Consider the following 56,322-nt stretch of genomic DNA (forward strand, 5'->3'; position numbering starts at 1 on the left):
TGGGTATCTGCGGCGGTTATCAGATGCTCGGCCGGACGATCGCCGACCCCGACGGGATCGAGGGCAGCGCCGGCAGTGTCGCCGGGCTGGGCCTGTTGCCGATCGATACGGTGATCGGTGCCGCGAAGCAGACGCGGCAGGTCGACGGCGGCTTCGTCGGTGTGGACACCCCTTTCCGCGGCTATGAAATCCATGCCGGCATCACGACGGTGGATGCGGACGCCCCGCCCCTGCTGCGCTTTGCAGACGGCCGTACTGACGGGACCACGGCGGCCGGCGGGCGGATCGCAGGCTGCTACGTCCACGGCCTGTTCGACCGGGCCGAAGCGCGCGGCCATCTGCTGGCCCGACTCGGCACCACATCCGACGGAGTGGAGCGCGGCGATGTCATCGACGCCGCGCTCGATGGCATCGCCAGGATGCTGGAGCAGGTGCTCGATCTCGACGCGATGATACGATTCTCAAGGGAGGCGGGATGATCGACGAAGCCAGTATCTGGGCGCATCTCGACGCGCTCGCCAAGCCGCACCGCAGCCTTGGCCGGCTAGAGGCGATCGCCGTGCGATTGGCGATGACGCAGCAGCGGGTCGACCCGCGCACGCGTCCGCGGCGGATCGTGCTGTTCGCGGGGGACCATGGCTGTGTCGCGGACGGTGTGTCGGCCTGGCCTTCGGCGGTTACCGGCATGATGGTCGGGACGATCCTTGCTGGCCGTGCGACCAGCAACGCACTGGCCGGGGTGCACGACTGCCCGTTGCGGCTGGTCGATGTCGGCGTAGCCGCCGATCGCCCGGTCGACCCGCCACCCTTCTATCGGAATGCGCGGATCGCGGCCGGCACGGCCAGCCTCGCGCATAGCCCTGCGATGGACGCGGAACGGTTCGCCGCCGCCTGGGCGATCGGTACGGACGAGGCCGATCGTGCGGTGGACGAGGGTGCGGCTGTGCTGATCGCCGGCGAGATGGGGATCGGCAATACCACCCCAGCCGCGGCATTGACCATGCTGCTGACCGATGCCTCCGCCGCGGATGCGGTTGGTCGCGGGGCGGGTGCCGACGATGCGATGCTGTCGCACAAGACGCGGATCGTGGCGGACGCCGCGAACCGCGCGCGCGCGCTGCTGGTGGAGGATCCGGCGGCCGCGATCGCTGCGGTCGCCGGGTATGAGATCGCTGCGATGGCGGGATTTTTCGCGCGGGGCGCCGCGCGCGGCGTTACGCTGCTGCTGGACGGCTATGTCGCCACCGCCGCTGCGCTGATCGCGGAACGGCTCGCTCCCGGTACGGCGCGGGCGATGATCGCCGGCCACCGGTCCGCCGAACCCGGTCATGCCGCCGCGCTGCAAAGGCTGGGGCTGGAGCCGCTGCTCGACTGGGGCATGCGGCTGGGCGAGGGGAGCGGTGCGCTGGTGGCGTTGCCGTTGCTCGACTCCGCCGCGGCCTTGCTGCGCGACGTTGCGCGGCTCGACGCGATCGGGGCGGAGCGGGCCGACTGATGCGCGCCCCGGGCTGGGCGCCGCCGCTGCTGGCGGTGCAATTCCTGACGCGCGTGCCGGTGCCGCTATTGTTACGGCTGACGAAGGCGCAAGCCGACGACGGGCTGGCGCGGGCGATGGCGTGGTTGCCGCTGGTGGGCACGCTGATCGGCGCGGGCACCGCGGCGGTGTTCGTGTCGGCGAGTACGATCTGGCCGCCGATCGTCGCCGCATTGCTAGCGCTGGCGGTCGAGGCGCTGCTGACGGGCGCGTTCCACGAGGATGCGGTCGCCGATTTCTGCGACGCGTTCGGCGGCACCGCCCGCGGCGAGATGGCGCTGCGCATCATGCACGACAGCCGGATCGGCAGCTACGGCACCCTCGGCCTCGGGCTGGCCGTGGGATTGCGGCTGGCGGCAATCGTCGCGCTGCCCGCGGACATCGCAGTGGCGGCGATCGTTGGCGCGGCGACGTTCGGGCGGTTATGGGCGGTCCTGCTTGCCACCATCCTGCCGCCACCGTTGGACGCCGGCGGAATTTCGGCGCGGCTGGGCCGCGGCGTACCGTGGTTGAGGACGGCGGCGGCGCTGGCTTTAAGCATACCGGGCGTGTTGCCGCTGCTTCTGTTGCAGCCGGCGGCGCTGGCGATCGGTGTGGGAGCCGGGCTGCTGTTCCTGTGGTGGCTGACGCGATTCCTGCGCGGTCGCATCGGCGGCAGCACCGGCGATTGCCTGGGCTTTGCCGCATATATGGGGCAGCTGGCGGTGTTGCTGGCGGCCGGCACGGCGTGAGCGCGACCGTGCTGCTGATCCGCCATCCGCCGGTGGCGAAGGCGTGGGCGGGGCGATGTTACGGGCGTTCGGATATGGGCTTGAGCCGCGAGGGGATGGCGATCGGCCGCAGTCTCGCTGGCCGCTTTACCGCCGGCACGGTCGACGCGATTGTACATTCCGGCGCCATTCGGACGCGTCGTCTCGCACTGGCGATCGCGGCGCAGGCCGGCGTATCGGCACAAGCCGATCCGGGCTGGCTCGAACGCGATTTCGCCAACTGGGAAGGGCGGCGATGGCAGGCGATCTGGCGCGAAACCGGCGACCTGATGGATCGGATGATGACCGATCCATCAGGCTTCCGACCGGGCAACGGCGAGACGGGGCAGGAACTGGCGCAGCGGGCATGGGCCGCCTGGGATCGCCTGCCGATGGACGGCACGACGCTGGTGGTTGCGCATGGCGGATCGATCGCGGCGATCCGCGCCCGCCACGCGGGTGCATCGCTGGAGCGGATGATCGATTTCGTGCCCCGCTGCGGCGACGTGGTGGTGATCCCGCGCCGGACCGGTTGCGATCCGCTGGGCTAACCGCGACGACGCGGTTAAAAGCGGGATCATGCAAGCTGTAATCCTCAGCGCGGGCATCGGCTCGCGCTTGCTGCCGCTGACGCGCGAAATCCCCAAATGCCTCGTCGAGGTCGGCGGACGCAGCATCCTCGACCACCAGCTCGACGCGCTGCACGCCGCGGGGATCGAGCGGGCGGTAATCGTCGGCGGCTATCGCTATCGCCAGATCGGGGCGCATCTGGCCGTTGCCCGCCCGCCGGTGCCGGTGCGGCTGATCTTCAACCCCTTCTGGTCGGTGGCGAGCAGTATCGGCAGCGTCTGGATGGCGCGCGACCTGCTGGGCGATCCGTTCTGCCTGATGAACGGCGATACCGTGTTCGCGGCCGACCTGATCGCCGCGGCAGTGGCGGTCCCGGGCGATGGCGTCGGGCTGCTGGTCGAGCCGCTGCATGTCGCGGCGGTCGACGACATGCTGGTGACCGTCGCCAACGGCCAGATCTGTTCGGTCGCGAAAGAGTTGCCGCTCGATGTCGCGACGCATCGCTCGCTCGGGGTGATCGTGTCGAACGGCGGCAACTCCTATGTCCGTGCGCTGGAAAGCGTCATTGCGCGACCGGGCGGGCTCAACGCCTTCCATCATGCCGTGATCGCCGAACTCGCGAGCTATGCGCCGGTACGGGCGGTGGTCGCGGGCGAGGGCGCGTGGCAGGAGATCGACCAGCCGGAGGATATCGCTGCCTGGACAGGGCAGGGGCGGGCCGGATGACGGCGGACGTCGCCTTCCTGTTTCTGGGCGAGACCTTGCTGATCCCCCATCTCTACCCGGTGCTGGATGCGCTGACGCAGGCGGCGCCACAGCGGCCCGTCGACGTATGGGTGGCGACGTCGATGCATCGCGATCTGATTGGCGGCTGGCTGGGGGATCGTCCCAACGTGCGGCTGCGCCGGGCACCGGGGTTCCGCGATCTCGGTGCATGGCCTGCCGGTCGCAACCCGCCCTTGCCTGCAAAACTACCGCTGCTGGCACGGCTCGCGCCGCGCTTGATGGGCACGCGACTGGTGGTGTCGGCGGAACAGACCAGCCTGTGGATTCCCACGCTGCTGCCGCTGCGCAGCCGGTTCGTGAACATCCTGCATGGCGCGGGATCGATGATGAACCGTGACGATCGGCGACGCAGGGCGGCGGTGCTGACCATCGTCGCGGCCGAACGTGAACGCGATGCGCTGGCCGCGCATGGCGTCGATCCGGCACGGATCGCGGTCGTCGGTTATGTCAAGTCGGGGTTTCGCCAGCGGACGCATGCTGCGCTCGCCTTTGCCGCGGATCGACCGGTCGTCCTCTACGCACCGCACTGGCAACGGCATCGTTCCTCGTGGTGGGCGTGGGGCGAGGAGGCGGTGCGGCGTGTGACGGCGTCGGGCCGCTACAATCTGATCTTCGCTCCTCACCAGCGGCTGGTCGAAAAGGCGCCGGACGTCCGCGCATTCGCGGCCGGATTGGCAGGTCGGAACGACGTGCACGTCGATCTCGACAGTTTTGCGATGGTCGACGGCAGCTACACCGCGGCGGCGGACCTGTATCTGGGCGATACGTCGAGCCAGGTCGTCGAATTCCTGATGCGGCCGCGACCGTGTGTGTTCCTCGATCCCGCCGCCGTCGCGTGGCAGGGGGATCCGAGCTATGCGATGTGGGCGGCCGGTGAGGTGGTGACCACGATCGACGCCATGATGCCGGCGCTGGATCGCGCGACGGCGCGGCATTCCGGCTTCGTTGCGGCGCAGGAGGCGTTCGCGACGACGTCGCTGGGCGACAGCGACGGCGTGGCACCGGACCGGGCGGCGGCGGCGATCCTGCGGCTGCTCGCGACCAGTTGAACGCTGGCGACTATCCCGATCGCATCGGCGACGCTATCGGGCCGGACATGACCGTGCCCGTTCCCGCCCCGCGCCCGATCGTGATCGCGATCGGAGACAATCCGACGCCGATCTGGGGGATGACCGTAGCGGAACGGCTGCGGCGGCTGGCAGCGGCGCGCAAATTGCCGCTGGCGGGCGATGCCGATGCGGCGGGGGCGCTGCTCGCCAATCTCGCGTTCGCGTTCGACCCTGCGTGGGTGCCGTACCTCGTCGCGCGACCGGGCACGGTAGTGACGCGGGGCGGCGTGCCCGTACTTGCGCACATCCTCGACGCCGCCGATCGCGCACGCGTCGCCGCGGCGATGGAGGCGAACGGGCCGCTGGAGCCGGGCACGCTGACGGTGATCCCGGCAGAGGCGGAGGACGGCATCTTCAACGAGGCGCTGCGAAAGCGGGAGCGTCCGTTTGCGGAGCGGCTGGAACCTGCCAGCGTGCCGGCGATCGAACGCGCCAGCTACACCGGCGCGTATAAGGGCGTCACCGATCTGCTGACCAAATATCTGTGGCCGGAATGGGCGTTGTGGATCACGCGGCTGTGCGCGCGGGCCGGCATCTCACCCAATCAGGTCACGGCGCTGGGTTCGGTGCTGTGCATCGTCGCGACCGTGGCGTTCTGGTACGGCTGGTTCTGGAGCGGGCTGGCGGTCGGGCTGCTGTTCATGGTCCTCGACACCGTCGACGGAAAGCTGGCGCGGTGCACGATCACCTCGTCCGCGCTCGGCAATGCCTGGGATCATGGCGTTGACCTGATCCACCCGCCGTTCTGGTGGTGGGCATGGGCGACGGGATGTGCCGCCTATGGCAGGCCGCTCGATCACGACATCTTCGTCGCGGTGATCGCCGCGATGCTGTTCGGCTATGTCGCGCAGCGCTTGATCGAGGGCGCTTTCATCGCGCGGTTCGCAATGCACATCCACGTGTGGGAGCGGTTCGACAGCCGGTTCCGCCTGATCACCGCGCGCCGCAACCCGAACATGGTGCTGCTGTTCGCCTTGCTGCTGGTCGGTCGCCCCGACTGGGGCATCGTCGCGGTGGCGATGTGGACGATGCTGTCGCTCCTCGTCCACCTGGTTCGCCTGTTCCAAGCGATGGCCGTCGCCAGGCGGGGGCAGAGGATCGTCAGCTGGCTGGCATGAGTCCCGACGCCACGAAGACCGGCCTGTTCCAGGGCGGTCCGATGCGCGCCATCGCGCGGAACCTGGGCTGGATGCTCGCCAGCCGCGGCGTGCTCGCCGTACTGAGCCTCGTCTATCTCGCGATCGTCACGCGAACGCTGGGGGTCAACGGCTTCGGCCGGTTCGCGCTGATCACCGGTGCGTCACAGGCGCTCGCCACCGTGGTCGGGTTCCAGACGTGGCAGATCATCGTCCGCTACGGCACGCAGCATCTGGGCGCTGCCGATCGCGATCCCGGCCAGAAGGACAGCGATGCCTTGCGGCTGGCGCGGCTGTTCAAGGCGTGCGGATTGCTCGATCTGGCGAGCGCGGTGGTCGGCGTGATCCTGGCGGCGATCATCATCCGGACGTGGGGCGAGGCGCTGGGGGTCCGGCCCGTCCACGCGCGTGCGACCATGCTGTTCACCCTGGCACAACTGCTGTCGATCCGGTCGACTCCGCTGGGCATTCTGCGCCTGCGCGACCGGTTCTCGTTCGCGGCGGCGGCGGACAGCGTCACCCCGGTGATGCGGCTGGTGGGCGCGGTCGGGGCGGCGGTGTTCCTGCCCAGCGTCACCGGTTTCCTGATCGCCTGGGGCCTTGCCGAGGTGCTGACCGCCGCCGCATACTGGGCGGCGCTCGCCCGTACCGGTGACCTCAAGCTGCTGTTCGCCCGCGGCATCGGCGTGCGCGACGTGGTGGTCGATCATCCGGGTATCGTCCGCTTCTCGCTCGCCACCAACGCCAGCTCTTCGCTCGGTCTGTCGAGCAAGCAGATCCCGCTGCTGCTGGTCGGCGGCACCGTCGGCACCGCGTCGGCGGGCGCGTTCCGGCTGGCGCTGCAACTGGCGCAGGCGCTGACCAAGGTGTCGCAATTGCTGGCCCGCGCGGCCTTTCCGGAGATCGTTCGTGCCGTCGCCGCCGGCGGGCTGGCACGGGTGCGGCAGATGATCATGCGATCGTTCCTGATGGCTTCGGTCGTCGCGGCATTCGCCTTCCTGATCGTCGTGCTGTTCGGACATCCGGTGCTGACGTTGATGGGGGGCAAGGAATTCGGCCGCGCCTATCCGATCCTGTTGTGGCTGGCCGCCGCCGGATGCGTCGATCTGGTCACCGTCGGGTTCGAGCCCTTGCTGCTCGCCGCCAACCGGATCGGCGCGACGTTCATCGCCCGACTGGTGGGGATCGTCGTACTGTTCGGCGTCAGCTTCTGGCTCAGCCCGTCGCTGGGCGTCATCGGCATCGGTGTCGCCGTGCTGGCCAACGCGTTGATCGTCGCGGTCATGCTCGGGGTCGCCACGCGCGCATTGCTCACGCGGTCTGCCGCGGCCGCCTGACCTTCGACGAAGCGCGCATTTCGGCGAAATCATACTAAAATGCGTCAATTTTCTTGCTGGGGCCGTAATCCTGCCCATATTCTCGCCTGTGACAGTTCGGTGAAGGACTTGTGACGGAGGGCGGTTGTGGCCACACGGATAGATGGGCGGCCCTCCGCCGGACAGACCCTGCTCGGTGCGGCGGGCGAAGTCCTGTTTCGCCAGACCGGCGCACATGCTGACGGTCGCCTGCCGCGGGTCGCATTGCCGGCTGCGCTGGCGCCGGCATCGTCTCTCGTAGGCGTGATTGCCAACGCTCGCAGCCACCGCAATCAGAAGACCGGGGTGCGGCTGGATCACTGGCCGGACGTGCTTTACGCTGCGCCGGAGACGTTCGACGCGCTGGAGGACACGCTGCGCGACTATGCCGCGCGCCAGATCGGCCTGCTGGTCGTCAATGGCGGTGACGGAACGTTGCGCGACGTGATGACCGCGGCGGCACGGGTGTTCGACCGGTTGCCGCCGATGGCGATCATCCCGTCGGGCAAGACCAACGCGCTGGCACTCGACCTCGGTATTCCGGACGTGTGGACGGTACGCGATGCGATCGCCGCGGCACAGGCCGGGCGGTTCGTCCAGCGTTCCCCGGTCGAGGTGCTGCGCAAAGGCAGCGACCTGCCCGATGCACGCGGATTCCTGCTGGGCATGGGCGGCTTCGTGCGTGCGACCGAACTGGCGCAGAGCACGCACCGTGCCGGCGCGTTCAACGGTATCGCGGTGGCGCTGTCGCTCGGCTGGAGCATCGCCCAGACGCTGTTCGGCGGCCCCGGCAATCCCTGGCGCCGGGGGACGACGATGCATATGCAGGTTGACGATCAGGCGCCGGCGACGCGCCGATTGTACCTGATGCTCGCATCGACGCTCGAGCGGATGCCGGTCGGACTGAAACCGTTCGGTCGCCAGCGCGCAGGCCTCAAGATGCTGACTGTCGAGGCCCCGCCGAAGCATCTGCTGCGCATGCTGAAGCCGATCCTGACCGGAACCGACGGCGGTGCCGCAACAGCGGACGATTTCACTCGAAGCGATCCGCGTATCGTCCATGTCCGGTCGGACGAGGGCTTCATTCTCGACGGCGAACATTATGCCGGTGGCGATCTGACGATCCGGGCGGGAGAGCCAATTCGGTTCGCCGCCCCGTGAGTTCAGGTGTGGATCGGGCGGCGGGACACACCTTGTTGTCGTTCGTCGCAGATGAACTGGATGTCGCGGTCGCCCCGCCGGTTTCGGCTGCGGCGCGCGATCTGGTACGGCGACTCAATGGCGTGGCGGTGCTGTTCTACGGATCGGTACTGCGGACCGGCGATCTGGATGGTGTCCTCGATTTCTATGTCCTGACGCCGCCGCCGCGGGGCTTCGGCGTGCGGGCCTTGGCGACGCGGGCGCTCTGGCCCGACGTCAGCTTCCACGAGCTTCCGGTCGGTGGTCGTATGATCCGGGCCAAGGTGGCGACGATGCCGCTCGATACATTCTGCCGCGCCGCCGGGGGGCGAACGATCGACACGACGGTCTGGACGCGGTTTGCGCAGCCGGCCGGGCTGGTGTGGAGCGCCGATCCGGTGACCGGTGCGCGGGTGGTTCGCGCGGTTGCGCATGCCGCGGCGACAGCGGCGCGTTTTGCCGCGGTGCTGGGTCCGCAAAGCGGCCGCCCCGGCGATTTCTGGACCGCGCTGTTCCGCCAGACCTATTCCGCCGAACTGCGCGTCGAGGCGCCGGGGCGAGAGCAGCAGATTCTCGCCTTCGATCCCGACCGATTCGATACCCTGTTGCCGCTGGCGTGGCAGGGCGCAGGGATCGGGTACGAACGCCGCGGCGACGCCTATCGCCCGCTAGTGACCGAGCGGGACAGCCGCCAGACGCTTGCAGCCTGGTGGTTGCGCCAGCGGCTCGGCAAATGGCTCAACGTCGCACGGCTGATCAAGGCGGCCTTCACGTTCGACGGTGCCGCCCGTTACGGCCTGTGGAAGTTGCAGCGTCACACCGGCATCGACCTGCCGCTGACGCCGTGGCGCGAACGCCATCCGATTCTGGCGGCGCCGGGCGTGATGTGGCGCGTATGGCACGTGCGTCAGGCATGACCTTCAACGCACTGATACTGGCGGGATCGCGCGGCGGCGCGGATGCGGTCGCATCATATGCCGGAGTGGCGGACAAGGCCCTGATCGTGATCGAAGGCGAGACGATGCTGGCGCGGGTCGTCGCGGCGCTGCGGGCGGCGGGTGCCGACCGGATCGCCGTGTCGGCGAACGCTCCTGCGGTGCGTGCCGAGGCGATCCGGCTGGGTGCCGAACCGCTCGATGCCGCTGCCGGCCCCAGCGCCAGCACTCGGTCGGGCTTGCGGACGCTGGGCGCGCCGCTGCTGGTCACCACGGCAGATCACGCGCTGTTGCGTGCCGCATGGGTGTGCGAGCTCCTGACCGATGCACCGGCCGACGCGGACGTCGCGGCGCTGCTGGCGCACCGCGATGTCGTCGAACGCGACGCGCCGCCGACCCGGCGTACCTATCTGCGCTTTGCCGACGGCGGCTGGTCGGGCTGCAACCTGTTCCTGTTGCGCACGCCGGCTGCCGACGCTGCGATTGGACTGTGGATGTCGGTCGAGGCGGACCGCAAGCGGCCGTGGCGGATCGTCCGGCGTCTGGGCGTGCGCACGCTGCTACGCTATCTGGGCGGCCGGCTGACGCTGAATGCCGCATTGGCACAGCTTGGAGCGATCGCAGGCGTACGGGCGGCGGCCGTCGCGGCACGGCATGGGCTGGCTGCGGTCGATGTCGATAAGCCCGACGACCTCGACCTCGTCCGCAGGATCGTGGCGGAACCGCCGGGTCAGGCGTCCCAGTCGACCTGAGGCCAGCCACGCTGTGCGGTGACGCGTCTCAGCGGGGCATGCGGATTGACCACCACGGGCTCGTCCGACCAATCGAAGGTCGGCACGTCGGAGACATGGTCGGAATAGAAGCGGACGGTCGTGGTGGCGCGGTCCAGTCCCTGCGCCGCAAACCACGCCTCGATCATCGCCAGCTTGCCCTTGCCATAGCAATTGCCGCCCTCGATCCGTGGCAGCAGGTGCCCGCGCGCGTCGACCGCGGTGCGCGTCGCGATCAGCGCATCGGCGCCGACATCGCGCGCGATCGCCTCGGCGTAGAAACCATAGGCCGCGGTGGCGATCACGATGCGATATCCCGCCGCGCGATCCGCCGCCATCTGTCGGCGGGCCGAGGCGCGAATCTGCGCCGGTCCGAATCGCGCCATCCAGCGCGCCGCGATCGCTGCCGCGCGATCCGGTGACAGCGTGCCGAGGGCGGCGCGGTGCATCACCTGCTTCAGCCGGTCGCGATGCAGCAGCCCGACCCCCCGCAATGCCGCCGCCGCCAGCACGGCGGGCAGCAACGCCAGCCGCCACGGCGCGTGGCGGACGACGGCGTGCAGCAGAAACGGGGTCCAGGTCGGCAACCGGGTGATCGTCCGGTCGAGATCGTAGATCGCCACCCGCATGAGGGCTGACGAGCGTGGCGGGGTGTCATCCATCAGAGCGTCGATGGCGTTCGAAGATGGCGCGGACGTGGCAGGGAGCGGACACTGGTCAGGCATCCACCGTGCGCGATTCGAAGCGGTTGCGGCGGACATCCGGCCACGCTAGGCGCGGCGTTCCATGCGGTCCTATCAGCCATCGTCGGACCGTCGCCGGGCAGTGTCGCTGGCGCTCACCGTCGCCGCGCATGTCCTGATCGCATGGCTGCTGTGGCAACTCGCGCCGGTGTTCGATCCCGACCGGGAGCCGGGTCGGTCGCTGACGGTCAACATGCTGCCCGTCGGCGACAACAATTCCACCGCGACCAGGAGCGCCAAGGCGCCCGCCCGCGCAGCACAGGCGAGCCGCCGCACCGCGCCCGATCCCCCCGCTGCACCGAAGCCGCCGGCAGAGGACAGGCCGGTGCCGCCACCGGTCGACACGCCGTTTCCCGGCTATCTTGTGCTCAGCAAGAACGATTTCGCCGCCTCCGACGTCGGCAAGATCCCGTCGCGCAAGTCGGGCGGCAGCGCGGGCAGGCAGATGGCGGCGGCGGCGGAGGGGCAGGGCGACGGCGACGACGGCGAAACCACGGCGGCGGCGGGCATCGGGCCGGGCGGGCAGCGCCTCTACGCCGCCGAATGGTACGTCCGGCCGGCGGCGTCGCAGCTCAATCCGTATATGCCGCGCAACATCGTGCCTGCGGGGTCATGGGCAGAGATCGCCTGTCGCACCGCGCCCAATTACCGGGTCGAGGATTGCGTTCAGATCGGCGATTCGCGTCCCGGGCTGGGGCTGGCCCGCGCGATCCGCGAGGCGGCGTGGCAGTTCAAGATCCGTCCGCCACGCATCAACGGCAAGCCGCAGATCGGTGCCTGGGTGCGCATCCACTACGACATCGTCGAGGGGCGACTGACGCCCTGACGCGGCGGGGTCAGCCCCGTTCGCGCGCGCGGCGGTACGTGCCCAGTACGCGCACCCATTTCGAATGGAAGCCCAGCTCCTCCAGCGCGCGATCGACCGCGGCGTCGCCGGGCTTGCCCTCGATATCGGCGAAGAACTCCGTCGCGACGAACTGCCCGCCGCGCTGATAGCTTTCCAGCTTCGTCATGTTGACGCCGTTCGTCGCGAAGCCGCCCATCGCCTTGTAGAGCGCGGCGGGAATGTTCTTCACCTCGAAGATCAGCGTCGTCATCCATGGGCCCCCGTCTTGCCCGTCTGCGCCGACCGTCGGCTTGCCGCCGCGCGCCAGCACGACGAACCGCGTGGTGTTGTGATCGGCATCCGCGATGTCGACGCCGAGCAGGTTGAGGCCATAGATCGCCGCCGCACCGGGCGGGGCGAGCGCCGCGATCGCCGGATCGCCGAGCTCCGCCACATAGGCTGCCGCGCCCGCAGTATCGGGATAGGACGCCTGCCGGATACCGTGCGCCTTCAGCCAATGGCGGCATTGGCCGATCGCCTGCGGGTGGCTCATCGCCTCGCGAACGTCGTCGCGCGTGCCGGTACCCATCAGCGCATGGCGAATCGACAGGAAATGTTCGCCGGTGATGACCAGCCCGGATTCCGGCAGCAGGAAATGGATGTCGGCGACGCGGCCGTGCAGCGAATTCTCGATCGGGATGACCGCACAATCCGCCCGGCCGTCGCGCACGGCGTCGATCGCATCCTCGAACGCGAAGCACGGTAGCGGCAGGCCGTCGGGAAAGGCCTCCAGTGCCGCGACATGGCTGTTGGCGCCCGGTGCGCCCTGAAAGGCGACGGCGCGACCGGGGTCGGCGGCGGCGGCGGCAGTCATCGCGGCGACGATCGGACGGGCGGGGGCGGCATAGGTTTCCATGGCGACCGCGGCGGTAGAGTGCCTGTGCGCCACCAGCAAGCGCGCGCTTGCGGATGTATCCGCCGTTTCCTATGGGTTCGCTGCGCAAGAAGAGAACAGGGGCAGCGTCAGGCAGATGGATAACCGCACCAACACGATCGCCGGGTGGACGCTGGCAGCCTGCGGGCTCGCGCTCGGTCTGTCGATCGTCGGCGGCATGGCCTTCCACAGCGAGCGGCCGGAAAAGATGGGCTATGCGATCGAGGGCGTCGAGGCCGAGGGCGGCGAAGGCGGCGCGGCCGAGGTGCCGATCGCCACGCTGCTGCCGGCCGCCGACCCCGGCAAGGGCGCCGAAGTGTTCAAGAAGTGCGCTGCCTGCCACACCGTGACGCAGGGTGGTGCGAACGGCATCGGCCCGAACCTGTACGCGACGATGGGCGAGGGCATCGGCCAGGGCAAGGGCGGCTTCGCCTTCTCCGACGCGCTGAAGGGCGTGGGCGGCAACTGGGACTTCGACAAGATGAACGCGTGGCTGACGAGCCCGCGCAAATTCGCACCCGGCACCAAGATGACCTTCGCCGGTCTCGGCAATGCGCAGGATCGTGCCAACGTCATCGTCTATCTGAACGCGCAGGGATCGAACCTGCCGCTGCCGGCCGCTCCTGCCGCGGGTGCCGCTGCTCCTGCCGATGCGAAGGCGCCGGAGGGCAAGGATTCGGTAACCAACACCGATGCCGCGAACAACCTCGGCAATACCGGCACGCCGGCATCGGGCGCGCCATCCGTCGATCCGAACGCCGCGATCGAAGGGGCGAAGGCGGGCAAGTAACGCCCAGGGCTATCGATCGGGCGAGTGCTGGTCGATAGCCCCGGATCCGCTGTCACCCGGAACGTATTCCGGAGACGATGGGCCGCGACGGCAAAGGCTCAGCCGTCCTTCTTCGCCTGTTCCTCGTAGAAGTTGCGCACCACGTCCCACGCCTCCTCGGCGCTTTCGACATAGGTGAAGATCCCCAGATCGCGCGCGCTCACCACGCCTTCGTCGACGAGGGCCTGGAAATTCACCACCTTTTCCCAGAATTCGCGTCCGAACAGCAGCACCGGGATCGGCTTGATCTTGCCGGTCTGGATCAGCGTCAGCAGCTCGAACAGCTCGTCGAACGTCCCGAACCCGCCGGGGAACGCCGCCAGCGCCCGCGCGCGCAGCAGGAAGTGCATCTTGCGCAGCGCGAAATAGTGGAACTGGAAACTCAGCGACGGTGTCACATAGGGGTTGGGCGCCTGCTCATGCGGCAGCACGATGTTGAGGCCGATCGATTCCGCCCCCACGTCGGTCGCGCCGCGGTTGGCGGCTTCCATGATCGATGGGCCGCCGCCCGAGCAGACGACGAACTGGCGCATCCCGGCCTGATCGCGCGGCACGCGGCTGGCGATCTGCGCCAGCTCGCGCGCGACATCGTAATAGCGGCTCTTGGCGACCAGTCGCTCGGCGATCGCGCGCGAGACGTCGTCGGTGGCGAGTTCGAGCATCGCCTGCGCCTTGGCAGGCTCGGGGATGCGCGCCGACCCGTACATGACGAAGGTGGAGGCGATCTGCGCCTCCTCGAGCAGCAGTTCGGGCTTCAGCAGTTCGAGCTGGAACCGGATCGGCCGCAGGTCTTCGCGCAGCAGGAAATCCATGTCCTGGAAGGCGAGCTTGTAGGCGGGATGCTCGGTCTGCGGCGTCGAGATCGCCTGTTCGGCGCTGGCGGCATCCTGTCGGGCGCGGGGAAAGACCCGCTCGGGTACGCGTGTATCAGTCATCCGAGGGGGTTAGAGCAAAGCGCGTACCCGCTCAACGGAGGAAATCTTCACCGGCAGAAGCGCGCGCCGTCATCTTCCAAATGCAGGTGGTTGCGGTGCGCGGCATTGTACGCCGGCGACAGGACGGTGCCGAAACGGCGGCAGGCCGAATCGTGGATCGTGGTGAGGAATCGCTGCACCTGCGGATCGGGCGAGGTCCAGTCGTTGAGCACCGTCAAGCGCCGCCCGTCCTTCAGCGTCACGCCGCCGATATCGATCGCATTGGCGATGGCATGGCCGGAGCGGCGATCGGTGCGCTTCGACCCGATGACGTTGCGGCAAGCGTAGCTGCCCATGCTCTGCACGCTGACGAGTTCGCTGCCGAGGATCTGGTATGCCGCCGGGGCGACGGCATTGCGAATCCAGCCGGAAAATGCCCGCGCCTCGCCGCAGCGCACCGCACCGAGGCCGGTAACAGGCACGCCGATCTCGACGAGCTGGACCGTGCCCGAGAGGCCGCAGCCGTTGCCGTTGTCGGTTTCGGGCAGCACGCGATAGGCGACGTTCATCGCGCGCAGATCGGCGAGGCATTGCGCCGTCTCGCGGGCCGCAGGTCTGGCGATCGTGTCGCGCGTGGGGGCGGGGCGCTCGCGGCTGCCGCATGCGGCAAGGAAGGCCAGCGCCGACAGGACGCACGGAAAGCGAAGATACCGATACACGCGGCGATCATGCGTCAGACGCGCGGGCACAAACAAGTCCGGGACGGACGAACCTGCCTTGCCAGCGGCACGAACCGCCTCTAGGGCCGTCGACGGGCCACGCCGCCCCAACGCGGCGCGTGCTCTCTGTGAGGAGAGATACATTGACGGATACCGTTACCGCACCCGCGTTGGGTGCGACCAAGCCTGCCACCACACCGGCACGCCCCTTCTTCAGCTCCGGCCCCTGCGCCAAGCCTCCGGGCTGGGATGCGTCGAAGCTCGCCACCGCATCGCTCGGTCGCTCGCACCGGTCCAAGATCGGCAAGACCCGCCTTGCCTATTGCATAGACCTGATGCGCGAGCTGCTGGGCCTGCCCGACACGCATCGTATCGGCATCGTTCCCGGCTCCGACACCGGCGCGTTCGAAATGGCGATGTGGACGATGCTCGGCGCGCGCCCCGTCACGACGCTGGCGTGGGAAAGCTTCGGCGAGGGCTGGGTGACCGATGCGGTCAAGCAACTCAAGATCGATCCCACCGTCATTCGCGCCGATTACGGGCAGCTCCCCGATCTGACGCAGATCGACTGGGCGACCGACGTGCTGTTCACCTGGAACGGCACCACAAGCGGCGTGCGTGTGCCGAATGCGGACTTCATCCCCGCCGACCGCGAGGGGCTGAGTTTCGCCGACGCGACGTCGGGCGTGTTCGCCTATGACATCGACTGGGCAAAAATCGATGTCGCGACCTTTAGCTGGCAGAAGGTGCTGGGCGGCGAGGGCGGGCATGGCGTCCTGATCCTCGGCCCGCGCGCGGTCGAGCGGCTGGAGAGCTATACCCCCGCATGGCCGCTGCCCAAGGTGTTTCGCCTGGTGTCGAAGGGCAAGCTGACCGAGGGCGTGTTCAAGGGCGAGACGATCAACACGCCGTCGATGCTGGCGGTGGAGGATGCGATCGCGTCGCTGGAATGGGCGAAATCGCTCGGCGAGCGTGGTCTGATCGCACGGTCGGATGCGAATGCGGCGGCGCTGGACCGGATCGTCGAGGAGCGGGACTGGCTCGGGCATCTTGCCGCCGATCCGGTATCGCGGTCGAAGACCAGCGTCTGCCTGACCGTCGAGGGCGCCGACGAGGCGTTCATCAAGACGATGGCCGGGCTGCTGGAGAAGGAAGGTGCGGCGTATGACGTCGCGGGCTATCGCGATGCGCCCGCCGGCCTGCGCATCTGGTGCGGTGCGACCGTCGATACCGCCGATATCGAGGCGCTCGGGCCGTGGCTCGACTGGGCTTATGCGACCGCGAAAGCGGCCTGATTTGCCGTGCTCCTGCGCACGCAGGAGCCCAGAGCCACATGCGACATCCCCTGTAATCCTGGGCTCCTGCGTTCGCAGGAGAACAGTCGTTCTTTAGGAAATCCCCATGCCAAAAGTCCTCATCAGCGACAAAATGGACCCCAAGGCCGCGCAGATCTTTCGCGAGCGCGGTGTCGAGGTCGACGAGATCACCGGCAAGACGCCGGAAGAGTTGATCGCGATCATCGGTGACTATGACGGCCTCGCGATCCGCAGCTCGACCAAGGTGACGAAGGCGATTCTCGAACACGCCACCAACCTCAAGGTCGTCGGTCGTGCCGGCATCGGCGTCGATAACGTCGATATCCCCGCCGCATCGGCGAAGGGCGTCGTCGTCATGAACACGCCCTTCGGCAACAGCATCACGACCGCCGAGCACGCCATCGCCTTGATGTTCGCTCTCGCCCGGCAATTGCCCGAGGCAGACGCCTCGACGCAGGCCGGCAAGTGGGAGAAGAACCGCTTCATGGGGGTCGAGTTGACCGCCAAGACGCTGGGGTTGATCGGGGCCGGCAATATCGGCTCAATCGTCGCCGACCGTGCGCGCGGGCTCAAGATGAAGGTTGTCGCGTTCGACCCGTTCCTGACACCGGAGCGCGCGGTGGAGATGGGCGTCGAGAAGGTGACGCTGGACGAACTGCTCGCCCGCGCCGACTTCATCACGCTGCACACGCCGCTGACCGACCAGACGCGTAACATCCTGTCGGCCGAGGCGCTGGCCAAGACCAGGAAGGGCGTGCGGATCATTAATTGCGCGCGCGGCGGCCTGATCGACGAAGCGGCGCTGAAGGCAGGGCTCGACAGCGGTCATATCGGCGGCGCGGCACTGGACGTGTTCGTCGAGGAGCCGGCCAAGGCGTCGCCGCTGTTCGGCACGCCCAATTTCGTCAGCACGCCGCATCTGGGCGCATCGACGACCGAGGCGCAGGTCAACGTCGCGATCCAGGTCGCCGAGCAGATGGCCGATTTCCTCGTCTCGGGCGGCGTCACCAACGCGCTCAACATGCCGAGCCTGTCGGCGGAGGAAGCGCCGAAGCTGAAGCCGTATATGGCGCTGGCGGAGAAGCTGGGGTCGTTGGTCGGCCAGCTTACCACGGGTGCGATCACGCGGATCTCCGTGCATACCGAGGGTGCGGCGGCGGAGCTGAATGCCAAGCCGATCACCAGCGCGGTGCTGGCGGGCTTCCTCGGTACGCAGACCGCGACGGTCAACATGGTCAACGCGCCGCTGCTGGCGCGCGACCGCGGTGTCGAGGTGCGCGAGGTCCGCACCGAGCGCGAGGGCGATTACCACACGCTGCTGCGCGTATCGGTGAAGACCGCGGATGGTGAACGCTCGGTCGCGGGTACGCTGTTCGGCGATCAGGCGCCGCGCCTGGTCGAGCTGTTCGGCATCAAGGTGGAGGCCGATCTGGTCGGGCCGATGCTCTACGTCGTCAACGAGGACGCGCCGGGCTTCATCGGTCGCCTCGGAACGGCGCTGGGGGAGGCCGGGGTCAACATCGGTACCTTCCATCTCGGTCGCCGTCAGGCGGGCGGCGAGGCGGTGCTGTTGCTGTCGGTCGATGAGCCGGTCGACGCCGCGCTGCTGGCCAAGGTGAAGGCTCTCGGCGGCGTGAAGACCGCGATGGGTCTGACCTTCTGATCCGACCCGCAGGGTGCCACGGAACAAGCGATCGTTCCGTGGCACCCTCTCTGGTGCTTTGCCGCATAGATGGTATGCAGCACCCGCCGGTCGGTTCGCGCCGGTGTGGAGATCATCGTAAGTGGCGCTGTCGGTGATCGCGATCCTGCTGTCCCTGTCGGATCAGCCGGTTACGCCCGCGCCTTCTCTCGTCGCTCCGGTTGAGCAGACGGCGAGCACCGGATCGGGAGCGATCGCGGATCGTGCGTCGGGTACGGTCCCGCAGATGGCGGATGCCACACCGGTCGTGTCCGTCCTGCCGCTCGTATCGGTCCCTTTCGACACGTTTCCGGTCTTCGTGGCGGCGGACGGCACATCGGCACCCAGCGATATTATCGTCACCGCACGCGCCGAATGGGAGGCCCCCGATCCGCTCGCCGGGATCAATGCGACCGCGTTTGAGGCGACGCAGACGGTGGATCGTGCGCTGATCGGCCCCCTGTCGATGGCGTATAAAAAGAAGGTGCCTGGGCCGATCCGCGACGGCATCCACAACTTCCTCTACAATCTGCGCGAACCCGTCGTCTTCGTGAACTACGTGCTCCAGCACAAGATCGGCAAGGCGGTGGAGACGGTCGGGCGATTCGTGGTCAACACGACGATCGGCGCGATCGGCCTGTTCGACATCGCCAGGCGCAAACCGTTCAGGCTGCCGCGCCGGAGCAACGGGTTCGCCAATACACTGGGGTTCTACGGCGTGCCCAACGGCGCGTTCCTGTACCTGCCGCTGGTCGGGCCGACGACGGTACGCGACCTGTTCGGCGGCGCGGTCGATCGCCTGATCCTGCCGATCACGCTGGGGCAGGGGGTGACCGATCCCAAATTCGCGATTCCCGCCGGCGTGCTCGGCGCGCTCGATCACCGGGCCGAATTCGACGAGACCTACAAAGCGATCGATACCGCGCCCGGGGACCGTTACGGCAATGCCCGCGACTTCTACCTGCAGCGGCGGCAGGCGGAGATCGACCGTCTTCATGGTCGCGGCAAGGCCGGAGCGGGTGGCATGACCAAGGCGCCGAGCGGGACGATCCGGCTGCGCGGGCGGGGATCGGACCCGACCGTCGAGCTTCCCGTCACCCCGTCCGCGATCCCTGCGGCTACGCCGTCCGCAACGACGACAACGCCGCCCGCCAGATAGGGCTGCTGCATCGCAGCTATGGCGCTCCCCCGCCGCTGTCGCTATCCGCGCGGACATGACCAAGTTCGGCCTGCTGCCCGAGGGCTTCCACGATCGCCTGCCCCCCTTCGCCGACGCCGCCGCCGCGGTCGAAGCGCGCGTGCTGGAGGCGGCGCGGCGCCACGGTTACGAACGGGTCGATCCGCCGCTCGCCGAATTCGCCGAGGGACTGGCTGCGCGGTTGAAGGCGGGTGGCCTGCGCAACGCGGTGCGCTTCGTCGATCCGGTCAGCCAGACGACGATGGCGATCCGCCCTGATCTGACCGCGCAGGTCGCGCGCATCGCCGCGACGCGTATGGGGCATCATCCGCGGCCCGTTCGACTGTCCTATGCGGGATCGGTGCTGGCCTTGCGCGCCTCCGCGCTCGCGCCCGGCCGTGAGCGGCGACAGGTCGGTGCGGAGCTGATCGGCCTCGATTCGATTCCCGCTGCGCGTGAGGTCGTCGGTGTGGCGGTCGAGGGGCTGATCGCGGCCGGTGTCGCCGGCGTGTCGATCGACTTCACGCTGCCCGATCTGGTCGACACGCTCGCCGCTGGACCGCTGCCGGTCGCCGCCGACCGGATCGGGCGATTGCGCGAGCGGCTGGACGCCAAGGATGCCGGCGGCGTCGCCGAGATCGCGCCCGCCTATCTGCCGCTGATCGCCGCGGCGGGACCGTTCGCCAGTGCGATGGCGCAGTTACGCGCGTTCGATAACCAAGGCGTGCTCGCATCGCGACTCGACGGCCTCGCCGACATCGCAGCGGCGATTCCCGCCGGTATCACGCTGACGCTGGATCCCACCGAACGCCATGGCTTCGAATATCAGACCTGGCTCGGCTTCTCGTTGTTCGCTGCCGGCGTCGCGCGCGAGGTCGGGCGTGGCGGGACCTATCTGATCGTCCACGGCGATGGCGCCGAAGAGGTCGCGACGGGTTTCTCGCTCTACGCCGACGCGATCGTCGCAACGACGGGACCGGTCGATCGCCGCCGCCTGTTCCTGCCGCTCGGTACCCCCGCCGACGCGGGTGCGGCGATGCGCGCGGCAGGCTGGGTCGTTGTCGCGGCGCTTGAACCCGGCGATACGCCGGAGGCGCAACTGGCGACGCATCTGTTCGTCGATGGCCGAGCCAGTCCGCTGGACGGTTGACCCGCCGGGCGGAGACCGGTAGGCGCGCCCTCGCAATCAGGACCTGTTCGTGCGCCGAGTCCTGTCGAAGGGCGCACGGATCAACGCCGGCAGGCGGAGACCTGTATCCATGGCCAACGTAGCAGTCATCGGCGCGCAATGGGGCGACGAAGGCAAGGGCAAGATCGTCGACTGGCTCGCCGAGCGGGCCGACATGGTCGTGCGCTTTCAGGGCGGACATAACGCCGGCCATACGCTCGTCGTCGGCGAGAACGTCTACAAGTTATCGCTGCTGCCGTCGGGCATCGTCCGCGGCACGCCCAGCGTCATCGGCAACGGTGTCGTGCTCGATCCGTGGGCGCTAAAGGCCGAAATCGAGCGGCTGGCGGCGCAGGGTGTCGTCGCGACGCCGGATACGCTGCGCATCGCCGACAATTGCGCGCTGATCCTGCCGCTCCACCGCGACCTCGATGCGCTGCGCGAGGATGCGAGCGGCGCGGGCAAGATCGGCACCACCCGACGCGGCATCGGCCCGGCATATGAGGACAAGGTCGGGCGGCGCGCGATTCGCGTATGCGATCTCGCGCACCTCGACGACCTCGGTCCGCAGCTCGATCGCCTGCTGGCGCATCACGACGCGCTGCGTGCCGGCTTCGGCTCGCCAGCGATCGATCGCGAGGGACTGATCGCCGAACTGCGCGAGATCGCGGGTTATGTGCTGGCATTTGCCAAGCCGGTGTGGCGCGACCTCAACGAGGCGCGCGCGGCGGGCAAGCGCATCCTGTTCGAGGGCGCGCAGGGCGTGTTGCTCGACGTCGATCACGGCACCTATCCGTTCGTCACCTCGTCCAACACGATCGCGGGTACGGCGGCCGGCGGGTCCGGCCTTGGGCCGGCGGCGGTCGGCTTCGTTCTGGGCATCGCCAAGGCCTATACGACACGCGTCGGCTCGGGACCGTTCCCCACCGAGCTTGAGGACGAGACCGGCGAGCGGCTGGGCGTGCGCGGTCACGAATTCGGCACGGTCACCGGGCGCAAGCGCCGCTGCGGCTGGATCGACACGGTGCTGCTGCGCCAGTCGGCGGCGGTCGGCGGCATCACCGGCATCGCGCTGACCAAGATCGACGTGCTCGACGGGTTCGAGACGGTGAAGATCTGCACCGGCTATCGCCTGGATGGGCAGGAGCTGGATTATTTCCCCTCACACGCCGCCGATCAGGCTGCGGTCGAGCCGATCTACGAAGAAATGGAGGGTTGGCAGGAATCGACGGCCGGCGCCCGCAGCTGGGCCGCCCTGCCGGCACAGGCGATCAAGTATATCCGCCGCGTCGAGGAACTGATCCGCTGCCCGGTCGCGCTGGTATCGACCAGTCCGGAGCGTGAGGACACGATCCTGGTCCGCGATCCCTTCGCGGACTGATCCGGACGCGAAAAAGCCGGGCGGCTGACGCCACCCGGCTTTTCGTCCATCGGAATGGATGCTTATTGCGGCGGCGTGGTCGTACCGGTGCCTCCGGTCGTTCCGCCCATGGTGCCGGTGGTCGTCGATCCGCCCATCGTGCCCGTCGTGGTCGAACCGCCCATCGTACCGGTCGTCGTGCCGGTTCCGGTGCCGGTGGTGCCGCCCATAGGATCGGCTGTGCCGGACGTGCTGGTGCCCGTCGTGCCACTCATCGGATCTGCGGTCGTCGACCCGGGCGTGGTCGTCGTCGATGATCCGGTGCCGGTCGTGGTGCTGCCGCGGCGGCCGCTACGGCGCGACGAACGATCCTGCGTCGTCGTGGTACCGGTGCTGGCCGTGGGATCGGTCGGCGTGGTCGTCTGGCCACCCATGTTGCCCGAGGTCGCACCATTTGCGGTGCCGGACATCGTGCCGGGGGCGGAGCCGCCATTGCTGGTCTGGGCATACGCTGCGGCTGGGATCAGCATGGCAGCGGCCATGAACGGAATGATCTTACGCATTGTTCTCTCCTGCAAAACTTGCCCGCACCCAACGGGTTAGGCAGAAGAGTGTTCCACTCGTCAGGTGTTTAACGGCCCGTCTGGCCCCGATGCAGCAACGCCTGGTCGGCTAATACCAGTGCCATCATCGCTTCTACTACGGGCACACCGCGGATGCCCACACAGGGATCGTGACGACCCTTGGTGGCAATGTCGGCAGCATTGCCGGAACGGTCGATCGTCTCCACCGGGGTCAGGATCGAGCTGGTCGGCTTGAACGCCACGCGCACGCGGATCGGCTGTCCGGTGGCGATGCCGCCGGTGATGCCGCCGGCATGGTTGGCAAGGAATTCAGGCCCCCCGTCAGCGCCATGTACACCCGGGCGCATCGCATCGGCATTGCCTTCGCCGGTCAACGCCGCCGCCGCGAAGCCGTCGCCGATCTCGACCCCCTTCACCGCGTTGATCCCCATGCAGGCATGCGCCAGTTCGGCGTCGAGCTTGGCATAAAGCGGCGCGCCCCAGCCGGCAGGCACGCCCGTCGCTTCGCAGGCGACCACCGCGCCGAGCGACGATCCCGCCTTGCGTGCGCCATCGATCAGCGTCTCCCAACGTGCCGCTGCCGCACGATCGGGGCAAAAGAATGGATTCTCGTCGATCGCCGCGTCGTCGAAGGCGGCATAGTCGATCCCGTCGCCGCCGATCGCCTCTACCCAGCCGCGAATACGCACCTGCGGGATCACCAGTCTCGCGACGGCGCCGGCGGCGACACGCGATGCCGTCTCTCGGGCGGACGATCGTCCGCCGCCGCGATAATCGCGAAAGCCGTATTTGGCGTCATAGGCGTAATCGGCATGACCGGGACGGTACGCCAGCGCGACCTCTGAATAATCCTTCGACCGCTGGTCGACATTCTCGATCATCAGGCTGATCGGCGTTCCGGTCGTCCGCCCCTCGAACGTGCCCGACAGGATGCGCACCTGATCCGGCTCGCGCCGCTGCGTGGTGAAGCGCGAGGTGCCGGGCCGCCGCTTGTCGAGCCACGGCTGGATGTCGGTTTCGCTCAGCGTCAGACCGGGGGGGCAGCCATCGACGACGGCGCCGATCGCCGGGCCGTGGCTTTCACCCCAGGTGGTGAAACGAAACAGGTGACCGAAGGAATTGACGCTCATGCTCTGCTCTCCGCATGGGGGAGAGTAAGGGCCCCGCCCGGCATCGCCGGGTAAAAAGGTGATGGCGGAAGCGCGGCAAGGATCGTAGCAGCGACGCCGTCCAGATTGCCCATCACGTCCGCATTGCCGAAACGCACGGTTCGATATCCTTCCTGTGCCAGAAACGCCGTCCTTTGTGCATCGGCCGCCACCGCGGCAGCGACGCCATGCGTATCGCCATCGACCTCTACGACAAGCTTTGCGCTCTGGCAGGCAAAATCCGCAATGCGCGTATCAAGACGCTCTTGTCGGCGAAACTAGAAGCCGGCGGGGCGCTGCCGTGCAGAGCAGACCAAAAGAAAGTTTCGGCAGGGGTGGCATCACGGCGCAGGCTTCGCGCGCGCTCTATCGTGCCGTCACCTGGTGGATAGCGTGGCGGCACTGACCCCCACGCTCCCACTGCCTGCGGCAGCGGGCCCCTCCCTTTCCCCCGCGGGGAGAGGGGTCGAGCGGCATTCCTAGGCCAGCGCGATATCCGGCGCGTCCTCTGCCTTCATGCCGATGACGTTGTAACCGGCATCGACGTGGTGGATCTCGCCCGTCACGCCGCTCGCCAGATCACTGAGCATGTACAGGCCCGCGCCGCCGACATCCTCGATCGTCACCGTGCGCCGCAACGGCGCGTTCAGCTCGTTCCACTTCAGGATATAGTTGAAGTCGCCGATGCCGCGCGCCGCCAAGGTCTGGATCGGGCCTGCCGAGATCGCGTTGATGCGGATATTGTCGGGGCCGAGATCGACCGCGAGATATTTGACGCTCGTCTCCAGCGCCGCCTTGGCGACGCCCATGACGTTGTAGTGCGGAATGACCTTTTCAGCGCCGTAATAGGTCAGCGTCAGGATCGATCCACCTTCCGGCATCATCCGACGTGCGCGCTGCGCCACCGCGACCAGGCTGTAGGCCGAGATGTTCATCGTCATCAGAAAATTGTCGAGTGTGGTGTCGTAATACCGTCCGCGCAACTGCGACTTGTCGGAAAAGCCGATCGCATGGACAACGAAATCGATCGTCGGCCATTCCGCCGCCAGTGCCTCGAACGTCGTATCCAGCGCCGCCATGTCCGACACGTCGCAATCAAACAGACGCGCCACGCCGAGCTGCTCGGCAAGTGGACGCACCCGCTTTTCCATCGCCGCGCCCTGATAGGAAAACGCCAGCTCCGCGCCATGTTCGGACAATTGCTTGGCGATGCCCCAGGCTAGCGACTTGTCGTTCGCCAGACCCATGATCAGCCCACGCTTGCCCGCCATCAAACCCGTCACGCCGTCTTCGCCTCCATCTTGGTCGCGCTCCCCTGTAGCGTCGGTTCCGGCGGTTCCGCCAGTGCCGCATTGAGATGGGCGCCGAACACCAGACCCAATCCGATTAGATAGAAGAACAATAGCATCACGACTACACCGGCGAGACTACCATAGGTTAGGTCGTAGCCGCCGAGCTGCGCGAGCACCTTGGGCAACAACGCGGTCATGCTGATCCACCATCCGGCCGTGAACAGCGCACCCGGCCATTTCGCACAGTCGGTGTAACGATATTTGGACGGCGTCACCGAATAGAATAGCAGATACAACGCGCCATACATCACCAGTCCCGGAATGATCCGCGACAGCCCGACCCAGCCCGCGACGCCTTCCGCGAACGGCAACAGGCGATAGATGAACTGTTCCGTGGCGGTCAGGATACCCTGGATCAGAAAGCTCATCAGCGCGATGATCACCGACAGGATGATGACGCCGGATGATGACAGACGCGATCGCCAGAACGGTGCGGTCGCCTTCACGCCATAGGCACGGTGGAAGATATCGCGGATCGTCTCGACGAAACTGCCGACCGTCCATAGTCCCACCAGACCGCCCAGCCACAGCAACGATCCCGTTCGCGCGACCAGCACATCGGCGATCGGCTTGCGCAGGATGTCCGCGACATTGGGCGGCAACACGTGGAGGAACGAGGCGACGGCACGCTGCGTCTCCTCGCTCTGGCCGAGCAGCGACAGCACCGCTGCCGCGGTGATGAAGAACGGGAACACCGTCATCAACGCCAGATAGGCGAGGTTTCCGGCGTGGATGAAACCATCGTTGAACACGCCGAGCGCGGAACGCTTGGTCACCTCCCACGCTGCGGGGCCGGGCTTCAGCTTGGCGAGTTGATGGCGGGCACCATGGCGCTGATGCGCACGGTCTTCGGGGGTCAGGGCAGCGGTATCGGTCACGTGGACGTTCAGACGCCCATCGCCGCGCGAGGGTTCCGTGGGTCGGTCCAGCCCGCTACGAACTGTTGCAGCGCCGCATCGTCTGCAGGCACGTCGATCACCAGCGTCACCAGCTGGTCGCCGCGACTGCCATCCTTCTTGTGGAACCCCTTGCCCTTCAGGCGCAGGGTCTTGCCCGACGTCGTTCCTTTGGGGATGGTGAGCATCACCGCCTTGTCGACCGTCGGCACGCGCACTGCGCCGCCGGCCACCGCCTCGCCGAGCGTGATCGGCAGGTCGAGCCGCACGTCGTCGCCTTCGCGGGTGAAGAAGCGGTGGCCCTGCACCTCGATCGACACGATCGCATCGCCGGCCCCGCCCGGACCCTGTTCGCCCTTGCCGCCCAGCTTCATCTGGGTGCCGGTCTCGACCCCCGCGGGCAGCTTCAGATCGATCGTCTTGCCGTCACCCAGCGTGACGCGCTGTGGGCTGAGCATAGCCGCGTCGACGAAGGGCACCTGCAGGCGATAGGTGACGTTGGCGCCCTTTGGCTGCGGCTGCCGGCCAAAACCGCTGGAAAATCCGCCGCCGCGCGATCGGCCGCCGCCGAACAGGCCTTCGAAGATGTCGCTCATGTCGGGATCGCCGGCACTGCCGCCGCCGCCGAATTCGAATCCTGCACTGCTGAACCCGCCGCCGGGGCCACCGGCGCGACCACCACCTCCCGGCCGCGCGCCGCCGCCATAGCCGAACGGCGAGGCGGGGTTGCCGTCGCCGTCGATCTCGCCGCGGTCGAAGCGGGCGCGCTTGTCCTTGTCGTTCAGCAGGTCATAGGCGTTGGTGACCTGGCTGAATTTCTCCGACGCCTTCGGATTGTCCTTGTTGCGATCGGGGTGCAGCTCTTTTGCAAGCTTGCGATACGCTTTCTTGATGTCCGCCTCGGACGCGCCGCGGGCGACGCCCAAGGTCTGATATGGATCGGCCATTGGTTCCCCGTTGGTGTATTATGCGCCTATGTGGGGGAGGGCGTCGCGCAACGCAATCTCGGGTTGGGTCGTTTGGGTCGCACAAGGAGATGCGATCATGACCGACAAGCAACCGATGCAGGCGATGCCCGAGAACGATGCGAAGCAGGGCGCGGACGATGGCGTGACCAACCCGTCCGGCAAGAGCGACAGCGAGAGCAACGGCGGGGCTTATCCCAATCCGCACACCGGCAAGGGCAAGCAGGACGACGTCGGCGGCGGCTTCATGGGCCACGGCGGACAAAGCCATGTCGAATATTCCGGCACCGGAGATAACGGGACGGATGACGACGTGGGGAACGAGAATGCGGTGACGAAATAGGGACGTCGTCCTCACCCTTCCCACCGCTGGCGCGGTGGGGCCCTTCCCTCTCCCGTCGGGAGAGGGAAAAGACGCCAAAGGCGGCGAAAGGGTGACGGCAGGCGCAGGACGGTCGCTTAAGCCTCGATCAACGGTGCGACGTCCACGCTGACGTCCATGTTCTGTGCCTGCGATCCCAGCACCACGCCATCCACCGGCGCGATCTCGGCATAGTCGCGCCCGACAGCCATGACGATATGGTCGCCCGCCATCCAGATGCCGTTGGTGGGGTCCAACCCGACCCAGCCCTTCACCGGCCCGCACCACAGCAGCACCCACGCATGCGTCGCATCCGCGCCGACCAGCCGCGGCTGCCCCTCCGGCGGGATCGTGCGGATGTAGCCACTCGCATATGCCGCCGGCAGCCCGGCCGCGCGCAGGCCGGTGATCATGATCTGCGCGAAATCCTGGCACACGCCCTTGCGCTTCAGGAATGCCTCGTGCGGCGGCGTGTCGACCAGGGTCGCGGTCGCGTCGAAGGTGAAATCGTCCTGTATACGGCGCGCGAGCGCAATGCCCGCTTCCAGACTGCCGCGATCCGGGTCGAGATCGGCCGCGCAATAATCGGCGATGGCATGGTCGAGCGGGATCAGAGGTGACGGAAACAGATAATTAGCCGGGCTCGCCGCCGACAGGTCGCGGCTCGTCCGCGCCATCGCCGCCACGTCGCGCAGGCTGAAATCGCTCGCGTCCGGCACCGGCACCAGCCGGTCGACCCGCATCCGCGATCGGCTTTCGATCGTCAGGCTGCGCACCGGCGTGTCGATTACCAGCCGGGTGACGTTGGCGAGTCCCGCCTCCGCCCGCGCAGGGCTGACGCGCCCGACCGGCTCGACGGTCAGCGCGTAATCCTCCAGCGTCTGCCCGGGCCAGTCGATCGGCTTCAGCCGCAGGTTGCAGCGGGCGAACTTAACGTTGCCGCCATAGTCGAACCGGGTGATGTGCCGGATATCGTAGAGCATGTCGCCGGTCACGCTAACGTCAGCCCCCCGGCGCGGAGCGGTTCCGCGCCCTGCAGGAAATAGCGGCGTGCCACGCTTTCCGACAATTGCGCCAGCCGCCGCTCCAGATCGCCGAGCGCATCCGGCTCCAGCGCCGCCGCCGTCGTCATCGACAGCGCCGCCGCCAGCGCGCGGCCATGCGCCTGCTGTGGTTCGGGCATACCGTCGTCGCTCAACACGGGCAGGTCACGCAGCCGTTCGCCGATCCGCTCCGCCTGATAGGCGAGGGAGCGTGGGTTGCCCGGATCGAGCGCGACCAGATCGACCACCGGTATGCGCGCAAGCCCCGTCATATAACGCTGGCGATAGCTGATCTGGCTGTCGGCGAGGTCGAGCAGGGTGGACAGGTCGTCCAGCGTCGCCCCCGGCATGCCGAACAACCGCAACGCCCGCGTCATCGCCATCGCCCGCTCGATCCGTCGGCCCAGGTCGTGGAACCGCCACGCCGCCGTCCGCCCCATATGCTCCGCCGACAGACCGGCGATCGCGACATAGCGGCGTTGCAGCGACCCGGCGCGATCGAGCATGCCGCGATGGGTGGGGAAGGGCGCCTCGAGCAGCCGCACCATGTCCGCCGACAGCCGGTCGCGCGACCCCTCGCCGATCCCGCGCGCGAGGCGGTTGATCGTGGCGACCGAATGCCAGCCTTCGTCCTCCATCGCCTGACGCGCGAACGCGGTCAGGTCGCCGCGCTTGAGCGATGGCGGGTGCGCCGCCGCCCCGCCGCCGGCGATCAGCCCGACGAGCTTCCCGACCGTCGCCGACGACAGCGCCGCGCCGCCGTCCGCATCGATCGAATTGCCGAGCATGACGCGGATCGCGGCGAGCAACGCCTCACCCCGTTCCAGATAACGACCGAGCCAGTAGAAATTGTCGGCCACGCGGCTCGGCAGCGTTCCCGGATTGCGACGGACGTGGTGCGAATCGGGCGCCGGTAGCAGCGACACCGGTTCGACCGTATCGACACCGTGGATGCAGACGTCCGCCGACCATGTCCCCTCGCCGAGCACGCTGGCGCGCGGGTCGGTCGCTTCGCCGATCCGCGCAAAGCCGCCGGGCATCACCGTCCAGCCGCCGCTCGCATCGCGTGCCGCGAACACACGCAGCGTGAACGGCCGTGGCACCAGCGCGTCGTCGATGACGACCGGCATCGTCGAAAGGCGCACGATCTCCTGCCCGACGTAATCCTGCGGCCGGCGGGTCATGTCGGCGAGCAGCTGCGCCCGCTGACCCGCATCGAGTTCGCCGCCGTGCACCGTGCGCCCGCCCGGCAGGCCGAGCGGCACCGGCCCGAACGCCGATCCGATCAGCATCCGGTCGAGATCCTCCTCGACGCGCGCCAGCTCCGACGACTGGCCGCACCACCAGGTCGCGATATTGGGCAGGTGCAGGCTTTCGCCCATCAGCCGGGTCGCGAGTTGCGGCAGGAACGCGCCGAACGCCGGCGCCTCCAGCACGCCCGCACCGGGCGCGTTCGACAGCACCACGTTGCCCGCGGCATAGGCGTCGATCAGCCCCGGCACACCGATCTGCGAATGCGAATCGAACGCCAGTGGATCGAGCATGCGTGGATCGACCCGCCGCCACAGCGCATCGATGCGCTTCAGCCCGCCGATGGTGCGGACGTAGACCTGGTTCTCCAGCGCGGCCAAGTCTGCACCTTCGACCAGCAGCAAACCGAGATAGCGCGCCAGATGCGCCTGTTCGGGATAGCTCGGATTGAACCGCCCGGGTGTCAGCAGCCCGATGCGCGGATCGGTACGCCGGCACATCGCCGCGATCCCCGCGCGAAAGGCGGCGAAGAACGGTGCGTGCCGCTGCACGTTGATCCGCCCCTGAAGACCGCCGAGCGTGCGGCTGACCGCCAGCCGGTTCTCCAGCGCATAGCCGGCGCCGGCGGGCGCGCGTAGATGGTCGGCAAGCACGCGCCATTCGCCGGTGGGGCCGCGACCCAGGTCGATCGCGATGAAATGCAGGTGTTTGCCGCCCGGCGGCTCCAGCCCGACCATCGGCCGCAGGAAATAGGGGCTGCCGGTCACCAGCGCGGCAGGGATCAGCCCCCGCTCGACGAGGCGACCGGGGCCATAGAGATCGGCGATCACCGTCTCCATCAATTCGGCACGCTGGACGACGCCGCGGCTGATCTGCGCCCATTCCTCCGCATCGATCAGCAGCGGCACGGGGGAGACGGGCCATGGCCGCTCGTCCGCCTCGCCGATCATCCGGAACCCCATGCCGATGTCGGCGGCATGCCGGCGCACCCGCTCGCGGACATGGTCGAGATCGTCGGAAGCGACGGTCGCCAGTTCTTCGAACATCGCGGTCCAGGCGGGATCGTCGCTGCCGCACAACACGTCGCCAGCGGTGGATCGCGCGCAATAATCGGCGATCCATCGCCGTGCATGCGTCGTCGCATCGAATAAGGGCGCAGCCTGCGTCGCCATCGCTCTAGCGTGTCACCCCATGAAGCCCGCGCTCACCGTGTTCGCTTGCGTGCTGCGAAGCAACACAAAACGGGGAAGCGGGTGGACGTCCGCGCTTTCCACTCCTCCCTCGCGGGGGAGGAACGTGGACCAGCCAACCTTCTTTAATTCCTCCCTCGCTTTAGCGGGGGAGGGGAACCGTTCGCGAAGCGAATGGTGGAGGGGGCGCTTCCGCAAGCGACCGGGCTCGCAGCTTGCCTCCCCTCCGTCACGCTCCCGTGAACGCAGCACCTCCCCATGACAGGGTAGGAATAACGATCACAAATCCGGCAGCACCTGATCCGCCACGCCCCATCCCGCCAGCGCCCGCGACGTGGCGCGATCCAGCAGCTCCGCGGCATCCCGCACGCCCCAGCGCGCCGCGGTGTCGATGTCGCGCAACTCGGTCCACGACACCGGCGCCGCGACCGGAGCGCCGGCCCGTGCGCGCGCCGAATAGGGCATGATCGCGGTGCTGCCGCGCTGGTTGCGCAGGTAGTCGATGAAGATCTTGCCCTTGCGCTTGGCCTTGGTCATCACCGCGACGAACCGGTCCGGCTCCGCCGCCGCCAGCGCCCGTGCGAAGCGATCGGCGAAGTCCTTCACTGCCGGCCATTCCGCCTGCGGGGTCAGCGGCACCACGACATGCACGCCCTTGCCGCCCGACAGCAGGGGAAAGCTCACCAGCCCCAGCTCGGCCAGTTGCGCCGACACATGCTCCGCCGCGCGCCTGGTGTCGGCGAAGTCGAGTCCTTCATCGGGATCCAGGTCGATCACCAGCCGGTCGGGCTGTTCCAGCGCGTCGATCCGCGATCCCCAGCCGTGGAATTCGATCGTCCCCATCTGGACGCAGGCGACCAGGCCATCGGCATCGTCGACGTACAGATAGGGCTGGGTCGACCCGTCCTTCTCCCGCACGTCGATGTGGTGGACGGTGTCGCCGAAGCTGCCGGCGTCGTGCTTCTGGAAGAAGCATGCCTTGCCACGGCCCTGTGGACAGCGGACCAGACTGATCGGTCGCCGCCCCGCCCACGGCAGCATGATCGGCGACAGCTGCGCGTAATAGTCCGCCAGTTCACCCTTGGTGACCTTGCTCTCCGGAAAGATCACCCGGTCTCGGCTGCTCACCTTGATAAGCACCTGCGGCGCGGCGGCGGGGGCGGGTTCGGGCACCTCGGCGACCACCTGATCCGCCGTCTTGTCGCCGCGCAGGCCGACGAAGCTCGAATGGCGTAGCACCTTGTCGGGCGTCACCTCGGCAAAGGCGATTTCGGCGACGAGTTCCGGCCTGATCCACTTCGCCCCGCGCAGGGCGGCCTTGTGCGTCTTCAGGCTGGCCGCATCGACCGACGGCTTCGCGACCGACAGCGTCGTCATCCGGTTCTTCAGGTCGTTCATCAGATCCTGGTCGAACCCCGTGCCGACCTTGCCGGCATAGCGAAACCCGTCCGCTTCGCGCAGCCCGAGCAGCAGCGACCTGAACCCGCGGTTCTTGTCCGACGGCGTCCAGCCGACGATGACGAATTCCTGCCGCTGGATGCACTTGGCCTTCAGCCACGTCCTGTTGCGTGCACCGGCATACGGCGCGTCGGCGCGTTTCGACACGACGCCTTCCAGCCCCTCGCGGCACATCGTCTCGAACAATTCCTCGCCCGAACCAAGCACGTGTTCGGCGAACTGGATGCGTTCGCCATTCTCCACGATTCCACGCAGTCGATCCTTGCGCTCGACGGTGGTGAGGGGGGTCAAATCCTCGCCGTTCAGCTCCAGCAGGTCGAACGCGAACAGGGTCATGTCGCCGGCGTTGGCGATCGCATCCTTCAGCGTCGAAAAATCCGGGTGGCCGTCCTTGTACGCGACGATTTCGCCATCGATCAGCGCGGACTGCACCGGCAGGGCGGCGGCGGCATCGGCGATCGCGGCGAACTTGTCCGTCCAGTCGAGGCCGCTGCGGGTATGGACCTTGGCCTTGCCATCGCCGATCGCGACGAGGGCGCGATAGCCATCGTATTTCACCTCGTGCAGCCATCCGGTGCCGGCAGGGACGCTGTCGACGAGGGTGCAGAGCTGCGGTTCGCGAAACGCGGGCAATGGCTTGCTAGCGCCGGACCTGCCCTTCCGCGGCTTCGCCGCAGGTGCCGGCTTGCGGGCCGGTTTGCCGGCCGGCGCCTTTGCGGTCGCGGTCTTCCCCTCGGCGATGTCCGCCATCGTCCGACCGGTGGCGACGCTGGTCAGCGCCCCTTCGACCAATGTGTCGGTGCCGCCGGCATAAGCGTCGTTGATCTTGCGGAGCAGCCAGTTCTCCCGCTTCTCCTTCGCGCGCGGTTTCAGCCGGATCAGCAGCCATTCTCCCTTCATCCGCTCCCCATCGAGCGTGAAGTGCAGATGTCCCTTGTCCAGATCCCTGGCGGATTTGCCCGCGATCGGGGCCCATGTTCCGCGGTCCCACAGCATCACCGTTCCGCCGCCATATTCCCCGGCGGGAATCGTCCCCTCGAACGTCGCATAGGACAGCGGATGATCCTCGGTCCGCACCGCCAGCCGCTTTTCGTCGGGATCCAGGCTCGGCCCGCGCGTCACCGCCCAGCTTTTCAGGACGCCGTCGATTTCCAGCCGGAAATCCCAGTGCAGCCGGGTCGCGTCATGCTTCTGGACCATGAAGCTGTTGCCGTGGCCCGGCGCCAAAGTACCGGCGGGCTCCGCAGTCTTCGCAAAGTCGCGCTTGGCGTTGTAGCGTTCGAGCGGGTCGGCCTCAGGCACGCTTTTTCGCCGGTGCGCGCTTGGCGGGGGCCTTCTTCGCAGGGGCCTTCTGCGCGGCGGTCCCGCCGGATTTTTCCATCGACTTCTTCAACGCCGCCATCAGATCGACGACGTTGCTGCCGGACTTGGTGCCGCTATCGTCCGCGGCCTCGATCAACTTGCCGCCCTTCGCCTTCCGCTTGCGCTCGACGAGGTCCTTCAGCGCATCGACGTAGCGGTCGTGGAACTCCTGCGGGTCGAAGGTCGCGGTTTTCTTGTCGATCAGTGCCTCGGCCAGATCGAGCAGCTCGGCATCCGGCTTCTGGTCCGGTATCTCGCGAAAATAACTCTGCGCCTTGTTGACCTCGTCGGCATAACGAAGCGTTTCCAGCACCATCCCGCGTCCGCATGGTTTCAGGCTGACGACATATTCCCGCCCGCGCATGGCGAGTTGCCCCAGGCCGACCTTCTTCGTCCGCCGCAACGCCTCGCGCAGCACGATGAACGCCTCCTCGGCCAGATCGTCGGCGGGCACGACGAAATACGGCTTCTCGTAATAGAGCACGTCGATCTCGCTCGCGTCGACGAATTGGGTCAACTCCAGCGTCTTCTTCGATTCCAGCTTCACCGCGTCGATCTCGTCCTGCTCCAGCAGCACGAACTCGCCCTTCGACACCTCATAGCCCTTCATGATCTCGTCGGTGTCGACGGGACCGACACCGGTGACGATCTTCTCGTAATGGATCGGTTTGCCGGTCGGCTCGTGGATCTGCTTGAACGCCACCGCCGCGCCGCTCTTGGTCGCGGAGTAGATTTCGACCGGAATCGACACCAGCGCGAGCCGGATCTGTCCTTGCCAATACGCACGTGCGGCCATGTGTCGGTGTCTTTCCGTTGCGGAAGCGATTCAATTCGCGGGCGAAAGAGTCGTTCCGCGACAACTGAAGTCCTCCCCCGCGGGGGGGAGGTGGCGCGGCGTAGCCCATGACGCAGGGGGGCAGGCGACCTCTTCGACTGGAAGGCCCCAGCTCCCTTTCCCCCGATCGCCGACATGCGCTAGAGAGCCGCTATGGCCGACGATCCCTTCGCTCTGTTCGACAGCTGGTACGCTGATGCGCGGGACAGCGAACCGAACGATCCCAATGCGATGGCGCTCGCCACCGTCGATGCGGAGGGGCAGCCTTCCGTACGTATGGTGCTGCTGAAGGGGCACGGCCCCGACGGATTCGTGTTCTACACCAACCGCGAAGGGCGCAAGGCGGCGGACCTCGCCGCGGTTCCGAAGGCGGCACTGCTGTTTCATTGGAAATCGCTGCGTCGACAGATACGTATCGAAGGCCCCGTAACGCTCGCCACCGATGCCGAATCCGATGCCTATTTCGCCAGCCGCGGCCGGGATTCGCAGCTCGGCGCATGGGCGTCCGACCAGTCGCGCCCGCTCGCCGACCGGGAAACGTTCGAGGCGCGCTTTGCCGAAATGACGGAGCGGTTCGAGGGCGGGGACGTCCCGCGGCCGCCGCATTGGGGCGGCTATCGCGTCACGCCACGGGTGATCGAATTCTGGCAGGATCGTGCGCATCGCCTGCACGAACGCCGCGTCTTCACCCGTTCCGGCAGCGACTGGAGCGAGGGGCTGCTGTTCCCGTGACGCGTGACGAACAGCGTCGGTTCCTGCCACTTGCGACGCGCGCCGCGCTCGCCAGCGTGGCGATGGCGTGTTTCCTGCTGGCGTTGAAGAGCTTCGCGGCATGGCAGACCGGATCGGTCGCGATGCTCGGCAGCCTCGCCGATACCGCGCTCGATCTCCTCGCCAGCCTCGTCACCCTGTACGGCGTCCGCCTCGCCGCGACGCCGGCCGATCACGACCACCGCTTCGGCCATGGCAAGGCGGAGGCGCTGGCGGCGTTGTTCCAGGTCGCGCTCATCACCGCGTCGGCCGCCGCCATCGCATGGCGCGCGATCGATGCGCTGGGCCAGAACGGCCCGACCGCATCGGCGGATTTCGGCATCACCGTATCGGTCGTCGCGATCGTCGCCACGGCGGTCCTGCTCTGGTACCAGCGCAGCATCATCCGGCAGACCGGCTCCGTCGCGATCATGGCCGACAACATCCATTACCAGTCCGACGTGCTGCTCAACGGATCGGTGATCGTCGCGCTGGTGCTCGACCAGTATCTCGGGTTTCACAAGGCGGACCCGATCCTCGGCATCGCCATCGCGCTCTGGCTGGCCTGGGGTGCGTTCCAGGCGTCGTCCAACGCGATCGACCAGCTGATGGACAAGGAATGGCCGGAGGATCAGCGCAATGCCTTTCTCGACGTCGCTGCCCGCCAGCCGGGACTGAAGGGCATCCACGATTTCCGCACGCGCCGGTCGGGCAGCCACGATTTCGCGCAATTCCACATGGAGGTCGACCGCAACCTGACGGTCGGCGCCGCGCACGACATCGTCGAATCGGTCGAATTCAACCTCCGCCAGACCTTTCCCAAGGTCGAGGTGCTGATCCACCTCGATCCCGAGGGGCATGTCGACACCGACAATCCGCTGGTCGAGGCCGACGTCACCCCCCATTGGTTCGGAAAGCGCCTATGAGAATCCCGTTCGCCCAGATCGATGCTTTCGCCGAGAGTGCTTTCGGCGGCAATCCGGCGGCGGTGATGCCGCTGTCGGCATGGCTCGACGACGCCGTGCTCCAGAACATCGCGTCCGAGAACAACCTCAGCGAAACCGCTTTCATCGTCCCGATCGCGGGCAACGGCGGCGCGGATGACGATGCGGATTTCGAGTTGCGCTGGTTTACCCCCGCGGCGGAAGTCGCGCTGTGCGGCCATGCGACGCTGGCGAGCGGTCACTTCGTGCTGTCGTCCGACGACGACCGGACGACGGTGCGCTTCCGGACGCGGCAGGCTGGTATCCTGCAGGTCTCGCGCGAAGGCGACCGCTATCGCATGGCGCTGCCGGCGTGGGGGCCATCGCCCCGACCGCTCGACGCGATCGTCGCCGCGCTCGGCGTCGAGGCGGTCGAGACGCTGTGGCAGGACAAGGGCTATGCGCTGGTCGTCGTCGCCGATGAAGCCGCGGTGCGCGCCGCCCGGCCGGACGATCGTGCACTGATGGACGCGGGGCCGATCGTCGCGATCGTCACCGCGCGGGGCGAGCGCACCGACATCGTCAGCCGCGCCTTCACACCCTATTTCGACATTTCCGAAGACCCGGTGACCGGTGCCGCGCATGCCGTCGCGGTGCCTTATTGGGCGGAAAAGCTCGGCAAGGACCGGTTCACCGCCTTTCAGGCCAGCAAGCGCGGTGGCCTGCTCACCTGCGCGCTGGAAGGCGACCGCGTGATCCTGGGTGGCGCCTGCGTGACGGTGATTGAAGGGACGTTCCTGCTGCCGTAAGGGGCATCCTGCACATCACCCACACCACCATCATGCCGGGAACCCCGCGTTTCTCTACCGCCCACGGCCCTTCGTCATCGGGTCGGGCTTCACCGGCTTCACCCAGCCTTCGGGCGGCACGACGCGCGACTGGCTCGTTCCCAGGCCCATCGCGCCCGGCCGCTGCCGCTCCAGCCCCGCCGGGTCGACATCCTCGCCGCCGCCGCGCAACAGGCTGATCCGGTCGCGCAACCGCCCCGCCGTTTCGAAATCGAGTGCCGCGGCGGCGGCTTCCATCTCCAGTCGCAACGCCTCGATGGAGACGGTCACGCCGCTTCCGCCACCATCGCCGCCTCGGTCGCCGCGATCCAGCCGCCGCCGAGCACGCGTGTTCCCGCATACAGCACCGCCGCCTGACCCGGCGCGACGCCATATTCGGGTGCATCGAACGACAGCCGGTCGCCATCCAGCCGTGCCGCCACCGGCCTCGCCATCGATCGCACCTTGGCGGTGACCGGCCCGTCATGGTCGCCACCGATCCAGTTGAGCCCGGTGATCCGTGCCGCCCCTACCGCCAGCGCCGCGCGCGGCCCGACCACCACCTGCCGCGCGGCCGCATCGACCCGCACCACGTACAGGGGTTCGGGCGTGCCGCCGATCTCCAGCCCGCGGCGCTGGCCGACAGTGAAGTGGATGATGCCGCGATGCGTGCCGAGCTTCGCGCCGGACAGGTCGACGATATCGCCCGCGGTATCCACCTCCGGGCGCAGCTTGCGCACCAGACCGGCATAATCGCCGTCGGGGACGAAGCAGATGTCCTGACTGTCGGGCTTCGCCGCGACACCCAGACCCAGTTCGGCGGCGATCTCGCGCACCCGCGGCTTGGGTAGCGCACCGAGCGGGAAGCGCAGATAGTCGACCTGCGCCTGCGTCGTCGCGAACAGAAAATAGCTCTGGTCGCGCGCGGGATCGGCACCGCGATGCAGCTCCGCGCCCGCCGGCCCGATCACCCGCTGCACGTAATGACCCGTCGCCAGACAATCCGCCCCCAGGTCGCGTGCCAGCGCCAGCAGATCGGTGAACTTCGGCCCGGTGTTGCATTGTACGCAGGGGATCGGCGTGCGGCCGGCAAGATATTCGTCGGCGAAGGTGTCGACCACCGTCTCCTTGAAGCGGGTCTCGTGATCGAAGACGTAATGCGCGATCCCCAGCCGGTCGCATACCGCACGCGCGTCGCGGATGTCGCGGCCGGCGCAGCAACTGCCGGCGCGGCCCGTCGCCTCGCCATGATCGTACAATTGCAGCGTCACGCCGATCGTCTCGGCCCCGGTACGCGCCGCCAGCGCAGCGACGACCGAACTGTCGACGCCGCCCGACATCGCCACCACGATCCGCTTCGAGGCGAGGTCGCCACCCAGCTGAAAATCCACATCGTCCATGCCCGGCCACATAGGCGTTCCGACGTGGAACCGCAAAGCGACACCCGTGGTGGAACGGTAAGGTAATGAAGGTTCACATAAACTTGCGTCGGGCTTTACCCCGCCTTCACCGCCTGTCCCCTAAGCCCGGGTTCCCGAACGCGTAACACGAGTAATCGAGCATTGGATCTCAGCTTCCCCGGCTTCGACAGGAATTCGGAAGTCACCCAGCTTCCGGGCGATCTGGCGGTGCTCATGGTCGGGATCGCCGCGCGGCAGACGGCGTCTCCGACCGCCGTCGCGCAGGCACGGTTCGGCCGCCTGGGCGATCCGTCCCGGTTGCTGCAGCCGCTGGATGGTGCCTTCAACGGCCCGATGGCGGCGATGCTCGCGCGTTGGAGCGGAACCCGACGAAGTGAGGAATGAATGCGCCGTTTACCGTGGCGTTTCAGGCGATCTTCAAGACCGCTCGCTAGGGACCAGTATCGCGTTTGAGAGGGGGCCCCCCGCCCCGATCGAGGTTGAGTAATGATCGAGAACCAGAAAATCCGTCCCGCCAAAGTCATCGGTCCGCTCGGCGAGTCGCTGACGCTGGACTCGCTGCCGCCGCCATCGACGACGCGGTGGGTGGTGCGACGCAAGGCGGAGGTGGTCGCCGCGGTCAACGGCGGACTGCTGAGCGTGGACGAGGTCTGTGCCCGCTACGGCCTGACGGTCGAGGAATTCGCCGGCTGGCAGCGGGCGATCGACCGGTCGGGCATGCCGGGCCTGCGCGTCACCCGCATCCAGCATTACAAATCCCTCTACGAACGCCAGCAAAAGTATTGAGAACACCCGGTTCCGCACGTCGCAAAAACGAAACGCGTGCGGAACATTATCCGGCCCTCATGAGTCTTTCCGCACAGAGCCCACGCCGGGCGTAACGGAGGGACTTATGGGTATCATTCTTTGGCTGATCATCGGTGGTGTCATCGGCTGGCTGGCCAGCATCATCATGCGCACCGATGCGCAGCAGGGCATCTTCCTGAACATCATCGTCGGCATCGTCGGCGCGTTCATCGGCGGGCTGATCATCTCGGGCGGATCGATCAACAATGCACCGCTGAACATTACCTCGTTCCTGGTGTCGCTGCTGGGCGCGATCGTCCTGCTGGCGATCGTCAACCTGGTGCGTCGCGGCAGCGTCCGCTAACCACGACGGACTTTCGCTTCGTCACGCGAACGTGGAAAGGCCGCCCGGGCAACCGGGCGGCCTTTTTCGTCATTGCAGCAGGAAACGGACCGACAGCGTCACGGTGACGTCCTGTTCGCCCGGTGCGATCGACGTCTGTGCATCGGCGGCGCGCTGTACCCGGAACAGCACCGGCGGCGTCGGGCCGCCCGCGTTCTGCCCGGCCTCGGCGATCGAGATCACCCGGACGACCTTCATCCCCGCCGCGGCTGCGTATAGATCGGCTCGCGTGCGGGCCTGCTTCACCGCGTCGGTCCGCGCTTCGTCCAGCGCGGCGTCGGGCTTGTCGATCGACAGGTTGGGGCCGTCGATCTGGTTCGCACCCTGTGCGACCAGCGTATCGAGCACACCACCGGCTTTCGCGACGTCGCGGAAGCGGACGCTGACGGTATTGGTCGCCTGATAGCCGGTGAGGGCGGGCGGCTGCCCGTCGGTATAGCGATATTGCGGGCTGAGCCCGACGTTGGCGGTCGCGATGTCGCGGGTGGCGATGCCCCCACGCTTCAGGGCGGCCAGCACCCGCGCCATCCGCTGGGCATTGTCCGCGAGTGCCGCCGCCGCGGTCGACGCCTGTGACACCACGCCGGCGCGGATCGTCGCGATGTCGGGCACGCGCGTCGTCCGCCCTTCGGCGCTGACGTCCAGGATCGTGCCCTGCGCCGGTATCAGCGGCTCGACCGTCTGCGGCGCGGTCTGCGCAGCCGCCGCGGCAGGGACCATCACCGTCGCCAGCGCTGCCCCGAAAGCCATCGAACCCTTCACTATCGTATCTCCCGTCGCCTCAGTGCGAGACGGTCGTCTGCCGCGCTGCGACGAAACCTCAGCTGAACGGGTGAAATCGTTGCGAAGACGGGCGCTTTCGGGCATGGCACAGCGGTCGCGCCGGCGGGGGCTTGAGCGTGGTGATATATTCATATAATACAGCTGCGGTATGCGGTGGCCATGATGGCCGGACGGGGATGGGACAGGCATGAACGACTATCAGGGTTCGATCGGGCACGAGGAGCGGCTGGCGTTGCCGGGTGAGCCTGCACCGTCGCGCCGCGGCCGCACGATCGTCATCACGCTGATCGTCGTCGTTCTGCTCGCCGTCGCCGCATGGGCGATGTTCGGCCGCAAGAAGGTGGACCCCAACGCCGGGCAAAAGACCGAACAGATGCCGACGGTTACCGTCGTCGTTCCCGGCCGCAAGACCGTCGATCGCACATTGTCCGCAACCGGCACGCTCGCCGCGCGCCGCGAGATGCCGGTCGGTGTCGCCGGCGAGGGCGGCATGATTACCCGTGTGCTCGTCGAGCCGGGCCAGTGGGTCAATGCGGGACAGGTGCTCGCCACCGTCGACCGGTCGGTGCAGCAGCAAACCGCGCAGTCGCTCGCGGCACAGGTGAACGTCGCCCGCTCCGACCAGACGATCGCGCAGGCGGAGCTGGACCGCGCCCAGCAGCTCGTCGATCGCGGCTTCATCTCGAAAGCCGATCTCCAGCGCAAGGCCGCCACCCGCGACGCCGCCGCCGCCCGCGTGCAGGTCGCCGCCGCCGGTCTGCGAGAGGCGAATGCCCGAAACGGCCGGCTGGACATCCGCGCGCCCGCCGCCGGGCTGGTCCTGACGCGTGGCGCCGAGCCGGGCCAGATCGTCAGCTCGGGCACCGGCGTCCTGTTCCGCATGGCGCAGGGTGGGCAGATCGAGATGCGCGCGCAACTCGCCGAGGCGGATCTTGCGACGCTGCGCCCCGGCGCCCGCGCTCAGGTGACGCCGGTCGGCAGCGACCGCGTCTTCACCGGAGAGGTCTGGCAGGTCGCGCCGATCATCGACGCGCAGACGCGGCAGGGCGTCGCGCGCATCGCATTGCGCTACGATCCTGCGCTGCGCCCGGGCGGGTTCGCCGCCGCGACGATCGTCGGCGGCGCCGCGGTTGCGCCGCTGCTCCCCGACAGCGCCTTGCAGAGCGACGAAAAGGGCAGCTTCGTGTATGTCATCGGCAAGGACGATAAGGTCGAACGCCGCAACATCAAGATCGGCCAGGTCTCCGATGCCGGCGTCACGGTGATGTCGGGCCTCGACGGCACCGAACGCGTCGTGCGCTCGGCCGGCGGGTTCCTCGCGCCGGGCCAGAAGGTGAAGCCGGTCGTACAGAAGGCGAGCTGACATGAGCTTTCGCAACATCTCCGCCTGGGCGATCCGCAACCCGGTCCCGCCGCTCGTCCTGTTCTTCGCGCTGACGCTGGCGGGCATCGTCAGCTTCATGCGGATGGACGTGAACAACGATCCGGACATCGATTTCCCGATCGTCATCGTCGTCATCAGCCAGCCTGGCGCGGCGCCGACCGAACTTGAAAATCAGGTCACCAACCGCGTCGAAGCGGCGGTGCGATCGCTCCAGGGTATCGACGAGATCAACTCGACGGTGACCGAAGGCCAGTCGCAGACCGTCGTCCAGCTCGCGATCGGCACCTCGATCGACCGCGCGGTCAACGACACCCGCGACAAGATCGCCCAGATTCGCAGCGACCTGCCTGACGGCATCCTCGAACCGCAGATCTTCCGCGCCGACACCACCGATAACGATCTTGCCAGCTATTCGGCGATCGCCAGCGACATGACGGTGGAGCAGCTCAGCTGGTACATCGACAACACCGTGTCGAAGGAATTGCTGTCGGTGCCCGGCATGGCCGCGGTCAACCGCAACGGCGGCGTCAGCCGCGAAATCCGGGTCATCCTCGATCCGCTCAAGCTGCAAAGCCAGGGCCTCACCGCGTCTCAGGTCAACCAGCAGCTCCGCCAGATCAACCTCAACGCCGCGGGCGGGCGTGCCGAGATCGCCGGGTCCGAACAGTCGGTCCGCGTGCTCGGCAATGCCAGAAACGCCAACCAGCTGTCGGACACGCTGCTCAACGTCGGCGGCGGCCGCACCATCCGTCTGGGGGACATCGCCACCGTCCGCGATCTGTACGCCGAACAGCGCAGCCGCGCCGCGGTCGACGGGCGTCAGGCGATCAGCTTCGATTTCCAGCGCGCCAAGGGCGCATCGGACGTCACCGTCTTCAACGAAGCGGTCAAGAAGCTGGAGGCGCTGGAGAAGCGCAACCCGAACGTTCACTTCATCCTCCGCTCGAACAGCGTCAAATATACCGAGGCGCAGTACGAATCCGCCATCCATGCCATGATCGAGGGCGCGGTGCTCGCGGTGCTCGTCGTGCTGCTGTTCCTGCGCGACTGGCGCGCGACGCTGATCTCGGCGCTCGCGATCCCCTTGTCTGCGATCCCGACCTTCTGGTTCATGGAGCTGCTCGGCTTCAACCTCAACCAGATGACGCTGCTCGGCCTCAGCCTGGTCGCGGGCGTGCTGGTCGACGACGCGATCGTGGAGATCGAGAACATCGTCCGGCACATGCGGATGGGCAAATCCGCCTATCAGGCCTCGATCGACGCCGCGGACGAGATCGGCCTTGCCGTGCTCGCCACCACCATGTCGATCGTCGCGGTGTTCATGCCGGTCAGCCTGATGCCCGGCATCTCGGGCCAGTATTTCCAGAACTTCGGCCTCACCGTCGTTGTGTCGGTGCTGATGAGCCTCGCCGTCGCGCGCCTCATCACGCCGATGATCGCCGCCTATTTCCTCAAATCCTTCGGCCACGCCAGCCACGGCGAGGGCAAGCTGATGGACGTCTACATGCGCGTGCTGCGCTGGACGCTCGACAGCACCCGGCAAAAGGCGAGCGCGGCGCGCGGCGGCTTCCATCGCTTTTCGAGCCGCTGGCGCGATCACCGCATGTGGGTGATGGGTTTCGGCTTCCTCACCTTCGTCGCGACGATCCTGATGTTCGGCGCGGTGCCGATGCAATTCTCGCCATCCGAGGATAGCGACAATTCGACCGCGACGATCGAGATGGTGCCCGGCACCACCCTCGCCCAGACCGACGCCGTCGTCACCCGCGTCAGCGACCTGCTCCGCCGCCAGCCGGAGGTGCAGTCGGTCTACGCCCGCACCGGCGTCGGCAACGGCCGCGTCACCGCCACCCTGAAGGACGATCGCAAGGTCACCAGCACCGAATTCGAACGCAATCTCGCGCCCGAGCTCGCCAAGTTCGCCGATGCCCGCGTCGGTTTCCGCTCGCAATTCGGCTGGGGATCTTCGGGTCGTGACATGACCGTCGTCCTCGGCGGCGACGATCCGGAACTGCTGCAGAAGACCGCGACCACGCTGGTCGAACAGATGTCGCGCCTGCCGACGCTCACCCAGCCGCGCATCTCGGGCAACCTCCAGCGGCCGGAGATCGTCATCCGTCCGCGCTTCGATCTCGCCGCCAGCCTCGGCGTGACGACGCAGGCGCTGTCCAGCGCGATCCGTATCGCCACGCTGGGCGACATCGACCAGAATTCGGCCCGCTTCTCGCTGTCGGATCGTCAGGTGCCGATCCGCGTCGCGCTCGACCAAGGCGCGCGGACCGAATTGTCGACGATCCAGAACCTGCCCGTCTCCACCCAGTCGGGCGGATCGGTGCCGCTGTCTCTGATCGCCGACATCTCGCTCGGCTCCGGCCCGACTCAGATCGACCGCGTCAACCAGCAGCGCCGCATCGCCGTCGGCGCCGACCTCGCATCCGGCGTCGTGTCCGGCATCGCGCAGAAGCAGATCGACATGCTGCCGGTCATGCAGAACCTGCCGATCGGCGTGAACAAGCTGACGCTGGGCCAGGCCAAGTGGCAGGCGGAGATGTTGCAGAACTTCGTCGTCGCGGTCGTCGCGGGCACCTTCCTCGTCTTCGCGGTGCTGGTGCTGCTGTATCGTCGCGCGCTGCCGCCGTTCGTCAACATGGCCTCGCTGCTGCTCGCGCCGCTGGGCGGGCTGATCGCGCTATGGGCAACGGGCAATCCCCTGTCGCTGCCGGTGTTCATCGGCCTGCTGATGCTGCTCGGCATCGTCGCCAAGAATTCGATCCTGCTGATCGACTTCGCGCTGGAGGAGATGAACAAGGGCGTCGACACGCTTACCGCGATCATCGATGCCGGGCACAAGCGCGCCCAGCCGATCGTCATGACCACGGTCGCGATGGTCGCCGGCATGATCCCCACCGCCGCTTCGATCGGCAGCGACGGTTCGTGGCGCGCGCCGATGGGCATCGTCGTGATCGGCGGGCTGATCCTGTCGACGCTGCTGACGCTGGTGATCGTGCCGGCGGCCTTCAGCCTAGCGGTCGGGGTCGAACGCTACGTCGGACCGCGGCTCGGCCGTCGCCTGCTGACCTATCGTCCCGGCGACGACGGCAGCACCGTGGTCGGCATCGCCGGCCCGGATCAGCCGGCGATCGCACCCGCACCGGGACGCATCGGCTACGGCGAGGGCGAACAGCCGGCGGAATGATGCGGGGCGGGGGCGCGTCCTTCCCCCCGGTCGTCCCGGCGAACGCCAGGACGACCGGGGAAGGGGGATCGTCATCCCCGCGAACGCGGCGATCCATAATCACGATGCCAGCGAAGGGTCTGCACGCCGGCCCTATGGATTCCCGCCTTGGCGGGCATGACGACACGGAGCCGCAACACCCCTTTCGTCGCCGCCACTTGAACTTCCCCCGTTTTCAGGGATTGTTTCGTCGATGACACCAATCCCCCGCGCCAGCAGCACAGAGGCGGCCCCGCCCGCACTCGTGCGGATGCGGCGGGTTGCGGGTGCGCTGCTGATCGTCATGGCCGCGACGTTCCTCGTCAGCCGCCACTTTGCACCACTCCATTCCTGGGTCGGCTTCCTCCAGGCATTCAGCGAGGCGGCGATGGTCGGCGGCCTTGCCGACTGGTTCGCGGTGACCGCGCTGTTCCGGCATCCGCTCGGTCTGCCGATCCCGCACACCGCGATCGTGCCGCGTAACAAGGACCGGATCGGCGACACGCTCGCGCAATTCCTGCGTGCCAACTTCCTCCAGCCCGCCGTCATCAGCCGCCGGATGCGCCGCGTCGATGTCGCCACGGCGATCGCCCGCTGGCTGACCGACCCGCCGGAGGGCGCCGGCGGTCGCTTCCGCCAGGGCGCATCGAAACTGGTCGCGCAGGTTCTCGAAGGCCTCGACCCGCAACGCCTCGGCGGGATGGTCAAGGCCGGCATCGCCGCCCGCCTGCGCGAGACGGAGGTCGCGCCGATTCTCGGCCGGATGATGAAGGCGGCGCTCGCCGAACAGCGCCATGCCCCGCTGCTCGACGGTGCGATCCGCTGGGGATCGAAGGCATTGGCTGCCAACGAACATCTCATCCGCCAGATGGTGCACGATCGCGCCGGATCGATCCTGCGCTGGACAGGACTAGACGAAACCGTAGCGGACAAGCTGATCGCCGGCCTCGACAAGCTGATCGCCGACATGGCCGATGATCCGCAACATCCGCTGCGGCTGAAGGCGGAGGAGGGGCTGGATCGCCTCGCCTGGGATCTTCAGTTCGATCCCGTCATGCAGGCCCGGGTCGAGGCGATGAAGGTCGAGATGATCGCCAATCCGGCGATGCAGCGTTGGCTGGACGGCCTGTGGGAATCGGCCCGCGCCGGGCTGCTGCGCATTGCGCGCGATCCGGAAAGCGCGATGGCCGGACAATTGGGCGACATGCTGCGCCAGCTGGGACAGACGCTGACGCAGGACCCGCGCCTGTCCCGCACGATCAACCGCTTCGTCCGGCGCGCGATCGTCGGCGTCGCTGCGGACTATGGCGACGGCATCGTCCGGCTGGTATCGGAAACCGTACGCGGCTGGGATGCCCGCACGATTACCAGCCGGTTGGAAAATGCGGTGGGACGCGATCTTCAGTATATCCGCATCAACGGGACGCTGGTCGGCGGTCTGGTCGGCCTCGTCATCCACAGTGTCGATGTCCTGTTGTGAGCCGATCGCGCCGTCCGAACCGAACCGTCGCGTATGTTAAACGCCTTGCCGTCCCTGCCGACTTGCCGCAGAAGCGGACGTGATGAGCGCCACAGCCGAATTCGAGCAGGACAGCGGCGGAACACTTCGCTTTTCCGGTGACCTGCTGCTGCGCACGCTGGGCAAATTGCCCGACCGACTCGATTCGCTTGACGGACCGGTGCAGCGGATCGACCTCAGCGATGTCGGCCGGATCGACACCGTGGGCGCTTGGGTCGTCCACCGGCTGGCGACGCGCCACGATGCCCGGATCGACGGCCTCGACGAGGATGGGCGATTCCTGCTCGACTCCGTCGTCGCCGCGGATCAGCCGGTGGCGCTGCCGGAACGTCCGTCGAACGCCTTCAATCGCCTGCTCGGTGAAGTCGGCGACGCCGTCGTCATCACCTTCCGCACGCTCTACGGTTTGCTCGGCTTTCTCGGTGCGACCACGATCGCCCTCGCCAACGTCATCCGCCATCCCGGCCGCTTCCGCTTCAACGCCACCGTCCATCGGTTCGAAGTCGTCGGTGTACAGGCGCTCGCGATCGTCGGGTTGATGAGCTTCCTGATCGGCATCGTCATCGCGCAACAGGGCGCGGTGCAGTTGCGCCAGTTCGGCGCGGAGGTGTTCACGATCAATTTGATCGGCCGTCTTACCCTGCGCGAACTTGGCGTGCTGATGACCGCGATCATGGTCGCCGGCCGCTCCGGCTCGGCGTTCGCGGCGCAACTGGGCACGATGAAGCTGACCGAAGAGATCGACGCGATGCGCACGATCGGCGTGTCGCCGATGGAGGCGTTGGTGCTGCCGCGCACGATCGCCGCCGTGCTGCTGATGCCGCTGCTCGGCTTCTATGCATCGCTGGTCGCGATCATCGGCGGTGGCCTTTTGTGCTGGGTGTCCCTCGACATTCCGCCCGTCACCTTCATCCAGCGCATCCGCGAAGTCGTGCCGATCACCGATCTGTATATCGGCCTGATCAAGGCACCGGTGTTCGGGGCGATCATCGCCATCGCCGGCTGTTTCCAGGGCATGCTGGTCGAATCCGACGCGGAACAGGTCGGCCTGCGCACCACATCGGCGGTGGTTCAGGCGATCTTCCTCGTCATCGTCCTCGATGCCTTTTTCGCGGTGTTCTTCACCTGGGTGGGGTGGAACTGATGCCTGCATCCAGCACCGATCGTGACGCCGACGAACATATCATCGAGGTTCGCGGCCTGAAGAACGCGTTTGGTGACGCGGTCATCCACGACGGCCTCGACCTCGACGTGCGGCGTGGCGAAATCCTCGGCGTGGTCGGCGGTTCCGGCACCGGCAAGTCGGTGCTGATGCGCTCGATCATCGGTCTCCAGACGCCGGTCGCGGGCGATATCACCGTCTTCGGCGAACCGACGATCGGTCGCGAGGAGACGGAGGCGACCAACATCCGCAAGCGCTGGGGCGTGCTGTTCCAGGGCGGTGCATTGTTCTCGACACTGACCGTGTCCGAAAACGTGCAGGTGCCGCTGCGCGAATTCTACGGCGACATGAACCCGGCGCTGATGGCGGAGGTCGCCGCCTACAAGGTCGTGATGACCGGGCTGAAGCCGGACGCCGGACCGAAATATCCCGCCGAACTCTCGGGCGGCATGAAGAAGCGTGCCGGCCTTGCGCGTGCGCTGGCGCTCGATCCCGAATTGCTGTTTCTCGACGAACCGACCGCCGGCCTCGACCCGATCGGTGCGGCGGCGTTCGATGATCTCACCAAATCGCTGCAGAAGACGCTTGGGCTTACCGTCTTCCTCATCACCCACGATCTCGATACGCTGTATGCGATCTGCGACCGGGTGGCGGTGCTGGCCGACAAGAAGGTGATCGCCGTCGGCACGATCGACGAACTCCTCGCGCTCGATCACCCGTGGATCCAGGAATATTTCAAGGGGCCTCGCGGCCGTGCCGCCGTCGCGACGCAGGAAGCGCAGGCAGAAGCGCGCGCCCACCCGACCGAAGTCAAATCACAGCAGATCGCGGCAAGTCCCGCCGCGGCGACCGAACCGGCCGAAAAGGCGAGTAGCGACTGATGGAAACCCGTTCCAACCATGTGATCGTCGGCGCGGTCGTGCTGATCCTGCTCGCCGTATTGGCGATCTTCACCGTCTGGATCGCGCGTCTGGGGGGTGCGACCGAACGCGAATACGACATCTTCTTCAAACAGTCGGTCGATGGCCTCGCCAAGGGGTCGACGGTGACCTATTCCGGCGTTCCGACCGGGCAGGTGAAGACGATCGCCTTGTGGAAGCCCGATCCGCAGTTCGTCCGCGTCCGCGTGACCGTCAATGACGAGACGCCGATCCTTCAGGGCACGACCGCGACGATCCTCGGCAGCTTCACCGGCACCAGCACCGTCGCGCTCGATGGCGCGCGCAAGGGCGCGCCGCCGATCGTCTGCCCCGAACGTCCCGATGCGACGCAATGCCCCTATGGCGTGCCGGTCATCGCGACCAAGCAGGGCGGCATCGGCGCGATCCTGAACAGCGCGCCGCAGTTGCTCGAGCGGCTGTCGACCCTGACCGAGCGGCTCACCGGTCTGTTGACGGACCGCAATCAGGCATCGATCGCCGGCATTCTCGACAACACCAATCGCCTGACCGATGCGCTCGCCGATCGCGGGCCGGAAATCGCGGCGACGCTGGCGCAGACCCGTATCGCTATCCAGCAGGCGGGCGATGCCGCGCAGTCGATCGGCAAGCTCGCCGATACGACCAACGGCGTACTGGCCGAGGATGTGAAGCCGACGCTCCAGAACCTCAACAAGACGATCGCCTCGGCGCAGCAGAGCACCGAGACGCTCAATGCGGCGATTCAGGATGCGCGTCCCGGCTTGCAGACCTTCTCGAAGCAGACGATCCCGGAGGCGAACCGGCTGGTTCGCGATCTGCGCGTCACGGCGAGTGCGTTGTCGTCGATCGCCGACAAGGTCGATCAGGGCGGGGCCAGCTCGCTGATCGGCCAGCAGAAGCTCCCCGACTACAAGGGCAAGTGAGATCATGAAGACCAAGCTTCTCATTGTCGCCGCGGCCCTGCCGCTTGCCGCCTGCATCAGCTTCGGCGCCAAGCCGCCGCCCTCGCTGCTGACGCTGGACGCGACATCGGCGCCGGCCGTGGGCACCGAGCAGAATTCGGCGAAGGCGCGCTCGATCACCATCCAGGTGCCGTCGACGCCGACGTCGATCGCCGGCGCGCGCGTGCCGGTGCAGGCGACGCCGACGACGATCGCCTATGTCGAGGATGCGCAGTGGAGCGAGCCGCCGGCGCGGCTGTTCGCCCGGCTGTTGTCCGACACCGTGTCGGCACGCAGCAACATGGTGGTGCTGTCGACCGTCCAGTCGATCGCCGATCCCAGTGCGACGCTGACCGGCGAGCTGCGTCGCTTCGGGCTCGACGCGACCAGCCGCGAGGCGATCGTGACCTATGACGCGGCGCTGACCCGCGCGGGCGGTGCGACGGTGGAGAAGCGCCGGTTCGAGGCGCGCGTGCCGGTCGCCGCGATCGACGCGACGAATGCGGGGACTGCGCTCAGCCAGGCCGCCAATCAGGTCGCGGTCGAGGTTGCGGCATGGGTCGCGGCCAGCTGACGATGGCGTGATCCAATGCCGTCGCGTTATCCGCGCTGGCCCCGTCTCTACCCGGATCAGGGCGAGCCTGAACCAGCGGGCGAGGGTCGACGTCAGGGCGTCCGACGGACCGCTGGCAAAACGTCGCACACCGTTGCTCCGCCAAGCGATACCGTTGGCGCCTCCGGATTTTCGCGGCGTGCTACTGCCGCGGCGAAGCGCGGGTTATCGGCGCTGCGATACTGGAAATGCGGTCGCTCGCCCGCAGGCAAATCGCTCGCCAGCCGCACCGTGGCGATCGGGACTCTCTCACCCGGAGTGGCATACATCCCCATCGCCGCCTCGCTTCGTGGCAGGGCGGACAGATATTGCATGCCCTCTACGATCCGTCCGACGACGGTGTAGTTGCGATCCAGCCGGCGTGCCGATTGGCCGATCGGCGTGAACAGTTCCGCCCCCGATCCCGTGCTCGGCAGCGCGTCCCGTGCTACGCCTACCATGCCGTAACAATGCGTCAGCCATGCCTGCGTGCCGTTGGTCGCCACCGGCCAGCCATCCGCCGTGATGCCGCTTGCAGTGGAATAGCCGTCCGCCTGTGCCATCCGCACTGCAGGGCTGAAGTTCGCGATCTCGAACTCGGCGGCGGGCCGGTCCGTGACCCCCGCCGGCAATGGTTTCTTCTCGGTCGCGTCGCCCCATTGCGCGACCCAGTTCTCCTGCACGCGGTACACGCTCGCCGCGTCCCACCAGCGCTTCCGTGCAAGCGTGCGAATATTGCCGACGTGGGCCGGTGCCATCGCCGCAGCCAGCCGGATCACGACCTGCTTGCCGTTCGCCAGCGTCATGACCAACAATTCGTCGTCGGGGACGGCCCGCCAATCGCCGATGACCGGATCGGCAGGCGCGGTGGCGCCTTGAGGAGCGGTTTGCGGCAAGGCCGCGGCGACGAGAAAAAGCAGGCTGAGCATAACGCGGCAGACTGACGTAACCCGCGGACATGCGCAATCACTTGCAGGCCACGACCGGACAGGCTAGGCGCGCCCTTCCAGGATATGCGGAGCGGTGGCCGAGTGGTCGAAGGCGCTCGCCTGGAAAGTGAGTATACGCCAAAAGCGTATCGAGGGTTCGAATCCCTCCCGCTCCGCCACCTAGTCACAGACATCGGATCTCCGCGAGAAAATGCGCGCGAAGCGGCGCAGAACCGCGCGTATCTGTGACATATCCGTACTGCAGAGATCCGAGTCAGGCATAAAAATGCTCGATTCGGCCTCTGATTCTCTGCGGCTCAGGGGCGCAGTACCGAACCGATATGTCCGCACGATCCCCTTTTGGACCCTCATCAGTGCATCCGCCAAGCCGTGCCTGCCCGCACGCCCATTTCCCTGATCAGCGATGTTTTACAGGGATCTTTTCCGTGTTTTCCGTCGTCGGCTTGATCGCGGGTACGTGGAACCCGCGCAATTCCTCGCGTGTCATTGGAAATTCCCTGGACCGAAGAACAGGGAAATCATTCTCGATTCCTTGGATAATGGAAGTAGATCATCAAGAATGATGGTCGGATCAGAGTATTCAAAGCTGCTTCCCGGTATGTCTGATTGACAACAAAAGTCTACTATGCTGAGTTAGCTGATCATTCAGCTTTGTTGGCGTAGCTGTCATGGTCGAAGGTGCGAGCCTTCCCCGAAGAATAGATGGCTGAAGTGTTTTGACACTATGCCTGAAGGACAGCGGGTTCACATGACAATCGTACGGACCACACGGTTCGGCGAGCGGGTGATCACGCGCAATGTCGCTGCACCTGCTTGTCCTCCGTGTGTTGGAGACCAGATATGCCTCGTGCAAAGATGAAACCCGTCGACAAGTCGCTCGGCAACGCCTGCGCCGCGCTCGAGCACAAGCTCGGACCTATTCTATACCGGAGCGTGACGAGCATTCGCGGCTATGACGGTCACGCCCGCAAACATCCCGAGAAACAGATCATCCAGCTGATGGCGTCGATGACGCAGTTCGGATTTGCCATGCCACTGCTTGTCGATGAGGCCGGTGTCCTCATCGTGGGTCACGCCCGCTTTGAGGCGGCAGGCCGGCTCAGCCTTGCCGAGGTACCGGTCATCGTAGCGGACCATTGGTCGGCAGCGCAGGTGAAGGCCTACCGACTGGCGGACAATCAGCTTGCGCGCCATGCAACCTGGGACGAGCGTCTGCTGCGCATCGAAATCCAGAGCATCATCGACCTCGACGAAGTGTCGGTCGAGGTGATCGGCTGGGAGACAGCCGAGATCGATGTGCTGCTGGCCGACACTGGCATCGACGACAGCGACCCCGACGATGATATGCCTGTAGAAGATGCTCTCGTCGTCGCCCTTCCTGGCGACCTGTGGCTGCTGGGCAAACACCGGCTGCTGTGTGGCACATCGCTGGAACCGGAAAACTGGTCCCGGCTGATGGCTGGCGCACAGGCCGCGATGGTGCTGACCGACGCTCCGTTCAATGTTCCGGTGAACGGCCATGTGTCAGGAAGCGGGCGCCACACGGAATTTGCCATGGCGTCGGGCGAGATGTCCGAAGCTGAATTCATGAAGTTCAACGAGACGTACCTCAGGAACATGGCAGCGCATCTGAAGGACGGCGCCATTGTCATGGCTTTCATGGACCACAAGCACCTCTACGAGCTGATGTCCGCTGGACGCGCTGCAGGACTGCACCACCTCAACCTGTGCGTTTGGGCCAAGACGAACGGTGGGATGGGTAGCCTCTATCGCTCGCAGCACGAACTGGTGCTGGTGCTGAAACATGGCAAGGCGCCGCATACAAACACGGTGCAGCTGGGAAAGCACGGCCGCTATCGCACGAACGTCTGGAGCCATGCTGGTGCCAACAGCTTCAGCTCCAGCCGCGATGCAGATCTCGCCGCACACCCGACGGTAAAACCCGTTGGCTTGCTGGCCGAGGCTATTCGCGATGTCACCCGCCACGGTGAAATCGTGCTTGATGCCTTCTCCGGCTCGGGCAGCACCATCCTTGCCTGCGAGCGGACAAGGCGGATCGGCTACGCGGTCGAGATCGAGCCAAAGTACATCGATGTCGCCATCCGTCGCTGGCAAGCGATGACAGGCGAGCAAGCCATTCTGGAAGGGTCGGGGCAAACCTTTGCCGATGCCGCCGCCGAGCGTCACGCTCCTGCAGCCCTGGCGGCGTGAAGATTACCTCACCGAATTAATACCTGTGCAATCGGTCGTATGGCTTGGTTCTTTGCACAGGGATGACCTCATGGAGATTTTCGATGCCTATCGTTCCCTCTCGATCCCTGCGCGTGTCGGCCCCGGCAACATCGGTGCATCGCCCCGATATCGTAGCGCGCCCTCGCGTTCGCCAACGCAGTCTTGCCGCCAACCCCGCTCCATCACCCGCTGCTGCTTCAGAGCCGGCGGTCGCGCCGGAACTGCATAAAGCAGCACCGGCATCCCCGCCAAAGGATGGCACTGCTGCTGGCTATGAGGTCGGCTACGGTCGGCCGCCGAAGCACACGCGGTTCCGCAAAGGTCAGTCCGGCAACCCTAAGGGTCGCCCCAAAGGCGCCAAGGCTTTCAACACCATCGTCCGGGAGACGCTGACGACGAAGCTGAGGGTCCGCACCGCCAAGGGGCGCAAGAACGTCACGCACGTGCAGGCGTTGATGATGCAGACCATCGAGAGCGCGCTCAAGGGCAGCAGGCAGGATCGCCATGAACTGCTGCGCTACTATCGTGACGCCGTGCCTGACGAGCCGCAGGCCCTTGCCGGCGATGCGCTGCCGAGCAACGCCGAGGCGGAGGATACCGACGCGCATGACCGCGCCATCCTCGAGCGGTTGCGTGTAAGCATCATCGCCGAAGCGGAAGACGAACAATGAGCAATGTTCTCGATGCCGCTATGCGGCAGCAGTTCGACCTGTTCCTCATGCGCGTGTTCGGCGACCTGCACCACGGCGCCGAGCCACTGCACCTCGCCTGGTATCTGCGCGCCATCTGTCATGCCTCGACCGAGGCGTGTGCCCGCCCGGGTGCACGGCTGGTGATCAACGTGCCGCCGCGGCACCTGAAATCCGTTGCGACGTCGGTCGCGCTAACGGCGTGGCTGCTCGGACGCGATCCCCACGTCAGGATCATGGTTGCAACCTACAGCCAGGATCTTGCCCGGCTGCACGCGACACAATGCCGCACCATCATGCAGACGGCATGGTACCGGCGCTTGTTCCCCAACACCGTCATCGCCGATGATGGCAACCGCATGCTCGAGATCGTCACCACCAGGGGAGGCGGCCGCAAGGCCGTGTCTGTGGGCGGCAGCGTCACAGGACACGGCGCCGACATCATCATCGTCGATGATTGCCTGAAAGCAGACGATGCTCGCAGCGAAGCCAAACGGCACGAGGCGAAGGAATGGTTCAACGGCACGCTCGCGACGCGTCTCAACGATGTCGGGGGCGGTGCGATCATCTCGATCTCGCAGCGGCTGCACGAGGACGATCTGGCCGCGCACCTTCTCGACAAGGGTTACGAGCTGCTCTGCCTGCCGGCGATCGCCGAGCGCAATGAGCGGATCGCGATCGGTCCGGAACAATGGCACCACCGCCGGGTCGGCGATCTGCTCGACCGTCCGGGGATCACCCGCGAGGTTCTTGAGGGTGAACGACGCAACCTCGGCGTGCAGGTCTATTCGTCGCAGTTCCAGCAGAACCCCGTCGCCCCTGAAGGCAACGTCATTCGGATGGAGTGGTTCGGCAGCTACGAGGAGGCGCTCGAGCGCGATAGCTATTTCAAGGTCGTGCAGAGCTGGGACACCGCATTGAGCGATCAACCGACGGCCGACTTCTCGGTATGCACCACCTGGGGATATACCGGGGGCAAGTGGCATCTGCTCGATGTCTTCCGGCAGCGGCTTGCCTTTCCGGATCTCAAGCGCGCGGTGCTACGCCTGAACCGGCAGTGGCAGCCCGATGAGGTCATCATCGAGGATGCAGGTACGGGTAAGTCTTTGTGGCAGGAATTCCGTGCCAGTGGCGAGCTGCGTCCCGTCATGTGGTCGGTCACGCAAAGTAAGGAAGAGCGTCTCGTCGGCGTGACTGCCCAGCTGGAGGCCGGGATATGCGTGCTACCCACGGAAGCACCTTGGCTGGCCGATCTACACCGCGAACTGAGAGCCTTTCCCTTTGGCCGGAACGACGATCAGGTCGACAGCCTGACGCAATTCTTGGAGTACTTCCTGCGCCGCGCGCCATGGCTCCTCGTCGAGCGGGATGAAACGGGACGCCCGCTACGGATCAATCGGCCCAGCCGCATTCAGCGCCGCTCGCGGCTGGGATGACTGCAGCCGCCTAGCTCCCCGCCGGGAGGAGTTCGGCGCTGGTCAGGGTCTCGCCCTCGAAGACGCAGGCAGCGGTTGCATCAATGGGGAGACCCAGCCCGTTCTTCGCAGTCAATCCGACAGTAAAGCGCGCGCGCATCCCGTCGGTATGGAAGGTGGTATCGGTAAAGGTGTGGAAGTCAGCTGACCGGGGCTGCGCGAGCATCGGCGTAATGGCATCCATGCACGCGCTTGCCGCGGTCCCCTTGTTGAGCGGCCCTGCAACTACTTCTTCAGGCGAGGCCGCCTGTGTGTTGGAAGCTGTGGTATCGGGAGCCGTATTGGCAAGTCGGAACATGACGATGCCAAGGCAAACAAGGATCGTGATTATCACGACGTGCCACACCTGCCACCGTGGTCGACCGCGCGTTGCGGGTTCTTTATCCCTGGTCATAGTTCTCTCCGTCGACGATCAGTGACAACACCAATCCGCCAACGGCCGTACCAGTCAACTGGAATGTCACTGATCGTCTGTAGATTCATCATCGACAGGCGCGTCTGTATCGACGCGTGGACATATGCATGCGCCTTGGTCAGAACGTTCGTCAGCTGCGCGAGGCCAAGGGCTGGAGCCAGGAAGATTATGCCGACCGCGCCGGCATCCACCGGACCTATGTCAGTGACATCGAGCGTGGCCGTCGCAACCCTACCATTACCGTCGTCGAGAGGCTCGCACAGCCGTTGGGCGTGACAACGGGCAGCCTGCTCGACTGAACCAGCGAAGGTGAAAAGCTGCAGCTAGACTTGAGCTGTCACTTGGCCCCTCTGGGTGGACATGGCGGACGAGAGAAACGACCAGATCGAGCAGCTGCTGATAGCGGTGGCAGGGATCATGGAGGATGTCAGCGCGATGCTTTTGGACGCGAATAGCGCGTCTGTCGCTGCCCGGATTGAGATGGCGAGGCGGGCGGGCGAGCGGATCGCCATTCTAAGCGAAACTGCCGCCGCATTGTTTGACGCTGCGGGATCATGATGCACGATTGGACCAGTTTCGGTCGGGCAGGAACACGGCCGCGTCTTGCTCGTGCGACCACAGGCTTGATCGGAAGGTTATCTGCCTCGAAGCTGCCAGCGTGTTGGCGGCCTGCCCAACGGTGATTATTGCCCTCCTTAGGC

The 56,322-nt window shown here is 66.9% G+C and carries 57 protein-coding genes and 1 tRNA gene (1 of these 58 running past the window's edge); 39 read left to right on the top strand and 19 right to left on the bottom strand.

The window, feature by feature from the left end; translation table 11 throughout:
• The 11 genes from NF699_13565 to NF699_13615 all read left to right on the top strand — a co-directional run.
• A protein-coding gene (locus NF699_13565; protein ID USU04074.1) for a cobyric acid synthase crosses the window boundary here: on the top strand, positions 1–479 show its 3' portion. It extends 982 nt beyond the left edge of the window; the window shows 479 of its 1,461 coding nt (coding positions 983–1,461); its start codon lies beyond the left edge, outside the window; it ends in the stop codon at positions 477–479.
• Positions 476–1,495 (top strand): nicotinate-nucleotide--dimethylbenzimidazole phosphoribosyltransferase, encoded by a 1,020-nt coding sequence (gene cobT, locus NF699_13570; protein USU04075.1) that lies wholly within the window; start codon positions 476–478, stop codon positions 1,493–1,495. The genes NF699_13565 and cobT overlap by 4 nt, the downstream gene beginning before the upstream one ends.
• Positions 1,495–2,265 carry an adenosylcobinamide-GDP ribazoletransferase gene (locus NF699_13575; protein USU04076.1) on the top strand — a complete coding sequence of 257 codons (771 nt, stop codon included), beginning with the start codon at positions 1,495–1,497 and terminating at the stop codon, positions 2,263–2,265. Before cobT ends, NF699_13575 begins: the two co-directional genes overlap by 1 nt.
• On the top strand, positions 2,262–2,834 hold the full coding sequence (locus NF699_13580) for a histidine phosphatase family protein (GenBank protein USU04077.1): 573 nt from the start codon (positions 2,262–2,264) through the stop codon (positions 2,832–2,834). Before NF699_13575 ends, NF699_13580 begins: the two co-directional genes overlap by 4 nt.
• 28 nt (positions 2,835–2,862) lie before the next feature.
• Positions 2,863–3,579 (top strand): phosphocholine cytidylyltransferase family protein, encoded by a 717-nt coding sequence (locus NF699_13585; GenBank protein USU04078.1) that lies wholly within the window; start codon positions 2,863–2,865, stop codon positions 3,577–3,579.
• Complete coding sequence (locus tag NF699_13590; protein USU04079.1) at positions 3,576–4,688, top strand: CDP-glycerol glycerophosphotransferase family protein; 1,113 nt, start codon at positions 3,576–3,578, stop codon at positions 4,686–4,688. The genes NF699_13585 and NF699_13590 overlap by 4 nt, the downstream gene beginning before the upstream one ends.
• Positions 4,689–4,735: 47 nt before the next feature.
• Positions 4,736–5,866 carry a CDP-alcohol phosphatidyltransferase family protein gene (locus NF699_13595; protein USU04080.1) on the top strand — a complete coding sequence of 377 codons (1,131 nt, stop codon included), beginning with the start codon at positions 4,736–4,738 and terminating at the stop codon, positions 5,864–5,866.
• Complete coding sequence (locus NF699_13600) at positions 5,863–7,221, top strand: lipopolysaccharide biosynthesis protein (protein USU04081.1); 1,359 nt, start codon at positions 5,863–5,865, stop codon at positions 7,219–7,221. The genes NF699_13595 and NF699_13600 overlap by 4 nt, the downstream gene beginning before the upstream one ends.
• A gap of 126 nt (positions 7,222–7,347) precedes the next feature.
• Positions 7,348–8,400, top strand: a complete 1,053-nt coding sequence (locus NF699_13605; protein USU04082.1) for a hypothetical protein — start codon at positions 7,348–7,350, stop codon at positions 8,398–8,400.
• 35 nt (positions 8,401–8,435) lie between these two features.
• Entirely contained in the window at positions 8,436–9,335 is a 900-nt protein-coding gene (locus NF699_13610) for a hypothetical protein (GenBank protein USU04083.1), read from the top strand.
• Positions 9,332–10,105, top strand: a complete 774-nt coding sequence (locus NF699_13615) for a nucleotidyltransferase family protein (GenBank protein ID USU04084.1) — start codon at positions 9,332–9,334, stop codon at positions 10,103–10,105. Before NF699_13610 ends, NF699_13615 begins: the two co-directional genes overlap by 4 nt.
• Here the strand turns inward: NF699_13615 and NF699_13620 are convergent.
• The gene (locus tag NF699_13620) at positions 10,084–10,785 is read right to left on the bottom strand and encodes an HAD-IB family hydrolase (protein ID USU04085.1); all 702 of its coding nucleotides are present in this window, start codon (positions 10,783–10,785) and stop codon (positions 10,084–10,086) included. The genes NF699_13615 and NF699_13620 overlap by 22 nt on opposite strands.
• Before the next feature lie 124 nt (positions 10,786–10,909).
• On the opposite strand from NF699_13620, the gene NF699_13625 reads away from it, so the two are divergent.
• Entirely contained in the window at positions 10,910–11,692 is a 783-nt protein-coding gene (locus tag NF699_13625) for a hypothetical protein (protein USU04086.1), read from the top strand.
• A 10-nt stretch (positions 11,693–11,702) separates the two neighbouring features.
• Here the strand turns inward: NF699_13625 and NF699_13630 are convergent, their stop codons facing one another.
• Positions 11,703–12,608 (bottom strand): prephenate dehydratase, encoded by a 906-nt coding sequence (locus NF699_13630; GenBank protein ID USU04087.1) that lies wholly within the window; start codon positions 12,606–12,608, stop codon positions 11,703–11,705.
• Between the two features lie 115 nt (positions 12,609–12,723).
• On the opposite strand from NF699_13630, the gene NF699_13635 reads away from it, so the two are divergent.
• A complete protein-coding gene (locus NF699_13635) occupies positions 12,724–13,416 on the top strand; it encodes a c-type cytochrome (GenBank protein USU04088.1) in 693 nt (230 codons plus the stop codon).
• 98 nt (positions 13,417–13,514) lie between these two features.
• On the opposite strand, the gene NF699_13640 is transcribed toward NF699_13635, so the two are convergent.
• Positions 13,515–14,390 carry a TIGR00730 family Rossman fold protein gene (locus NF699_13640; GenBank protein ID USU04089.1) on the bottom strand — a complete coding sequence of 292 codons (876 nt, stop codon included), beginning with the start codon at positions 14,388–14,390 and terminating at the stop codon, positions 13,515–13,517.
• Between the two features lie 47 nt (positions 14,391–14,437).
• Positions 14,438–15,049: an extensin family protein gene (locus NF699_13645; GenBank protein ID USU07096.1), complete on the bottom strand. Its 612-nt coding sequence runs from the start codon at positions 15,047–15,049 to the stop codon at positions 14,438–14,440.
• A 182-nt stretch (positions 15,050–15,231) separates the two neighbouring features.
• Between NF699_13645 and NF699_13650 the strand changes: the two genes are divergently transcribed.
• From NF699_13650 to NF699_13670, 5 genes are all read left to right on the top strand, one after another.
• Positions 15,232–16,383: a phosphoserine transaminase gene (locus NF699_13650; GenBank protein USU04090.1), complete on the top strand. Its 1,152-nt coding sequence runs from the start codon at positions 15,232–15,234 to the stop codon at positions 16,381–16,383.
• 106 nt (positions 16,384–16,489) lie between these two features.
• The gene (gene serA, locus NF699_13655; protein ID USU04091.1) at positions 16,490–18,067 is read left to right on the top strand and encodes a phosphoglycerate dehydrogenase; all 1,578 of its coding nucleotides are present in this window, start codon (positions 16,490–16,492) and stop codon (positions 18,065–18,067) included.
• A gap of 121 nt (positions 18,068–18,188) precedes the next feature.
• Positions 18,189–19,244 carry a VacJ family lipoprotein gene (locus tag NF699_13660; GenBank protein ID USU04092.1) on the top strand — a complete coding sequence of 352 codons (1,056 nt, stop codon included), beginning with the start codon at positions 18,189–18,191 and terminating at the stop codon, positions 19,242–19,244.
• A 55-nt stretch (positions 19,245–19,299) separates the two neighbouring features.
• Positions 19,300–20,412, top strand: a complete 1,113-nt coding sequence (locus NF699_13665) for an ATP phosphoribosyltransferase regulatory subunit (protein USU04093.1) — start codon at positions 19,300–19,302, stop codon at positions 20,410–20,412.
• A gap of 109 nt (positions 20,413–20,521) precedes the next feature.
• Positions 20,522–21,811, top strand: coding sequence for an adenylosuccinate synthase (locus NF699_13670; GenBank protein ID USU04094.1), 1,290 nt, complete (start codon positions 20,522–20,524; stop codon positions 21,809–21,811).
• A 62-nt stretch (positions 21,812–21,873) separates the two neighbouring features.
• Here the strand turns inward: NF699_13670 and NF699_13675 are convergent, their stop codons facing one another.
• From NF699_13675 to NF699_13685, 3 genes are all read right to left on the bottom strand, one after another.
• Positions 21,874–22,353 carry a hypothetical protein gene (locus NF699_13675; protein USU04095.1) on the bottom strand — a complete coding sequence of 160 codons (480 nt, stop codon included), beginning with the start codon at positions 22,351–22,353 and terminating at the stop codon, positions 21,874–21,876.
• 68 nt (positions 22,354–22,421) lie between these two features.
• Positions 22,422–23,504 carry a chorismate synthase gene (gene aroC, locus NF699_13680; GenBank protein ID USU04096.1) on the bottom strand — a complete coding sequence of 361 codons (1,083 nt, stop codon included), beginning with the start codon at positions 23,502–23,504 and terminating at the stop codon, positions 22,422–22,424.
• A complete protein-coding gene (locus NF699_13685) occupies positions 23,501–23,770 on the bottom strand; it encodes a DUF559 domain-containing protein (protein ID USU07097.1) in 270 nt (89 codons plus the stop codon). Before NF699_13685 ends, aroC begins: the two co-directional genes overlap by 4 nt.
• Between NF699_13685 and NF699_13690 the strand changes: the two genes are divergently transcribed.
• Entirely contained in the window at positions 23,711–23,914 is a 204-nt protein-coding gene (locus tag NF699_13690) for a hypothetical protein (GenBank protein USU04097.1), read from the top strand. The genes NF699_13685 and NF699_13690 overlap by 60 nt on opposite strands.
• Before the next feature lie 87 nt (positions 23,915–24,001).
• Here NF699_13690 and fabI read toward each other — a convergent pair whose 3' ends face one another.
• The 3 genes from fabI to NF699_13705 are packed head-to-tail and all read right to left on the bottom strand — an operon-like array spanning position 24,002 to position 26,717.
• A complete protein-coding gene (gene fabI / locus NF699_13695) occupies positions 24,002–24,793 on the bottom strand; it encodes an enoyl-ACP reductase FabI (GenBank protein ID USU07098.1) in 792 nt (263 codons plus the stop codon).
• Between the two features lie 8 nt (positions 24,794–24,801).
• Positions 24,802–25,752: a YihY/virulence factor BrkB family protein gene (locus tag NF699_13700; GenBank protein USU04098.1), complete on the bottom strand. Its 951-nt coding sequence runs from the start codon at positions 25,750–25,752 to the stop codon at positions 24,802–24,804.
• Between the two features lie 8 nt (positions 25,753–25,760).
• On the bottom strand, positions 25,761–26,717 hold the full coding sequence (locus NF699_13705) for a DnaJ domain-containing protein (GenBank protein ID USU04099.1): 957 nt from the start codon (positions 26,715–26,717) through the stop codon (positions 25,761–25,763).
• Positions 26,718–26,814: 97 nt separating this feature from the next.
• Between NF699_13705 and NF699_13710 the strand changes: the two genes are divergently transcribed.
• The gene (locus NF699_13710) at positions 26,815–27,078 is read left to right on the top strand and encodes a hypothetical protein (protein ID USU04100.1); all 264 of its coding nucleotides are present in this window, start codon (positions 26,815–26,817) and stop codon (positions 27,076–27,078) included.
• 116 nt (positions 27,079–27,194) lie between these two features.
• Here the strand turns inward: NF699_13710 and NF699_13715 are convergent, their stop codons facing one another.
• The 4 genes from NF699_13715 to NF699_13730 all read right to left on the bottom strand — a co-directional run bounded on the left by NF699_13715 (position 27,195) and on the right by NF699_13730 (position 34,196).
• Positions 27,195–28,079: a transglutaminase family protein gene (locus NF699_13715; protein ID USU07099.1), complete on the bottom strand. Its 885-nt coding sequence runs from the start codon at positions 28,077–28,079 to the stop codon at positions 27,195–27,197.
• Positions 28,080–28,087: 8 nt separating this feature from the next.
• Positions 28,088–30,562: a circularly permuted type 2 ATP-grasp protein gene (locus tag NF699_13720; protein USU04101.1), complete on the bottom strand. Its 2,475-nt coding sequence runs from the start codon at positions 30,560–30,562 to the stop codon at positions 28,088–28,090.
• A gap of 297 nt (positions 30,563–30,859) precedes the next feature.
• The gene (ligD, locus tag NF699_13725) at positions 30,860–33,340 is read right to left on the bottom strand and encodes a DNA ligase D (protein ID USU04102.1); all 2,481 of its coding nucleotides are present in this window, start codon (positions 33,338–33,340) and stop codon (positions 30,860–30,862) included.
• Positions 33,333–34,196 carry a Ku protein gene (locus NF699_13730; GenBank protein ID USU04103.1) on the bottom strand — a complete coding sequence of 288 codons (864 nt, stop codon included), beginning with the start codon at positions 34,194–34,196 and terminating at the stop codon, positions 33,333–33,335. Before NF699_13730 ends, ligD begins: the two co-directional genes overlap by 8 nt.
• 192 nt (positions 34,197–34,388) lie before the next feature.
• Between NF699_13730 and pdxH the strand changes: the two genes are divergently transcribed.
• The 3 genes from pdxH to NF699_13745 are packed head-to-tail and all read left to right on the top strand — an operon-like array spanning position 34,389 to position 36,717.
• Positions 34,389–34,967: a pyridoxamine 5'-phosphate oxidase gene (gene pdxH, locus NF699_13735; protein ID USU04104.1), complete on the top strand. Its 579-nt coding sequence runs from the start codon at positions 34,389–34,391 to the stop codon at positions 34,965–34,967.
• The gene (locus NF699_13740; GenBank protein ID USU04105.1) at positions 34,964–35,911 is read left to right on the top strand and encodes a cation diffusion facilitator family transporter; all 948 of its coding nucleotides are present in this window, start codon (positions 34,964–34,966) and stop codon (positions 35,909–35,911) included. The genes pdxH and NF699_13740 overlap by 4 nt, the downstream gene beginning before the upstream one ends.
• Positions 35,908–36,717, top strand: a complete 810-nt coding sequence (locus NF699_13745; protein ID USU04106.1) for a PhzF family phenazine biosynthesis protein — start codon at positions 35,908–35,910, stop codon at positions 36,715–36,717. Before NF699_13740 ends, NF699_13745 begins: the two co-directional genes overlap by 4 nt.
• 54 nt (positions 36,718–36,771) lie before the next feature.
• Here NF699_13745 and NF699_13750 read toward each other — a convergent pair whose 3' ends face one another.
• Complete coding sequence (locus tag NF699_13750) at positions 36,772–36,993, bottom strand: UvrB/UvrC motif-containing protein (GenBank protein USU07100.1); 222 nt, start codon at positions 36,991–36,993, stop codon at positions 36,772–36,774.
• 29 nt (positions 36,994–37,022) lie between these two features.
• Positions 37,023–38,135, bottom strand: coding sequence for a tRNA 2-thiouridine(34) synthase MnmA (gene mnmA, locus NF699_13755; GenBank protein ID USU04107.1), 1,113 nt, complete (start codon positions 38,133–38,135; stop codon positions 37,023–37,025).
• 162 nt (positions 38,136–38,297) lie between these two features.
• Here mnmA and NF699_13760 point away from each other — a divergent pair, with 162 nt between their 5' ends.
• The 3 genes from NF699_13760 (at position 38,298) to NF699_13770 (ending at position 39,306) form a co-directional block, all read left to right on the top strand.
• Positions 38,298–38,540, top strand: a complete 243-nt coding sequence (locus NF699_13760; GenBank protein USU04108.1) for a hypothetical protein — start codon at positions 38,298–38,300, stop codon at positions 38,538–38,540.
• A gap of 102 nt (positions 38,541–38,642) precedes the next feature.
• Positions 38,643–38,942, top strand: coding sequence for a DUF1153 domain-containing protein (locus NF699_13765; GenBank protein USU04109.1), 300 nt, complete (start codon positions 38,643–38,645; stop codon positions 38,940–38,942).
• Between the two features lie 106 nt (positions 38,943–39,048).
• On the top strand, positions 39,049–39,306 hold the full coding sequence (locus NF699_13770) for a GlsB/YeaQ/YmgE family stress response membrane protein (protein USU04110.1): 258 nt from the start codon (positions 39,049–39,051) through the stop codon (positions 39,304–39,306).
• Between the two features lie 69 nt (positions 39,307–39,375).
• Here the strand turns inward: NF699_13770 and NF699_13775 are convergent, their stop codons facing one another.
• Positions 39,376–40,095: an SIMPL domain-containing protein gene (locus tag NF699_13775; GenBank protein USU04111.1), complete on the bottom strand. Its 720-nt coding sequence runs from the start codon at positions 40,093–40,095 to the stop codon at positions 39,376–39,378.
• 220 nt (positions 40,096–40,315) lie between these two features.
• On the opposite strand from NF699_13775, the gene NF699_13780 reads away from it, so the two are divergent.
• The 7 genes from NF699_13780 to NF699_13810 all read left to right on the top strand — a co-directional run bounded on the left by NF699_13780 (position 40,316) and on the right by NF699_13810 (position 49,842).
• Positions 40,316–41,491 carry an efflux RND transporter periplasmic adaptor subunit gene (locus NF699_13780; GenBank protein USU04112.1) on the top strand — a complete coding sequence of 392 codons (1,176 nt, stop codon included), beginning with the start codon at positions 40,316–40,318 and terminating at the stop codon, positions 41,489–41,491.
• 1 nt (position 41,492) lies between these two features.
• Positions 41,493–44,708: an efflux RND transporter permease subunit gene (locus NF699_13785; protein USU04113.1), complete on the top strand. Its 3,216-nt coding sequence runs from the start codon at positions 41,493–41,495 to the stop codon at positions 44,706–44,708.
• Between the two features lie 232 nt (positions 44,709–44,940).
• On the top strand, positions 44,941–46,206 hold the full coding sequence (locus NF699_13790) for a DUF445 domain-containing protein (GenBank protein ID USU04114.1): 1,266 nt from the start codon (positions 44,941–44,943) through the stop codon (positions 46,204–46,206).
• A gap of 82 nt (positions 46,207–46,288) precedes the next feature.
• On the top strand, positions 46,289–47,389 hold the full coding sequence (locus tag NF699_13795) for an ABC transporter permease (protein USU04115.1): 1,101 nt from the start codon (positions 46,289–46,291) through the stop codon (positions 47,387–47,389).
• Complete coding sequence (locus NF699_13800; GenBank protein USU04116.1) at positions 47,389–48,288, top strand: ABC transporter ATP-binding protein; 900 nt, start codon at positions 47,389–47,391, stop codon at positions 48,286–48,288. The genes NF699_13795 and NF699_13800 overlap by 1 nt, the downstream gene beginning before the upstream one ends.
• Entirely contained in the window at positions 48,288–49,250 is a 963-nt protein-coding gene (locus NF699_13805) for an MlaD family protein (protein ID USU04117.1), read from the top strand. The genes NF699_13800 and NF699_13805 overlap by 1 nt, the downstream gene beginning before the upstream one ends.
• Positions 49,251–49,254: 4 nt before the next feature.
• Positions 49,255–49,842 carry an ABC-type transport auxiliary lipoprotein family protein gene (locus tag NF699_13810; protein ID USU04118.1) on the top strand — a complete coding sequence of 196 codons (588 nt, stop codon included), beginning with the start codon at positions 49,255–49,257 and terminating at the stop codon, positions 49,840–49,842.
• Between the two features lie 92 nt (positions 49,843–49,934).
• Here the strand turns inward: NF699_13810 and NF699_13815 are convergent, their stop codons facing one another.
• The gene (locus NF699_13815) at positions 49,935–50,789 is read right to left on the bottom strand and encodes a peptidylprolyl isomerase (GenBank protein USU04119.1); all 855 of its coding nucleotides are present in this window, start codon (positions 50,787–50,789) and stop codon (positions 49,935–49,937) included.
• 88 nt (positions 50,790–50,877) lie between these two features.
• Here NF699_13815 and NF699_13820 point away from each other — a divergent pair.
• The 4 genes from NF699_13820 (at position 50,878) to terL (ending at position 55,167) form a co-directional block, all read left to right on the top strand.
• Positions 50,878–50,968 (top strand) — tRNA-Ser (locus NF699_13820).
• 697 nt (positions 50,969–51,665) lie between these two features.
• Positions 51,666–53,021 (top strand): site-specific DNA-methyltransferase, encoded by a 1,356-nt coding sequence (locus NF699_13825; GenBank protein ID USU04120.1) that lies wholly within the window; start codon positions 51,666–51,668, stop codon positions 53,019–53,021.
• Between the two features lie 83 nt (positions 53,022–53,104).
• Positions 53,105–53,713, top strand: a complete 609-nt coding sequence (locus tag NF699_13830) for a DUF5681 domain-containing protein (GenBank protein USU04121.1) — start codon at positions 53,105–53,107, stop codon at positions 53,711–53,713.
• Complete coding sequence (gene terL / locus NF699_13835; protein USU04122.1) at positions 53,710–55,167, top strand: phage terminase large subunit; 1,458 nt, start codon at positions 53,710–53,712, stop codon at positions 55,165–55,167. The genes NF699_13830 and terL overlap by 4 nt, the downstream gene beginning before the upstream one ends.
• Positions 55,168–55,177: 10 nt before the next feature.
• Here terL and NF699_13840 read toward each other — a convergent pair whose 3' ends face one another.
• A complete protein-coding gene (locus NF699_13840; GenBank protein USU04123.1) occupies positions 55,178–55,540 on the bottom strand; it encodes a hypothetical protein in 363 nt (120 codons plus the stop codon).
• Positions 55,541–55,728: 188 nt separating this feature from the next.
• Here NF699_13840 and NF699_13845 point away from each other — a divergent pair, with 188 nt between their 5' ends.
• Complete coding sequence (locus NF699_13845) at positions 55,729–55,920, top strand: helix-turn-helix domain-containing protein (GenBank protein USU04124.1); 192 nt, start codon at positions 55,729–55,731, stop codon at positions 55,918–55,920.
• Between the two features lie 55 nt (positions 55,921–55,975).
• Positions 55,976–56,179: a hypothetical protein gene (locus NF699_13850; protein ID USU04125.1), complete on the top strand. Its 204-nt coding sequence runs from the start codon at positions 55,976–55,978 to the stop codon at positions 56,177–56,179.
• The last annotated feature ends 143 nt before the right edge of the window (positions 56,180–56,322 follow it).

The organism is Sphingomonadaceae bacterium OTU29LAMAA1 (assembly GCA_024072375.1).
Classification (GTDB): Bacteria; Pseudomonadota; Alphaproteobacteria; order Sphingomonadales; family Sphingomonadaceae; genus Sphingomonas.

Coding starts and splice junctions, on each gene's coding strand:
- cobT (USU04075.1), top strand. CDS start 476: ATGATCGACGAAGCCAGTATCTGGGCGCATCTCGACGCGCTCGCCAAG.
- NF699_13575 (USU04076.1), top strand. CDS start 1,495: ATGCGCGCCCCGGGCTGGGCGCCGCCGCTGCTGGCGGTGCAATTCCTG.
- NF699_13585 (USU04078.1), top strand. CDS start 2,863: ATGCAAGCTGTAATCCTCAGCGCGGGCATCGGCTCGCGCTTGCTGCCG.
- NF699_13590 (USU04079.1), top strand. CDS start 3,576: ATGACGGCGGACGTCGCCTTCCTGTTTCTGGGCGAGACCTTGCTGATC.
- NF699_13595 (USU04080.1), top strand. CDS start 4,736: ATGACCGTGCCCGTTCCCGCCCCGCGCCCGATCGTGATCGCGATCGGA.
- NF699_13600 (USU04081.1), top strand. CDS start 5,863: ATGAGTCCCGACGCCACGAAGACCGGCCTGTTCCAGGGCGGTCCGATG.
- NF699_13615 (USU04084.1), top strand. CDS start 9,332: ATGACCTTCAACGCACTGATACTGGCGGGATCGCGCGGCGGCGCGGAT.
- NF699_13620 (USU04085.1), bottom strand. CDS start 10,785: ATGGATGACACCCCGCCACGCTCGTCAGCCCTCATGCGGGTGGCGATC.
- NF699_13625 (USU04086.1), top strand. CDS start 10,910: ATGCGGTCCTATCAGCCATCGTCGGACCGTCGCCGGGCAGTGTCGCTG.
- NF699_13630 (USU04087.1), bottom strand. CDS start 12,608: ATGGAAACCTATGCCGCCCCCGCCCGTCCGATCGTCGCCGCGATGACT.
- NF699_13635 (USU04088.1), top strand. CDS start 12,724: ATGGATAACCGCACCAACACGATCGCCGGGTGGACGCTGGCAGCCTGC.
- NF699_13640 (USU04089.1), bottom strand. CDS start 14,390: ATGACTGATACACGCGTACCCGAGCGGGTCTTTCCCCGCGCCCGACAG.
- serA (USU04091.1), top strand. CDS start 16,490: ATGCCAAAAGTCCTCATCAGCGACAAAATGGACCCCAAGGCCGCGCAG.
- NF699_13665 (USU04093.1), top strand. CDS start 19,300: ATGACCAAGTTCGGCCTGCTGCCCGAGGGCTTCCACGATCGCCTGCCC.
- NF699_13670 (USU04094.1), top strand. CDS start 20,522: ATGGCCAACGTAGCAGTCATCGGCGCGCAATGGGGCGACGAAGGCAAG.
- NF699_13675 (USU04095.1), bottom strand. CDS start 22,353: ATGCGTAAGATCATTCCGTTCATGGCCGCTGCCATGCTGATCCCAGCC.
- aroC (USU04096.1), bottom strand. CDS start 23,504: ATGAGCGTCAATTCCTTCGGTCACCTGTTTCGTTTCACCACCTGGGGT.
- NF699_13690 (USU04097.1), top strand. CDS start 23,711: ATGCGTATCGCCATCGACCTCTACGACAAGCTTTGCGCTCTGGCAGGC.
- fabI (USU07098.1), bottom strand. CDS start 24,793: ATGGCGGGCAAGCGTGGGCTGATCATGGGTCTGGCGAACGACAAGTCG.
- NF699_13705 (USU04099.1), bottom strand. CDS start 26,717: ATGGCCGATCCATATCAGACCTTGGGCGTCGCCCGCGGCGCGTCCGAG.
- NF699_13710 (USU04100.1), top strand. CDS start 26,815: ATGACCGACAAGCAACCGATGCAGGCGATGCCCGAGAACGATGCGAAG.
- NF699_13715 (USU07099.1), bottom strand. CDS start 28,079: ATGCTCTACGATATCCGGCACATCACCCGGTTCGACTATGGCGGCAAC.
- NF699_13720 (USU04101.1), bottom strand. CDS start 30,562: ATGGCGACGCAGGCTGCGCCCTTATTCGATGCGACGACGCATGCACGG.
- NF699_13730 (USU04103.1), bottom strand. CDS start 34,196: ATGGCCGCACGTGCGTATTGGCAAGGACAGATCCGGCTCGCGCTGGTG.
- pdxH (USU04104.1), top strand. CDS start 34,389: ATGGCCGACGATCCCTTCGCTCTGTTCGACAGCTGGTACGCTGATGCG.
- NF699_13745 (USU04106.1), top strand. CDS start 35,908: ATGAGAATCCCGTTCGCCCAGATCGATGCTTTCGCCGAGAGTGCTTTC.
- NF699_13750 (USU07100.1), bottom strand. CDS start 36,993: ATGGAAGCCGCCGCCGCGGCACTCGATTTCGAAACGGCGGGGCGGTTG.
- mnmA (USU04107.1), bottom strand. CDS start 38,135: ATGGACGATGTGGATTTTCAGCTGGGTGGCGACCTCGCCTCGAAGCGG.
- NF699_13765 (USU04109.1), top strand. CDS start 38,643: ATGATCGAGAACCAGAAAATCCGTCCCGCCAAAGTCATCGGTCCGCTC.
- NF699_13770 (USU04110.1), top strand. CDS start 39,049: ATGGGTATCATTCTTTGGCTGATCATCGGTGGTGTCATCGGCTGGCTG.
- NF699_13775 (USU04111.1), bottom strand. CDS start 40,095: ATGGCTTTCGGGGCAGCGCTGGCGACGGTGATGGTCCCTGCCGCGGCG.
- NF699_13780 (USU04112.1), top strand. CDS start 40,316: ATGAACGACTATCAGGGTTCGATCGGGCACGAGGAGCGGCTGGCGTTG.
- NF699_13785 (USU04113.1), top strand. CDS start 41,493: ATGAGCTTTCGCAACATCTCCGCCTGGGCGATCCGCAACCCGGTCCCG.
- NF699_13790 (USU04114.1), top strand. CDS start 44,941: ATGACACCAATCCCCCGCGCCAGCAGCACAGAGGCGGCCCCGCCCGCA.
- NF699_13795 (USU04115.1), top strand. CDS start 46,289: ATGAGCGCCACAGCCGAATTCGAGCAGGACAGCGGCGGAACACTTCGC.
- NF699_13800 (USU04116.1), top strand. CDS start 47,389: ATGCCTGCATCCAGCACCGATCGTGACGCCGACGAACATATCATCGAG.
- NF699_13805 (USU04117.1), top strand. CDS start 48,288: ATGGAAACCCGTTCCAACCATGTGATCGTCGGCGCGGTCGTGCTGATC.
- NF699_13810 (USU04118.1), top strand. CDS start 49,255: ATGAAGACCAAGCTTCTCATTGTCGCCGCGGCCCTGCCGCTTGCCGCC.
- NF699_13815 (USU04119.1), bottom strand. CDS start 50,789: ATGCTCAGCCTGCTTTTTCTCGTCGCCGCGGCCTTGCCGCAAACCGCT.
- NF699_13825 (USU04120.1), top strand. CDS start 51,666: ATGAAACCCGTCGACAAGTCGCTCGGCAACGCCTGCGCCGCGCTCGAG.
- NF699_13830 (USU04121.1), top strand. CDS start 53,105: ATGCCTATCGTTCCCTCTCGATCCCTGCGCGTGTCGGCCCCGGCAACA.
- terL (USU04122.1), top strand. CDS start 53,710: ATGAGCAATGTTCTCGATGCCGCTATGCGGCAGCAGTTCGACCTGTTC.
- NF699_13845 (USU04124.1), top strand. CDS start 55,729: ATGCGCCTTGGTCAGAACGTTCGTCAGCTGCGCGAGGCCAAGGGCTGG.